A 55,379-nucleotide genomic window follows, 5' to 3' on the forward strand; every position below is an offset into this window, starting at 1 on the left:
CCTTCGATGCAACTCTCCGCCTTCTGGGCAGATAGCCTCCGAGAGCCGCCCGGCGTGCATGCAGGTATTGCATTTCCGGGCTGTCTTCCGCGGGTTTGTAGAACTTCACCTGTTCGACGTCCTCGTCCGTGAGCGGCAGGCGGAAGCGATCGCGAAACGCCTTGAGGTCGTCGAAGCCAAGTTTCTTTTGCTGATGCGTGGTCATGCGGCCCTGGCCCGAGGTGCCCATGCCGAAGCCCTTCATCGTCTTCGCGAGAATCACCGTCGGCTGGCCGCGATGGTCGAGCGCCTTCGCGTAGGCCGCGTGCAGTTTGCGCACGTCGTGGCCGCCGCGGCGCAGGCGGTCGATGTCGTCATCGCTCAATTGGGCGGCGAGCGCGGCAAGCTCCGGGTTCTGGCCGAAGAAGCGTTCGCGGTTATAGGCGCCGTCGTTCGCCGAGAAGGTCTGGAACTGGCCGTCCACGGTATGCGCGAACGCGCGCAGCAAGGCGCCGGTGCGATCGCGCGAAAACAGCGCGTCCCAGTCCGAGCCCCACACTACTTTGATCACATTCCAGCCGGCGCCGATGAAGTGCGCTTCCAGTTCATCGATGATGCGGCCGTTGCTGCGCACCGGACCGTCGAGCCGCTGCAGATTGCAGTTGATCACGAACACGAGGTTGTCGAGCCCCTCGCGCGCGGCCAGCGAAAGCGCGCCGGTCGATTCCGGCTCATCCATTTCGCCGTCGCCGAAAAAGCCCCATACCTTGCGGCCTTCTGTTTGCACGAGGCCGCGATTGGCCAGGTAGCGCATGAAACGCGCTTGATAAATCGCGTTGATCGGGCCGATGCCCATCGAGCCGGTCGGGAACTGCCAGAAGTCCGGCATCAGCCACGGATGCGGATACGAGCACAAGCCCGGTCCGCCGATCTCGCGACGGTAGTGCTGGAGGTTTTCCTCCGAGAGAAAGCCTTCGAGATAAGCCCGCGCATAAACACCCGGCGACGAATGCGGCTGGAAGTACACGAGGTCGCCCGTGCCCTCTTCCCCGCCAGGCGCGGCCGCGCGAAAAAAATGGTTGAAGCCGACCTCGAACAGATCCGCCGCCGACGCGTAACTCGCAATATGCCCGCCGAGTTCGCCGTAGGCCTGGTTCGCGCGCACCACCATCGCGAGCGCATTCCAGCGCAGCGCGGCGGCGAGCCGTTCTTCGAGTTCGAGATTGCCCGGATAGCGCGGCTGTTGCTCGAACGGGATCGTGTTCTGGTACGGCGTCACGTTGGTGCGCGCCGATTCAACACCCAGCGAAAGCGCATGGCTCGCAAGTTTGTCGAACAGAAACTGCGCGCGGTCGCGGCCGACATGCGCGACGACCGCGTCGAGCGCTTCCAGCCACTCGGCGGTTTCCTGCGGATCGGTGTCCGCCTGCTCCGCGCTTTCAACACGCTGCGCATTCAACGACTTCAACTGCTCGCTACCGCTGGACAAATCCGTCATGGCACCACTCCCGCATCGACGCGTTCGGTTCAAGATCGAGTGAGTTAATGGTAACCATGTGTCGACAAAATGAGCGTCTCATTTGCTTGTGATCCCGCACTGCGATAGGCTATTTATTCCGAATTTCGCCATTACGATGGAATATTTCATCTATGACCACGCCACCCAGGCGGCTCGACCGCATCGACATCGGCATCCTGAGCCAGTTGCAACAGAACGCGCGCATCACCAATGCGGATCTGGCGCGCTCGGTGAACCTGTCGCCCACGCCGTGCTTCAACCGCGTGCGGGCGCTCGAAAAGCTCGGTCTGTTCAAGCAGCAGGTCACGTTGCTGAACCCGGAGCCGCTCGGGCTGCGCATCAACGTGTTCATTCAGGTGAGTCTGGAAAAGCAGGTGGAAGACGCGCTGCTGCGCTTCGAACAGGCGATCTCGGAGCGTCCCGAGGTGATGGAGTGCTACCTGATGACGGGCGACGCCGACTATCTGCTGCGCGTGGTGATGCCGGATATGCAGACGCTGGAGCGCTTCATCGTCGATCATCTGACGAAGATTCCGGGCATCTCCAATATTCGCTCGAGCTTTGCGCTCAAGCAGGTGCGTTACAAGACGGCGCTGCCGCTGCCGTCGTCGGGATTGACGCTGGTCGATCCCGACGACGTGTCGACTGACTGGCGCTAAGGCTTTCCGACCGCTCGGCTTTATGCCGTGGCGGCGCGGCTCGTGTAGCGCGCGGCCGGCAGCTTGTGCGACAGGTTCGGCTGCAGTTGCTGACGTGCGCTGTTGAAGCGCTCCCAGTCCGCCGCATCCGGCAACGACGGAATCGTCACCAGTTCGCCCTGGTCGAGGCCGGCGAGCGCGGCGTCCACCATGTCTTCGGCGGTCATCACGATCTGTTGCGGCAGATGTTCGACCGCGAGGCCCGCGCGGTCCCAGAATGCGGTGCTGGTCGCGCCCGGCAAAACCGCCTGTAACTGCACACCCTTGCCGCCCACTTCGTGATGCAGCGACTGCGTCAGGTTGAGCACGTAGGCCTTGGTGCCGCTGTAAGTGCCGTTCAACGTTTCCGGCGACAGCGCCACGATCGACGAAATATTGATCACGATGCCGTTGCCCCGCTCCACCAGGCCCGGCACGACCGCTGCCGTCAGACGCGTGAGCGCGGTCACGTTCAGGTCGATCATTTTTTCGAGCTCGTCCACGTTCGAGTCGATCAGCGAGGCGGTCGCGCCGACGCCCGCGTTGTTGACCAGCATCGTGATGCCACGGTCCGCGCGCAGCCGTTCTTCGATGCGGCGCACGTCGGCTTTGACGGTGAGGTCCGCGCCGATCGTCTCGACATGGCGGCCGGTTTCCGTCTTCAGACGATCGGCCAGACTGTTCAGCCGCTCGACGTCGCGCGCCACCAGAATCAGGTCGTAGCCGCGCCGCGCAAGGCGGTCCGCATACACTGCGCCGATCCCCGACGATGCGCCCGTCACCAATGCCGTTCCTTTGCCTGCTTGCGTTGCCATTTGAATCTCTCCTTGCGGGCGTGGCGCCTGGCGCCTGTGCCCTGTCCGATGAATGAATGGGAAAACCGGAAAACCTCCGCCACCGCGCCGTTGTTTGCGGTATTGCGGTGTTGACGAGGCAAGTCTAGGCGCGTAGCCTGTTGTCTCAAATGTCGTATTTACCTCGTTTTAGGACATCGCAATGAGACACGTCGGCGTGGTGGTTTTTCCCGGCTTCCAGATCCTCGATATGGTCGCGGTCTCGATCTTCGAGCTGGCCAACCTGGAGGCCGGCCAGCCTGAGTACGACGTGGAGGTCATTTCCGAGCACGGCGGCATGGTGCGCAGCTCGGCGGGCGTGGAGATCGCCACCCGCCCGTTCGACGATCCGGCGTACGACACCGTGGTGGTCACTGGCGCGATGCAGATCGCGCCGTCGTCGCCGGGATTGCTGGCGTTTCTGAGCGAGGCGCTCGCCGCGTCGCGACGCACCGCCAGCATCTGCACCGGCGCGTTCGTGCTGGCCGAGGCCGGGATTCTCGACGGCCGCCACGCCACGACCCATTGGATTCACGCTCGCGATCTGCAGCGGCGCTTTCCGCAAACGCGCGTGGACGAGGACCGCATCTTTATCATCGACGGGTCGGTGTGGACGTCGGCCGGCATGACGGCGTGCATCGATCTGTGTCTGGCGCTCGTTGAAAACGATCTCGGCGTGGAGGTGTCGCGCGCGATCGCCAAGAAGCTCGTGGTGTATCACCGCCGCACCGGCGGCCAGTCGCAGTTCTCGGCCATGCTGGACCTGGAGCCGAAATCCGACCGCATCCAGAACGCGCTCTCTTACGCCAAAAGCCATCTGCGCGAGCCGTTGACGGTCGAACAGCTCGCCGACGTCGCGCATCTCAGCCCGCGCCAGTTCAGCCGCGCGTTTCGCGACGAAACCCGTCAATCGCCGGCCAAAGCCATCGAGGCATTGCGCGTCGAAGCCGCGCGCGCCATGCTGGAAGCGGGCCGCCATTCTATGGAGGCGGTCGCGGCGGAAACCGGTTTCGTCGATACCGAACGGATGCGGCGCGCCTTTCTGCGCGCGTACGGTCAGCCGCCGCAAGCGATCAAACGCGCGGCGCGCGTGATGTAACACATGTGATGGACAATATCGGCAACAGCGCTTTGCCCGATATGACCTTCCACCATGAGAGGAACGCGATGAACTACGACGACAGCAATCCCTTCGCAAGGATTCTGCGTGGCGAACTACCCTGCATCAAGGTGGCCGAAACCGATGCCGCCCTCGCCTTCATGGACCTCATGCCGCAAGCGGACGGCCATCTGCTGGTGGTGCCGAAGGAAGCCGCCGCGGAGATTTTTGAATTGTCGGATGCTTCGACGGTGGCGTGCATGCGCATGACGCAGAAGCTCGCGATTGCGGTCCGCGCCGCATTGCGGCCGGACGGCGTGTTCATTGGCCAATTCAATGGTGCCGCTGCGGGACAAACGGTGCCGCATGTGCATTTTCACGTGATCCCGCGCTGGGAAGGCCAGCCGCTGCGCATGCATGCGCGCGATGTTGCCGACGCGGACACGCTCGAAGCGCTCGCCAAACGCATTCGCTCGCATTGGCGTGCCGACTGACGCGGCGCGTGGCGCGGTTCTGCGCTCCGTCATGCGCCGTAATAAGTGTAAAAGCCGCTGAAACCAGCGGTGCGTGCCGCGCGGCTAGACTGGTACTTGCCTTGTACCCACAAGGCATTGAGTGTGGATCTCTTTTGGCCTGCCCGAAACGGCAGGCTTTTTTATTGGCGCGCTTTCGCGTGGCCTGACCGCTGCGCTTACGGCGCGCGTTAAAAAACCCGCACGCGGCGGGTTTTCATTTCCTGGCGATGGTACGGTGTCGGCCGTGATGCGGCGGCGGACGACGATGATGGTGATGCGGCGTCGGCACACGGCGGCAACGCTTAGACGACCACCAAACTCCCTTGCACACGAATCCCCTGCTCAATCGGCCGCCATGTTGGTCGATTCGTGCAGTGCAGCACGCAGGAGAGGCAATCCGCTGGCAAACGCAACGTGTCACAGACGATGCCGCGAGCGGCGCAGCGGATGCCGCCAGTCGATGCGGCGCGGTTTCACGGGCATCGGACGCATGTCGTGCAGGTGCCGGTGTTCCTGCCACAATTCGTCGGAGAAAAGAAATGCGACGATCAGCAGCGGAATGACCAGAAAGACGCCCAATATCAAGTTCTCGATCACGGTGGCCTCCGATTGCAGGAGCATGATTTCATTGTAGAGCACCGCGCGTACCCGTACCGTGCCGCGCGCCTCACAATCGCCACGAGCGAGCCGAACACAGGCCTGCGACAACGCGACGCCCTTTACTCGCCGGACCCGCCTGCCGCCTGGTTTATCGCAAGAAAGCGCCGTGCGGGCGCGAGAGCTTGCAAGAACTCCCCGCACCGCGCCCTGACTAACTGGAAAGCGCGTGAGCCTGCATCGAACGCGCGCATCCAAACCAATAATTCTCAAGGGGAATCCAATGACGACCGAACGTAGCAGCGAACTCACCCTGCGCCCGCTCGAGCGCACCGATCTGCGCTTCGTCCATGAAGTGAACAACAACGCGAAAATCATGCGTTACTGGTTCGAGGAGCCGTACGAAACCTTCTCGGAACTCACCCAGCTTTACGACCAGCACGTGCACGACCTGCGCGAGCGGCGCTTCGTGGCGATCGACAACGAGGGGCAGACCGTCGGCGTAGTCGAACTGATCGAGCTGGACTATATCCATCGACGGGGTGAATTTCAGATCATCATCGCGCCGCATGCACAAGGCCGCGGCTACGCAACCCTCGCCACGCAGCTCGCGACGGACTATGCGTTTTCAGTGCTGAACCTGCGCAAGGTCTATCTGATCGTCGACAAGTCGAATACGGCGGCAATCCACGTCTACGAAAAGTGCGGCTTCAGGCACGAGGCCGAGCTGATCGAGGAATTTTTCGGCAATGGCAGCTATCACAACGCCTTGCGGATGTGCATGTTCCAGTCCGAGTTCTTCGAGGCCAATCGTCACGTCGATTGACCCCCGCGAGTGCGCATAGGACTGCCGTTTGCCAGACCCTGTGTGCAGCGCTCCTCACACCTGGCACCATTTATCTTCTGCAAACACACCGTTATTTCGTGATTTCAGTTTAGTCGGTTGAATGACTTTGTGTGCAATGCACCAAGTACGTCGATTAAATGTAGCAAATCACTTAATTGTCGCCTCTCGTTTACGCGAACGCGCGCCGCAAAGCTTTACTGGTTAAAGCGGCGTGCCCTACCCGTCTTTTAGTTATCCGTTTCAATCACGACTAATTAACCCATTGCTCACCGATTAAGCAGGTGCGATGGACGGTGCGACAATTCGCCGCTGTTGCGACCGCACACAAGATGTGCTTGTCGTTCTCTCGCATTCTCCTACAGTGCAAGGTGCGGGTTCAATCTTAAAGTTAAATACATAGCTAACCTGAGTATCCACCCGCACCGGAGGAAAATATGAAAATGCGAGTCGCCCTTGTTTTCGCCATTGCGGGATTGGCTGCCGCCACTGTTCAGGCGCAAGACGTCATGATCAAGCCGCAGCAAACCATCCAGTTCAAGGCTAATGCCTATGGTTGCCTGTCGAAGGATAAACTCGACGCCGCCGACCAGCATGCGCAAGCCGGTGAACAGCAAAAGATGCAGGAATTCTTCTCCGGATATCAATGCGTTTCGACACCGGAAAACTCGAGTTTCCGCGTCGTCCGCGTGGTCGGTCACGACGTTGAATTCGTGAATTCGGGTAATAGCGATACGCAAGGCCTCTGGGCAAACGATCGATTCATCAAGCAATAAGCTGACCCCTGACATTCCGGCGAAAACGCCGGAATGTGATTTTGCGCGCCTGTGCGTCCGTCCTCTGACTTAATAAGTCGGAGGTGGTGAACCTGTGGGTTAAAAATCGGCTGGGCATGAAAATGCTTGGCCGTTTTTATTTGCGCGCGTTAGCTTCGCTTTGACACGGACAGAAAAAAGCCGATGCGGATTGTCTGAATCCGCATCGGCAGTACGCCTTCTCGCAAAGCGCAGGGAACAACCGTTAGCTCACTACGAGCCGATCAATGCGAATCGCGCGGCACCGGCGCGCCGCTCGATCCAACGAGGAAGTCGAGATCCGCGCCCTGATCCGCTTGCAGCACATGTTCGACATAGAGCTTGTAGTAGCCGCGTTTGGGCGCCTCGGGCGCCTGCCATGCGGCGCGCCGGCGCGCAAGTTCTTCGTCGGTAACGTCGAGATGCAGGCGGCGGGCTTCGACATCGAGTTCGATCATGTCGCCGGTCTGCACGAACGCGAGCGGCCCGCCCGCTGCCGCTTCCGGTGACACGTGCAACACCACCGCGCCGTACGCCGTCCCGCTCATGCGGCCGTCCGAGATGCGGACCATGTCGGTGATGCCTTTTTCAAGCACCTTCTTTGGCAGCGGCATATTGCCGACTTCCGCAAAACCGGGATAACCCTTCGGCCCCGCGCCTTTGAGCACCATGATGCAATGCTCGTCGATGTCGAGTGAATCGTCATCGACTTTGGCGTGCAGTTCTTCGACGTTCTCGAAGACTACCGCGCGACCGCGATGCTTGAGCAACGCCGCAGTGGCCGCCGACGGCTTGATCACTGCGCCATTCGGCGCCAGGTTGCCCTTGAGCACAGCAATGCCGGCCTTCGGCTTGAACGGCTCGGCGAACGTGGTGATGACTTTCTCGTCGTGATTCGGTGCGTTGCGCACGTTGTCCCAGATCGTCTTGCCGTTCACGGTCAGCGCTTCTTTATGCAAGAGCCCCTGTTCGCCAAGTTGCTTCAACACGGCCGGCAAACCGCCCGCGTAGTAAAAGTCCTCCATCAGATATTCGCCCGACGGTTGCAGGTTCACGAGACACGGCACGTTCGAACCCAGTTCCCAATCTTCAAGCGATAACTCCACGCCAATGCGCTTGGCCAGCGCGATCAGATGAACGACCGCATTGGTCGACCCGCCGATCGCCGCATTCGTACGGATCGCGTTTTCAAAGGCCTGGCGCGTCAGGATCTTGTCCATCGTCAGATCCTCGCGAACCATGTCGACGATGCGCCGGCCCGCGAGATGCGCGAGCACCTGACGGCGCGCATCGACTGCGGGAATCGCCGCGTTATGCGGCAAGCCCATGCCGAGCGATTCGACCATCGAGGCCATCGTCGACGCCGTGCCCATCGTCATGCAGTGACCGCGCGAGCGGTTCATGCACGACTCGGCTTCGGTGAATTCTTCCTGCGTCATCGTGCCGGCGCGCACTTCCTCGGACATCTGCCAGACACCCGTGCCGGAGCCGATGTTCTTGCCTCGAAACCGGCCATTGAGCATCGGGCCGCCGGACACGGCCAGCGCCGGCAGATTGCACGACGCCGCGCCCATCAGCAGCGCGGGCGTGGTCTTGTCGCAACCCACAAGCAGAATCACGCCGTCCATCGGATTGCCGCGAATCGACTCTTCGACATCCATCGAGGCCAGGTTGCGAAACAGCATCGCGGTAGGGCGCAGATTGGTCTCGCCCAACGACATCACCGGAAACTCGAGCGGCAAGCCGCCCGCTTCATGCACGCCTTTCTTCACGTATTCCGCGAGTTCTCGGAAGTGCGCATTACACGGCGTCAGTTCCGACCACGTATTGCAGATGCCGATCACCGGACGTCCGTCGAATTCGTCGTGCGGAATGCCCTGGTTTTTCATCCACGAGCGATGCAGAAAACCGTCGCGGTCCTTGAGGCCGAACCACGCCTGGCTGCGCAGCGGCTTTTTAGTCTGATTCGAATCAGCCATGAAATCTCCTGTTGGCAAACATGGGGCGGGGGCGCGCGTCAATGCACGCGTTTGCTGCGGCGGAACTGATCGAACAGCACAGCCAACAGCAGGATCCCGCCGCGAATGAGGTATTGGTAGAAGGTCGGCACGTTCAGCAGGCTCATGGCGTCCTGCACCGAGCCCATGATCAGCACGCCGACCAGCACGCCGGAAATCGTCGCGACGCCGCCCGTAAGCGAGACGCCGCCGAGCACGCACGCCGAGATCACACCGAGTTCGAGGCCGACAGAAGTCTTCGGGTCACCCAGGCTCATACGGGACGCAAGCATCACGCCTGCAAACCCAGTGACGAGGCCCTGCAATACGAACACTGTGATCTTGATGCGCGTCACCGGCAAGCCAGCCAGCAACGCCGCCTCGCTATTGCCGCCGACGGCCAGCACGTTCTTGCCGAACACCGTTTTCTTCAGCAGAAATCCGAACAGCACGAAGCCGACGATGTTGCTCCAGATCGGATACGAAATGCCGAGGAACGCGCCGCCGCCGAGGTCGAAGAAACGCTCTTCGGAGATCATCACAGCGTCGCCGTTCGAGGTGATGTAGGCGAGGCCGCGCACGACTTCCATCATGGCGAGCGTGACGATCAGCGAGTTGATCTTGTAGCGCGCGACCAGCACGCCGTTGACGAGTCCGACCGCGCCACCCGCGAGCACGCCGGCCGCGACGCCGAGCATCACGCTATGGGTCGCAGTGATCAGCGTGGACGCCACCACACCCGCGAACGCGACGATCGACGCCACCGACAAATCCACTTCGCCGAGCGCGAGAACGAACATCATCGTCACCGAGATCGAACCGATCAGCGTGACGGAGAGCAGCAAGCCCTGGATGTTTCGCGAGCTTAAAAAATCCGGCACGGTGAACGACAAAACCGCGAACAGAATCACGAACACCATCACGATGCCGGACTTGTTGATCAGGTCCCAGGTACGCGCGGCACGCGCGCTCAGGCCCGCTGAGGCGACGGCTGGGGTCGAGGAATCGGTTGAGGGTGTATGCATGGTTTGTATTCCGTTTCAATGGCGCGATTCGATTCAATTGCCTTCGTGGTGTCGAGGATGTGCGGCGGCGTCAGCGGGGCAGGGCGAGCTTGATCAGCGCATCCGGCGTGGCCTGCGCCTTGGGCAGATCGCCGACGATGCGGCCTTCCTTCATCACGATCACGCGATCCGCCACGCCGATCACTTCGGCCAGATCGCTCGACACGACGATCACCGTGCGGCCCGCTTCGGCGAGCCCGTACAGCAACCCATAAATCTCGCTGCGCGCGCCGACGTCGATGCCGCGCGTGGGTTCGTCCATCAGGAACACGTCGATGTCTTCGGCAAGCCAGCGCGACAGAATCACCTTCTGCTGATTGCCGCCGGAGAGTGTGCCGATCGGCGTTTCGCCGTTGCGCGTCTTGATCGCGAGCTTGCCGATGAACTCTTTGGCGGTCTGCGCTTCCTTGCGGCCGTTGAGCACGTTGAAGCGGCTGAAATGGCGGCGGCAACTGATGTTGAGGTTGTCCGATACGGAGGCGATCGAGACGATGCCTTCCTGCTTGCGATCTTCGGGACACAGCGCCACGCCCGCGCGCACGGCGTCGCGCGGTGTGGCAAAGTGCACGCGCTTGCCTTTGAGCGTGATCTCGCCGGAAGCCGGTTTGACCGCGCCGTAGATGAGCTTCATCAACTCGGAGCGACCCGCGCCGACGAGTCCAAAGAAGCCGACGATCTCGCCTTTGCGCGCCGCGAATGAAGCCGGTTCGCGCAGGCCGCGCCCCATCAATTCCTTGACGTCGAGTTGCACGTCGCCGAGATCGCGCGAGCGATAGCCGTACACGTCGGCGATCGAACGGCCCACCATGCAACTGATCAAGCGATCGCGATCGAGTCCTTCACCTGCTTCGAACGTATCGATGCGGCGGCCGTCGCGAAACACGGTCACGCGATCGCACAGCTCGTAGACTTCATCCATTCGATGCGTGACGTAGATGATCGCGCGACCCTCGGCCCTCAACGCGCGAATGATCCGGAACAGTTGCGTCGTCTCACGCGACGACAGTGAGCTGGTCGGTTCGTCAAACGCGATCACGCGCGCATCGCGCATCAGCGCCTTGCCGATTTCGATCATTTGCCGCTGGCCGATCGAAAGATTCTTCACTTGCTGCGACGGATCGATCTTTTCGCCGAGCCGTTCCAGCTCGCGCACGGCGCGCGCTACCAGCGCTTTTTCGTCCAGTATGCCGAAACGATTCGGCAGAGCGCCGAGCATCAGGTTTTCCGCGACCGTCAGTTCCGGCACCAGATGCAATTCCTGATAGATGATCGCCACGCCCGCGGCGATCGCTGCCTTCGTCGTGGTGAACTGCTGTTCGACGCCATCGAGCGACAAGGTGCCCGCCGCGGGTTGATTCACGCCGGACAACACCTTGAGCAGCGTCGATTTGCCGGCGCCGTTTTCGCCCATCAAGCCGTGCACTTCACCGCGCCGCACTTCGAGCGACACCTGGTCGAGCGCGAGCACGCCGGGAAAGCGCACGGTGATGCCGTCGAGCCGCAGATACGGCTCGGTGGACGCGAGCGCAGGCGAGGGCGCCGCTTCAGCGGTGGGGGACTCGGTGTGTGAAGACGTCATCGAAAAACCTCAAGCTGGTGAACAACCTGTGCGGGCCGCTCCCGCGTGAGCGAGAGACGGCCCGCAACGTGCAAACTCGAATCGCGCTTAAATACCGAGTTCTTTACGCACGTCCTGCCAGTTGCCGCGCACCATCAGCTTGCCGGTGGTCTGCGTATCGGCGGGCGGCTGCTTGCCGTCCTTGATCCACTCGACGAGGTTCTCCGTGCTTTCCTTGCCGTGCATCGTCGAGCTCACGGCGATCGTGCCGTAGAAGCCAGTCGGTTCTTTCTTCTGGAATTCGGCGAACGCTTCGCCCGCGCCGTTGATGCCGACACCGATCACGTCCGCAGCCGGAATATGCAATTGCTCGGTCGCGCGTACGCCGCCCAGCACGCTTTCCTCGTTGAGCGCGAAGATCACCCACTTCTTGATGTTCGGATGCTGCGCGAGTACCGGCGACGACGCGTTGAAACCGCCTTCGTCATCCGTCGTCTTTTGCGGGGCGTCGAAAATGTTTTCCTTCTTGAAGCCACCGGCAATGAGCGATTGCGTCGCGCCATCGGTGCGCAGTTTCGCGGTCGGCAATTCGTAATTCGTAATGCGCAGCGCGCCGACTTCTTCCGGCTTCCAGCCGCGGCGTTTCATCTCTTCAGCGATCGCGGTGCCGACCTGATTGCCGATCTTGAACGCGGACATGCCCAGATGCGGCACGTTCGGCAGCGGCTTGCCGGTGGAGTCCACCAGTTGATCATCGACGGTGACGAACTTCATGTTGTAGCGCTTCGCCCGCGCCTGGATCGCCGGTCCGAGACGCACGTCCGGTGCGCAGATCACGAAGCCTTTGGCACCTTGTGCACCGAGGTTGTCGATCGCGGCCAGCACTTTTTCACCGTCCGGCGTGCCGATGTTCACCACCGCAAAGCCGTCCTTCTGGCCGAGCGCGCTCGCGGCTTTCTGTTCGTTGATGAACCATGCCTGTTCCGGCATCTTCACGAGGAAGCCGACTTTGAGCGGCTGGTCCGCACGTGCGGAAAGTTGCGCGGCAAAGGGCGCGGCGAGGGCGGCGGCCGCCATCGCGGATAGCGTCAAACGGCGAAGCTTGCTGGTCATATCTGTCTCCTGAAGTTGAAAGGCTGCATTGATTTCGTTTGATTGCAGCGGGTGATGCACGGCGGCGTCAGCCGGGACGCGGATGAGCGTTAAGGTGCGCGGTTAAGTGAAGCGGTCTCATCACCATCAGCCCGCCACGTACGCCGTTTTCACGGCGGTCCAGAAGGCGGCGTCCGTGGCGCCGTAGGCCGACGCCTTACGGCCGCTGCCGGGCGCGTGATGCTCGACGGCAGTGGTCGGCAGATTGATCGTGACGAGACCGCTGTGCACATGACGGCGAAAATGCCGCGCGCGATTGAGCGAGCGCGTGCAGATGCCGGCGCACAGACCGTATGCGGTGTCGTTCGCGAGATGCAGCGCGTGGTCGTAGTCGTCCGCGCGCAGCACGACGGCGAGCGGGCCGAAAATTTCCTCCCGCGCGACACGATGTTCGGATTCGCCGATGAAGAGCGCCGGTTCGAAAAAGTAGCCGCGCGTCGCGCGCTCCAGTTGCCGGCCGCCGTGCAGCAGTTGCGCGCCTTCCTGTTGACCGATGCGCACGTAGTCGAGATTGCGCTCCAACTGCGCGGCGTTGGCCACGGGACCCATGTCCGTGCCGTGCTTCAAGGCGTGATCGATCGAAAGTTTGGCGAGCTTCGCCTGCAATGCGTCCACGAACGGCTCGAACACCGCGCGTTCGACGATCAGACGCGCCGCCGCGGTGCTGCGTTGGCCCGTCGAGCCATAGGCGCCGATCAAGGCGGCCTCGACGGCACCGTCGAGATCGGCGTCGGCCAAAACCACGAACGGATTCTTGCCGCCCATCTCTAGCTGCACTCGCGCCTGGCGGGCGGCAGCGGCTTGCAGCACGCGTGTGCCGGTTTCCGCCGAGCCGGTGAAGCTAATCGCCGCCGTCAACGGATGCGCGACGATCCGCGCGCCGACTTGCCGGCCGCTGCCCATCACGAGATTGAACACGCCTGCGGGCAAACCGGCGCGGCTGATAATCGAGGCCAGCGCCGCCGCGCAAGCCGGCACCGATTCTGCCGGCTTGAAGACGACGCAGTTGCCGTGTGCGAGCGCGGCGCCGATCTTCGCCGCGGCAATCGCCAGCGGCGCGCTCCACGGCGCGATGATGCCGACCACGCCGAGCGGTTCGCGCGTCACGTCGATCTCGACGCCGGCACGCGCCGACGCGACGGGTTCGGCGAAAGCCTGCATGGCTTCGGCCGCGAACAACTTGAAGATCTGCCCGGCACGCGTCGCCTCGACCAAGGCCTCGGGCAGCGTGTTGCCGACTTCACGCGCCAGCAGCCGGCCGAGTTCGTCGCGGCGCGCGAGTATCTCGCTGCCGATGGCGTCGAGTGCATCCGCGCGACGCTGCGCCGAACCCAGCGACCACTCGCGGAAGGCCGCGTGCGCCGCTTCGATCGCCATGTCCGTCTGCCGCACGTCGGCTCGCACATATTCGCCGACCGGATCGTCCAGGTCCGACGGATTGAGCGAGACGCCCGTGGTCGCGCCCGTCTCCCATCCGCCATTGATGTAGTGGCGGAACGGACTTGCAACGAGTGGGACGAGCGGATCGCGGTTCATCGACGGAAAGGCGCCACATGGGGAAGCTCAGAAAGTCCACGAATGGTATGAGCCGCCCCAATAACTTTCCAATCCCTTTTTAGGCTATCCCGATATCAATTTCGATATGGCATGATGGAGCCTCGCCTTGGCAGAGTGCGCGGTTCGTGGCTTCGAGCCGCCTCATCAGCAAGCATCTTGCGTGGGACCAGAGTAGGGCGCTAAAGCGCCCGCTCTGGTCGACAGAAAACAGGTTGGAGACAAGCCATGACGCGTAGCTACTCGAACTGGTTCGTGCGGGCGCGGCTCAAGACGCGGCAGTTGCTGCTGCTCGCAGCCATGGAAGAGGAGGGCAACGTCCGGCGGGCCGCCGACGTGCTCGGCATGACCCAGCCCGCCGCGTCGCGTCTGCTCAAAGAGCTCGAGGACATGCTGGAAGTGAGCCTGTTCGACCGCACGCCGCACGGCATGCACGCCACGCTGTATGGCGAGGTCATGATCCGTCATGCGCGCATGGTGCTGTCGAATCTGAGTCATGCACACGACGAGATCTCGGCGTTGCGCGCCGGTCTGGCAGGACAGGTGCGGATCGGCGTGATCGCCGCGGCCGCGGCGACCATGGTGCCGCGCGCGATCGCCAGCGTGAAAGAACGCTATCCGCAACTGCAAATCTGGGCAGAGGTCGAAACCTCCGATGTGATGCTGCCGCGGCTGGCGGAAGGCGAGTTGGACATCATGATCGGCCGCGTGTTGGAGCGGCAAAACCAGTTCAAGACCGAAGTCCGCTACGAACCGCTCGCCGACGAACCGCTGTGCGTGGTGGCGCGTCCCGGCCATCATCTCGAAAATGAGACAGGTTTGACATTGCGTGCAATCGTCAACGCCAGCTGGGTTTTGCATCCGCCGGGCAGCGTGTTGCGCCATCGTTTCGATCTGATGTTTTCGCAAATCGGGCTGAATCCGCCGCAAAACGTGGTCAATACCAACAATTTTCTGGCGATTTCGAGCTTGCTGCTCCAAAGCGACATGTTGGCGGTTTTACCCGACGAAGTGGCGCGTCAATACCAACAGTATGGCGTTCTGAAGCGATTACCGATCGATTTGCCGTGCAGGATGGATACATTCGGTATCATCACGCGCCAGTCGCACCTGCTTTCGCCGGCGGCCTCGGTCGTGCTCGAAGCCTTGCGGGAAGCCGCTGGCGAGGTCTACGGCACCGCTTTCGAACCGACAGTGGCGCGATAAATGCTTCTCCCGTGGTCATGACAGCCGGCTGGCGGCGCGGGAGGAACAGAAGATGTACAACAAACACGGAAAACGGCAACGCGCCGTCGACGACTCTTTTTCAGTTCGCTCCGGTGGAGCGAGCGCCTGGTTTAGCAACGGCATGGCTCTCAAATCGACGATTTACAAGGCGGAACTGCAGATCGCCAACATGGACCGGCACTACTATGCCGACCATTCGCTGACGATCGCCCGCCATCCCTCTGAAACCGACGAACGGATGATGGTCCGCGTCGCCGCGTTCGCGCTGTTCGCGCAGGAACGCCTTGAATTCTGCAAAGGTTTGTCGGACGTGGACGAACCGGACCTCTGGCAAAAGGATCTGACCGGCGCGATCGAAACGTGGATCGAAGTCGGCCAGCCGGATGAACGGCGCATCGCCAAGGCGAGCGGTCGCTCGAACGAGGTGATCGTGATCGCCTACGGCGGCCGCACATCGGATATCTGGTGGCAGGGCGTGCGCAACAAGGTGGAACGCATGCGCAACGTGACGGTGTGGACGCTCGGCGAAGACGTCGCCACCGCCCTCGGCTCGCTGGCCGAGCGGACCATGCGGCTGCAATGCACCGTACAGGACGGCGAAGCATGGCTCGGTAGCGCCGAAGCCGATGCGGTGAAAATCGAATGGACGGTGTTGAAGGCGCCCGCCAACGCCTGACGCCTGCCGCTTCAAACGCTTAGAGCGACGTCACGCGAGCCGCTTCCGGCGGCCCCTTGAGTTCGACCATGTTGCCTTCCGGGTCGAACAGATATAGCGACTGTCCGTAGCCGTCCGCGCCGTAGCGCAGACCGAGTTCACCCAGCCGCGCGCCGTGTTCGGCCAGATGCGCCTTGAGCGCTTCAGCGTCGAACGGATCGATGCGCAAACACACGTGATCCATATTCCGCCCCGTGCCCGGCGCGCCGTTTTCGGCATGGTCGAGCCGGCCGCCGACCTGCAACAGGTCGATCAGCGAGCGCCCCGCGCGCAACTGTGTTAGGCCCAGATCGCGTTGCTCTTTCTCGACACTGCAGCCGAGCACGTCGCAGTAGAAACGCGCCATGGCCTCGACGTTGGTCGCCCGAATGACAACGTGATCGATCTCGCGAATATGGATTTTCATGTGAAACGCCCCTTGGCTCGCTCGCAGAACGGGTGAAATGCCAGTGTAGAAGAAAGGGCAGCGCTGCGAGTGCGGCGTCGTGAAACCGGTCTTGAGGGACGGATCAGACATGTATGGACGAAAAAAAGCCCGCTCTATGTGGAGCGGGCTGAATCCATATCAGGAGGAGACATGGAGGAGACAAGTACTAATATACACATGCACCTGGTGCGACGCAATAACTTTTTAAGGGAAAACCCGATATCGTGCCAAATTGTCGCAGTTTTCCTCAAAACGGATGCCTGGCGGGACTTCGAGCCTACGAAGAAGCGCAATGACAGAGCAAGAACCGGGGCGTAGTGTGTCGGCATGCGGCCTACATTGGTGAGCATCGACACCGTCTCTTCGGGACCATCATGAACCGCAAACCTACCGATACCGCCTCCGGCGCCACCAACTGGACTTCCGACGATGCGCGCTGGGAAGCCGTCACGCATCGCGAATCGCAAGCCGACGGCGCGTTCTTCTACGGCGTCAAAACGACCGGCGTGTTCTGCCGGCCGTCGTGCGCCTCGCGCCTGCCGCGCCGCGAGAACGTCGCTTTTTTTACCGATGCCGCTGCCGCGCGCGCCGCGGGCTTTCGCGATTGCAAGCGCTGCCAGCCCGGCGGCCTGCCGCGCGAGTTGGAAATCGTCAATCGTGCGTGTGCCGCGCTGGACGCCGACCCGCAAGAGCGCCTCACGCTCGCGCAATTGAGTGACGCCGTGCACGTCAGCCCGTTCCATCTGCAACGGCTGTTCAAGCGGGTGGTGGGTGTGTCGCCGCGCCAATATCAGGCCGCGCAACGGGGCGCCGCGTTGCGCGACGCGCTCCAGAGCGGCTCGGACGTCACCCGTGCTACGCTCGACGCCGGCTTCGGCTCGCCGTCGCGCATGTACGACAGCGCCTCGGCCGAACTCGGCATGGCGCCGTCCGCGTATCGCCGCAAGGGCGCCGGACTCACCGTGCGTTATGCCAGCGCGCCGACGCCGCTCGGCTACGTCCTGGTCGCGGCGACGGAGAAGGGCATCTGCAAGATCGGTTTCGGCGACGACAAAGCCATGCTCGCCGACGACCTGCGCGGCGAATTCGCCAACGCCGGCCTGTTGGAAGATACCGAACACCTGGCGCCGTTCATCGCGCAGATCGACGCCTATCTGCGCGGCACCCGTCAGGACTTCGATCTACCGCTGGATATCGCCGCGACGGCATTCCGGCAGCGTGTTTGGGAAGCGTTACGGCGCATCCCGTACGGCGAGACGCGCAGCTATTCGGAGATCGCCGAAACAGTCGGCTCACCGCGCGCCGTACGCGCGGTGGCCAGCGCGTGCGCGACCAACCCGGTCGCGCTGGCGATTCCTTGTCATCGAGTGGTGGCCAAGGGCGGAGCGCTGGCAGGCTATCGTTGGGGTTTGCCGCGCAAAGCCGCGCTGCTGGACAACGAGGCGCAACACGCCGGCGACTTTTCGCGCGTCAAAGGCGAACGCAACCAGCGCGCCCATGCAGACGTCGGCAACGACACCGAAACCACCACCAAACTGGACCACGCCGCGTGAGTACGCTTGACGAAGTTGCTACCCTTGAATTGCCGTTCAAACCACCCTTCGACTGGCCGCGCCTGCTGCGTTTCTTCGGCGGACGCGCGACGCCCGGCGTCGAAGCGGTGGAAGACGGCGCGTACCGTCGCGCGATCGATTGGGCCGGCGACAGCGGCACGCTGAGCGTGAGTCTGCATCCGCGCAAGCGCTGCCTTGTCGCCAGCATCGAAGGGCCCGTGAGCATTCACGCCGACGCGCTCGCCGTGCCGATTGCCAAGATGTTCGACCTGCAGGCCGATCCTAAGAAGATCGGCGCCGAACTCGCCACGGACCCGTGGCTCGCGCCGCTGGTCGAAGCCGTGCCCGGCTTGCGTGTGCCGGGCGCGTGGTCGGGCTTCGAGTTGGTGGTCCGCGCGATCGTCGGGCAGCAGGTCAGCGTGAAGGCGGCGACCACTATCATCGGCAGACTCGTGCAGCGCGCCGGGGAGCGCATCGAGGGGCATCCGCATGAGAACACCGCTTGGCGCTTTCCGACGCCCGCCGCGTTGGCCGCCGTGGATCTCGCGCAAATCGGCATGCCGGGTAAACGTGTAGCGGCGTTGCAGGGCTTCGCGCACGCGGTCGCTACCGGCGACGTGCCGCTCGACAGCAACACGGCCGACGCCGACAGCCTGCGCGCCGCGCTGCTCGCGCTGCCCGGCATCGGTCCGTGGACCGTCGAGTATGTCGCCATGCGCGCGTGGCGCGATGCCGACGCGTGGCCCGCATGGGATCTCGTGCTGATGCAGTCGATCTGCGCGCGCGATCCGTCGCTCGTGCGGCCCACGCAGCAACGCACCCGCACCGACACATGGCGGCCGTGGCGCGCGTACGCCGCGATGCATCTGTGGAATGAAGTAGCGGACCGCGTGGGCGCCGCGCGTGGCGGCTGAAGGCAGGCGCCTCCTGGGAAGAAAAGCGTTTCGCGCGCGAGCCGCGTGACGGGCAGAGTGATGTGGCGCGCGGCCGACGAAATGGCGCAAAAGGCAGGCGGATTGGCCCAGGAAAGAGGCGGCCCGGAGTGCTCCGATGAGCCGCCGAGGCGGCCTCAAGCAGCCGTTCTGGCGAGATGTTAAAGTGCCCGCTACTGAAAATTCCGCCGAACGTTGTCAACCGCAGTGCTGCGGCACATGGCGGCCGACAACGCCCGACTCGCATCAATGCCAAACACGACACCTTCCCGCACGACCGACGCGTTCTCGCACCGCCTGTCCGTGCTGACTTCAGGCCCGCAGCGCGACGCGCTGATACGCGGCCTGCGCGGCATCGAAAAGGAAAGCCTGCGCGTGACGCACGAGGGCAAGCTCGCCTTGACGCCGCATCCGCGCGCACTCGGTTCGGCGCTTACGCATCCATCGCTCACCACGGATTATTCCGAAGCACTACTCGAACTGATCACGCCAGCTGAGCAAGACGTCGCGCTCACGCTCGAGAAACTCGACACGCTCCACCGTTTTGTCTACGCGGAACTCGGCGACGAGATCCTGTGGAACAACTCCATGCCGGGCCTGCTGCCCGACACGGACGACGGCATTCCGATCGCGAACTACGGCAGCTCGAACATCGGCAAGTTGAAGTACGTGTACCGCATCGGCCTCGCGCTTCGGTACGGCCGCACGATGCAGTGCATCGCGGGCATCCACTACAACTATTCGCTGAACGAAGAAGTGTGGCGGCTGTTGCACGCGGACCAGCAATCCACCGCGAATGCCGTCGATTTCCAGTCCGATCGCTATCTCGCGCTGATCCGCAATTTCCGCCGCACGAACTGGCTGCTGATGTATCTGTTCGGCGCTTCGCCAGCGCTGGATCGTCGTTTCCTCCGCGATCGCAAACACACGCTCGACACGTTCGACGCCGACACGCTCTATCGTCCGTACGCGACCAGTCTGCGCATGAGCGACCTCGGCTATTCGAACACCACCGCGCAAGCCGCGCTGCACGCCGACTACGACACGCTGCCGGGCTACCTCGACGCGCTTGCGAAAGCCGTGAGCCAGCCGTATCCCGCGTACGAGGCAATCGGCACCCAGCGCGACGGCGAGTGGGTGCAGATCAACACGAACGTGCTGCAGATCGAAAACGAGTTCTACTCGACGATCCGTCCGAAGCGCGTCACGTATCCCGGCGAACGTCCGTTGCACGCTTTGGCCGCGCGCGGCGTGCAATACGTGGAAGTGCGTTGCATGGACATCGATCCGTTCGAGCCGACTGGCATTTCGCTCGAGACGTCGCGCTTTCTCGACGCCTACCTGCTGGTCTGCGCGCTCGACGACAGCGCGCCGTTGCCGCCCGACGCTTACGCCGAAGCCAACCAGAATTTCGGCCGTGTCACAATGGAAGGACGCAAGCCGGGCCTCGAACTGACACGCGACGGCCGTCCGGTTGCGATGACGGAATGGGCGAACGAACTGCTCGTCAAAATCGACGCGGCGGCGGCTACGCTCGACGCATTGCATGGCGGCGACGCGCATGCGCGCGCCGTCGCGGTTCAACGCACGAAGCTGGCGGATGCATCGGTGACGCCGTCGGCGCGCGTGCTGCAGACCATGCGCGAGAAGCAGCAGAGCTTCCTCGCCTTCGGCCTCGAACAAAGCGAAGCGCACGCCGCGCATTTCCGCACGCGTCCGCTGGATGCGGAGCAGACCAAGGCATTCACCGATCTCGCTGCGCAATCGCTCGCTGAGCAGGCCAAACTCGAACAGGAAGAAGTCGGTTCGTTCGACGCGTTCGTTGCGGCCTATCGAGCGTACACGCTGAACCGGTTTAGCGTCTGAATAACGCTTGCGGGCAAGGTGAAGAAAGAGCGGCCAGCGTGGCCGCTTTTTTATTTCGCGCCGGTAACGTCTACGCAATGTGCGACCGCCTCGCGAACGCTATCGGCAAATTCTCCGCGCGTTCTGACGATTCTCTGATCCAGATGAAACACCGTACCGACGCCACGGTCCAAACTTACATGACGCGCACCACAGAGGGAGGATTCAACGTGATGAAAAAAAATCTGTTGGCCATGCTGTGCGTAGCGGCGGCTGGATGTTCGACGCAAGGGCAGGTCGATCCGGACGTCATGCAGATCGCGACCACGCCGTTGACGTGTTCGAACAAGTCGCAATGCGATGTCTGGTGGCAACGGGCGCAAGCGTGGGTGGCGGGCCATTCGACGTATAAGATCGATGCCTCGACCGACACTTTGATCCAGACAGTCGGCCCGGATGGCGGCAAGCGCGCGTTGGCGTATCAGATCACGCGCGCCGCGAATCCGGACGGCACGGCAACGATCGGTTTTGCCGCGCATTGCGACGGCTCGATGGGCTGCAAGCCGAACCCATGGGAAGCCGGCGCCGACTTCAAACAATACGTGCGAGGCACTGCGCCCGGCACGCCGCAAAGCGGCGCGAAACCCCCGCAAGCCGCGCCCACGACCCCGCATCCGGATGCCATGCAGGGTCAATCGATCCCGGCGACGAATGGCGAAGCCGTCACGCAATAACGGCTGAAGACGCGCGCGAAGAGTCGAAGGAAAATACCGTGTCGGCGCGCGTCCGCTGAAAGGCATCGTCGAACTTCAATGCCCCATTGAAGGGCCAACGCCCTTGCGTGGCTTGGTGATCCAGACCAGCACCGCGAGCACGAGAAACGCCGCGCAGGAAATGCGGAAGAAATCGTTGGTGGCCATCATGTAAGCTTGCGTGGTCACCACCTGATTCAACTGCGCGGTGATGCCGTCGCCGGAGAGGCCGATACCGGCCAGCGCATTGGTATAAGCATTCGTGTTCGCGGCGTAAACGTTGACCGAGTCGGTCAGCATCGCGTGATGGTAGATCGTGTCGTTCTCCCAGTACGTCGTACTGACCGCTGTGCCGATCGCGCCTGACAAGGTCCGGAAAAAATTGGACAGGCCGGAAGCACTCGCCAGCCGCTCATCCGGCACGCTGGAGAGCGTAATGGTGGTCATCGGCACAAAGAAGCAGGCGACGCCGATACCTTGCACGAGCCGTGGCCAGATCACGTGATTGAACGGCACGTCGAGCGTGAAGGTGGAGTTCCAGAACGAGACGAACGCGAACACGATGAACGCAAAACTCGCCACCACGCGCAGGTTCAGCCGGTGCATGTTTTTGCCGATCAACGGCGACAAGAACAGCGCGAGCAGACCGACCGGCGCGGTCGCCAGACCAGCCAGCCCGGCGGTGTAACCCATCACGGTTTGCAGCCACAGCGGGAAAATCACCACCGAGCCGAAGAAGGCCATGAAGCCGAACGAGACGATCACCACGCCAAGCGCGAAGTTGCGATCCTTGAACAGCGAGAGATCGACCACCGGCTCTTTCTCGGTCATCTCCCACACCAGCATGAAGGCGAGCGACACCACCGCGATCACCGCCAGCGTGACGATAAACGTCGAATTGAACCAGTCGCGATCCTTGCCGAGGTCGAGCACCATCTGCAGGCACGACACGCCGATCACGAGCAGCGTGAGGCCGACCGCGTCGATGCGCTGTTTCGTGGTCTTCGTCTCACGGCCGCGCAGCAGCAGGAACGCCCACACCGCCGAGAACAGTCCGATCGGCACGTTGATGTAGAAGATCCACGGCCACGTGTAGTTGTCGGTGATGTAGCCGCCCATCACGGGCCCGAAGATGGGCGCGCAAATCACCGTCATCGCCCACAGGCCCAGCGCGAGTCCGCGCTTTTCCGGCGGATACGAGCGCATCAGAATGGTCTGCGAGAGCGGGACCATCGGCCCGGAAACGAGCCCCTGCACCAGCCGGAACGCGATCAACGACTCGAAGTTGTGGGCGAAGCCGCACAGCGCCGAGGCGATCGTAAAGAGCAGCACGGACAGCGTAAACAGCTTCACTTCGCCGACCCGCCGCGCGAGCCAGCCCGTCAGCGGCACCGCGATCGCGGAGGCGACCGAATACGACGAGATCACCCAGGTGCCCTGGCTGGTCGCCACGCCGAGGCTGCCGGAAATGGTCGGCACCGCGACGTTCGCAATCGACGTGTCGAGCACCTCCATGAAGGTGCCGAGTGCGAGCCCGACCGTGAGCAGGGCCAAGGCTCCGCCTTTGAGCGGAGCGGGTTCGGCGGCGGGTAGGGCAGCGGCGGAAGCCGTGGCGTCCATATTTCTTCTCCTCAACCTGGAAAGCTTGTCGCGACAGCTTTATCGCCTGGTCCAAATGGCGTGCTTACATGCCGGATCACTCTCTGCCCAGACAGATATCTTCAAACAGTTACGCTCTTGAAAAGAGCGTCTTGGTTAGTCCTCGCCGTGTTCCCGCGGCGACTCTTCGGGTGATTCGTCCAGCGATTCCTGTTGCGGCCCCAATCCGCATCCCGCGCTTGCTCCCGCGTCGATGCCGTTCGCGATGAAACGGCCGAGCAGGTCGATCAACGTGGCGTGGTCGGCTGCCGAAAACCCGCGCAACTGCTCGTTCAGCACCGTCGCGCCCAGACCAGGTAGTTGCCGCGCGGCGTCGTGACCCTGCGGCGTCAACTCGAGTTTCACCATCCGGCGATCGGTCTCGCTGCGCGAGCGCACGATAAAGCCTTTCTTTTCAAGGCGATCGAGCAGTCGCGTCATCGATCCGCTGTCGTACGACATGGCGCGCGACAACTCGAACGGCGTGCTCGCGCGCCGCGACGACAACATCAGGATCACGCCGATCTGCTGCGTGGTCAGTCCCAATGGTTTGACCGCACGGTCCGTCCGCTCGACCAGCACATTTCGAGCTTTCGTCAGGTAGTAGCCAAGACTCGATTCAAGGTGAATCTCGTCCGCCTTGTAGGGGCCGTCAGTCATCGTGTATCCGGAAACGTCTCAGGCAGAACGGATTTTAGCTGCCTAAGCAGACAAGTCAAACATGATTTCGCGTAGTGCGAACGGCAGAAAAACAACACGTCCGACGTGCGTGGGAGGAAGTATCTTGAAATTTAATTGCATAGTCAATATTATTGTAGGCAACGAGTTACGCGCGACCCGCGCCACCCGAGACCATGTTCTGACCGATTGTCTGCACGCCGCGCGCGCGCCGTGCGAAAAGGATTTCCCCGATGCTGTACCTCAAAAACACGCTTGGCGGCCTGAGCCGCTCCCTGACCGATTCCGCACTCAGCACCTTTCAAGGGCCGCACCGCTGGTGGAAACTGGCGCTGTTCGCCGTGCTGTTCGTATTGCCTGGCGGATCGGTCGGCGTGGCGGTGCTGGCATGGTTCGAGCATCGGCGGGGACAAAAGGGCGTCAAGACGGCGAAAGTGGAATTGGTCGCCGCGTCGGTGCCTGCGGTGAACGCGGCTGTTGTTCCTGCAGGCGCGGAAAAGCACGTAGGCCCCGCCGGCGCCTGCCAGGCGCGTGGCGATGCGCCGTGCCGGGCCGCCGCCGGTAAGCTGGCCCGCCAGGCCAAGTCTACGGAATCACGGGTGTAACGGCCTGGCCGGTAACAGCGCGTAACCTTCGCGACACCCTCAGTAACACACCTGCCTCCTTCCTCGCATTACCCTTTCAGTTTCCCGCGTCCAGCGGGCTCATACGCTAACATTCCGGCAGACCAAGATCTCGCCCGGCCGGCGGTGTCGCCATCGGCCGCGCCGCGGCGTCCAGAAGGAATTCATTGCATGCAGTCTGATCGAATCTCGCGCGCGCGGACACTTGCGCCTCGCGCCCTGACTATTGCCGTAGCCGCAGCCCTCGCCAGTCTGCTGGCGGCCTGCGCAGTCGGCCCCGACTACAAGCGGCCCGCCGCCGAAATTCCGGCGTCGTACAAGGAAGCCGCGCCCGGCTGGAAAGTCGCTCAACCGGCCGATCAGCAGGATCGCGGCGACTGGTGGACCATTTACGAAGATCCGCAGCTCAACGCGCTCGAAGAGCGGCTGAACACCGCAAACCAGACCGTCGCTCAATTCGCCGCCGCCTACCGGCAAGCGCGCGCGCTGGTCGGCGAGGCGCGGGCGGCGTATTTCCCGACCATCGGTGCGTCGGCGGGTGCAACGCGCTCCGGCAACGGGACATCGTCCGGCGGCAACTCGACCACTGCGACGAGCCGATCCGGCGTCGGCAACAGTTTCAATGTCCAGCTCGACGCAAGCTGGGAGCCGGATCTGTGGGGTTCGGTCAGCCGCTCGGTCAACGCGCAGAAGGCCGGCCAGCAAAGCGCTGCGGCGGACCTCGCCAACGCACGCCTGTCGGCTCAGGCCACACTCGCCCAGACCTACTTCGCGCTGCGCTCGCTCGATTCGACCCAGAAGCTGCTCGACGACACCGTCGCCGCCTACCAGCGCTCGCTGCAACTCACGCAGAACCAGTACGCAGCCGGCGTTGCCGCACGCTCCGACGTGATCCAGGCGCAAACGCAATTGCAATCGGCGCAGGCTGCCGCGATCGACAACGGCGTGCAGCGCGCTCAGGACGAGCACGCGATCGCCGTTCTGGTCGGCGAACCGGCCTCGACCTTCTCGATTCCGCCGATACCGCTCATCGCCACGCCGCCCGCCGTGCCGGCGCAGATGCCGTCCGCATTGCTCGAACGGCGTCCGGACATCGCTTCGGCCGAGCGCAAGGCAGCAGCGGCGAACGAACAGATCGGCGTCGCCATCGCCGCATTCTTCCCGTCGCTGACGCTGTCGGCTTCCGGTGGCTTCGAAAACTCGGTGTTCTCGCAATTGCTGACCGCGCCGTCGCGCTTCTGGACGCTCGGCCCGCAACTCGCCGCGACGCTGTTCGACGCCGGTCTGCGCCAGGCCCAGACCGACGCCGCGCGCGCTGCCTACGACGGCAATGTCGCGACCTACCGTCAGACGGTACTGGCCGCGTTCCAGGACGTCGAGGACAACCTCGCGTCGCAGCGCATCCTTGCACAGGAAATCGTCGTCCAGCAGCAAGCGGTGGATTCGGCGCTTCAGGCGCTCGCCATCGTCACGAACGAGTACAAGGCGGGCACGGTCGGCTACGTCAACGTGCTGACGGCGCAGACCACCGCTTTCACGGCCCAGCAGAAGCTGGAGATCATCGCCGGCCAGCGGATGGTGTCGTCGGTGGGTCTGGTGAAGGCGCTGGGCGGCGGCTGGGACGTGTCGCAGATGAATCGCGAAACAGGCGATGTGGCGGCGCCGGCGCCGCTGCCGGCGTCATCGGCGGCGCCTGTCGCGCAAAACGGTACGACATCGCCGTCGCGGATGCACACCGAGTAGAAGCGCTGGCCGTCGAGGCAAAGCAAAAGAGGCATGCCGCATTTCACGGCCATGCCTCTTTTTCTATGGCGTCGACGCTCGGCCACCCATAGGTTCAGCAGCCTCGCGAGGTTATTGCGCGCCTCAGTGCACGAATGTCAACGTCACCGTGTCCGGCCCGCTCGGCCGCCCCAACAGGTTCAGCAATCCCGCGAGGTTATCGCGCGCCTCAGGCGCGGCGCTGGCCGTCCCCTGAAACGACGTTGACCCAGCCGACACCGTACCATTGCCGGTCAGCATCAACGGGCCCTTGGTGGTGGTCAGATCGAGCGTGGAGGACTCGCCCTGCGCCTGAAACAGCACGCGGTATGAGCCGAGCGGCTTGACCATCGACACCCGCGAACTGACGTCGGTCAGCGTGACGGTCAATTGCCCGAACGCTTCGCGATTGAAGCTGCGCCAGTCCGACCAGGACAGTTGCACGTTGCCTTGCAGATCGAGCGTGTTAAAAGGCGCGCCAAGGCCGCTCAGCAGCGAAGCCGGGACGGCAATCGCGCCCGGCGTGACGGTCGCCGTGCGCGGCGTGGCATCGACGGTGATCGGCTCCGGCATCGCTTCGCTGTGCCGCATGATCATGCGCACGCGGCCGGTAAACAGCGGCCAGAACGCCGTGTGCCATTCGATCCGGCCAGGCAGCAGCGTTGCCGCGCTCATGTCCGAGCCGGCGGCCAGCATCAGCGTGGCCGAACCGTGCCACAGCGAGCCGGCCGGATTGACCAGATTGACGTGGCCACTCGTCTGTTTGGCGAACTGCGGCGTGATCCAGGCGGCCGGCAGCATCGCCAGCATCACGAGCGCGGCGGACAGCACCGCGATCACCAGCCAGGGCAGGGCGACGCGCGAGCGCCGCATCCAGTAATTCATGCGAGATCCTGTGACGGCGCGGTCGCGGTTATTTTCATTTCGCGGTGGACGGCTGCAACGACGCCGTCAGGTCCACCTGGCCGTCTTCCTTGAGCGCCGTGGCGTGCGCCTCCGAGACTTGCACCTTGAACTGCTTGCGCACGTCGTCGACCCAGTTCGTCCACGCCGGGAACGACGCGTTCTTCAACTGGATCTGGACCGCGTTGCCGATCACCTGAACCTGCGTCGCCGCGAGGCCGTGATCGCTGAGTGAAGCGGTGAGGGCGTCCTTCAGCGCAGCGCCGGTCGGCGCGACGCCTTGAGCCGCCGCCGACAATTGGCGCGCTTCGTTCGCTTGCGCGGTCATCTGCGCCAACTGCCGCTGCATGGCGGGCAGCGTTTCACGCAGATGCGAGCGGCCTTCCTGCGCCGGCGCCCACAGCACCGACCACGCGATTACCACGGCGAGAATCCCGCCGCCCCACGTCAGGATGGCTTTTTCGCGCTCGGTGCGCTGCTCCCAGAATCCGGCCCATGTTTGAGCGATTTCAGCTTTCATTGTCCGTTCCTGATGGTCCATTTGCCGGTATTGCTATCGATCGCGCCGCTCAGGCCGTTGCGGGCGAGGCGCTTCGCGAAATCGGGATCGAGCTTGACCTCCGGCTTGAAGTTCACGTCGAGCCGCCGGTCGTGATAGTCGAGCGCGGCGATGCCGTTGACCGGCACCGGCGCCAGCGAGCGCGCGAGGCCGTCGGCGAGCGGCAGGAAATCGTCCGGCGACAGCTCGCCCGCGGCGACACGCAACTGCTGCAACTGGCGCGCCATCTGATCGGGCGCATCGAGCACGACCGTCGTTTTGGGGAACGTATTGAGCAGCAGTTCGGTCATCTGTGTGTTGATCGCATCGCGTTGGCGCGCGAGCATCAGCCACTGCACGTTCGCGCCGATGATCGCAATCAGCAGCGCGCCGACCGCGAGCAAAACCGGCAGACGCAGACGCCGCAGCGTCGCGCGGTCGAGCCGCCACGGCTGCGAAGCGAACTCGAACTGGCACAGGTCGAAGCGGCACTCGAGCGCACGCCGCGCGAGTTGCTCGAACGGCAGCGGACTGGCGCCGTGGATGTGCGCAGCCAGCCGCGCCGGGCTATTCGGGGCGAGACTCGGCTCGTTGCCGGGCACTTCGGTGAGCATATGCAGCGAGACCTTCGCCGCCCCGGCGAGCGCGCCGAGCGTCGTGTTCACGGCGTTGGCCGGCACTGCCAAGCCTTCACCTTGCACGCCGCGTGCGATCGCCAGTTCGACGCGCGGCACGCTTCTGTCGCCCGCGCTGTCCACGACGCCTTCGAGCAGCATGGCGGGCGCGGTCTGCACCACCGCGCCGAGTACGGCGGCCACCATCGGCACGGCGACCGCTGCGCCGGGCGCCACCGCTGGCGCGACATCCGCCAGCGGCGTCGCCACACCCGCGGCGCCCGCCAGGGCCGGCTCACCGGCGTTCACCGTTTCCGCGACTTCGGCGAGCACGTCGGCATCGAGCGTGGCCGCCTGCGGCAGGCAGCGCGTGACCGGCACCGCGCGCAAGCTGCGGTGGCCGGCATTGGAGAACGATTCGCAGATAAACCGGAACCAGCCGCGGTCGATGATCGCCAGCAGCTGCCGCCCGCCCGCGAGCGGTTTCGGATCGACGGCGATGTGACAGGTCTGCGGGTCCTGGATCAGTTGATCCTCGACGATATTGGGCAATGCCTGACGCAGCCTCGGGCCGCGCAACGGCGGCAGTGTGGCGGGCATCATCAGCAGGTCGCGCGCGGCGACCATCAGCACCGTGGTGGAGGCGCGCGGCAGCAGCGCGAGTGCCGACCGGCCGGCGCGCTGGGCGCGGCCCGATTTGTCGAGCAGCACGAACGGCAGCTCCGGCAGTTGCCATTCCTGCGATGGCACCGCCGGATCACGCGGCGGCAATAGAACGATCAGCGTGCTCAAAGGCCACTCTCTCTGGGAAAGGCGTTATTCATAGTTGGTCTTCTACTCGCACGATACGCGTAGTGTGAGTCAATGCGTCGCGATAGACGAGGGTCGTGCGGTCCACCTCGGCGCGTTCGTGCAGCACGCGGCCGTGGATCAGGAAGTAATTCGAGTTGACGTCGAGTTCGCTCGGATCGATCGAGGTCGACTGCACGCCGGCGCCTTGCAACGCGAGCTGGATGTCGCCGACGTTACGGAAAAATACCGTCTGCCGGCGCGCGACGAAGGCTTGCGCCGTCGACACGCTCATGCCCGGGATGACCGCCGCGATCACTTCGGCCGAAGCCGTGTTCACGTTGACTGCCGATACCGTCGGCAGCACGGTGACGAAGGGGCGCAAGCGAGCGACCATCTCCGGCGTGTAGCCGGGGATATCGAGCAGCGAGTCGACGCTGGTCATCTGGATCGGTGCGTTCGCGGAGCTGTCGTCGCTGTCTTCGATGCCGGGTTTGTCGGTGAAGCTGCCGCCGGTGGCGCCGCCCTGGATCGGCGGCGGAGTCGCGGTTGTGCCGTTCGTGGATGTGACGGTCTGGAAACGGGTTGCCGATTGCGCGAGGCTCGCGCGGACCTGGAGTGCTGTGGTTTTTGCCAGCTGGCTGTTGGCGCCGAGCGATACCAGTAGGCGCTGGTAGGCGCCGATTTGGTCCATGTCTAGTTGCATGACGCCTGGGGCCGGGCTCTCGACCAGATTTCTCAGGTTGAATTTTGCCTGGGCGTCTTCGATTGAACCGGATAGGTACGTTTCTGCGCCTTGTTGCGCTCTTACTTCGCCGATCTGGCCTAGGAAATCCGAGAGGCGGGTTTTGGCGATGGGGACGCCCCATAAGCCACCTAAGTAGGTGATGCCCGCGGAGGTGTCGCCTTCTGAGCGGAGAATCAGGCGCGTCCAATCCAAGGCGCCGCGTGATACCCATTGTGCCTGGGAGAGCAGGCGCTGGTTTTCTATCCTTCGGATTTGGACTTGCTGGCGCCAGAGCATGCCCGAGACCAGAATCGCGGATAGCGCTACTACCAGCAGGGCGCTGATGATTGCTACGCCGTTTTGGGTTTTTTGGCTCTTTTTGTTGGCCTTTCCTTGAATTCGTTGTGGTCTATTGGCGTTGCCCCTGTGCGGGGCGGCACCTACTTTCTTTGCCGCGGCAAAGAAAGTAGGCAAAGAAAGCCGCTTCACACCGCTAATGCTAAGCGGGTCCCCCGCACAGCCACGGTAGTGGACCATCTGGAATCCGTCACCTCGCACATTCAACCCCAGTGACAAAGCCGTCATACCCCCCGCCTCGCACTCCGTGCTCGCCGGAAGGGTATGGCTTAAGACCGATGGCTTCGTTTGGGCGTGGTGGGAACCATCGGCTTCGCCTCGGCGAGGCGCCGAGGCGGATACGGAAACGGATGCGGACCGAACATATGGTGAGCTGCAGTCATACGTCGGCAAGGACGGGGGGTTTTGTTGCTTGCCGCTCGGCGCGCGCAGCGCCGCCGGAACGGATGACTGCCTGGTCACTGGCGTGTGTTGTGCGGGGGATCGTTCGTTGATCGTGCCACTACCGTGGCTGTGCGAGGAGACCGCTTGTACGTTAGCGGTTTGAAGCCGCTTTCTTTGCTTACTTTCTTTGCGGTGGCAAAGAAAGTAAGTGCCGCCCCGCACAGGGGCAACGCCAATAGACCACCATGAATTCAAGCAAAGGCCAACGCCAAAGGAACACACCCCAACTCGTCGGAAAGACAAAAAAGAGAACTTCATTTCACTCTCCGACGAGAAAAACGCGAGTAACAGGCCGCGCCAAAGACTTAGCCCCGACACTCACCTGAAGCCCCGTCACAGACCGCGGCAGCGGCGCACTCCCAAGCTGGGGCACCTTAAGATTATTGTCCGCCTCCGTAATGGCGCTCTGCACATCACCCATCTGCGTCGTCCACCCCACCTTCGGCACGTAGACCTGAGCAGAAATAGAACCCACACCGCCCATCAACGGCACGCCACTCCATCCCTCGCCTTCGCTGCCGCGCAGCGCCCGTCGCAACTCGCCCATATTCCCCAACGGCGGCGACGCATATCGAATCACACGCCCATCGGACACCCGATACCGCACCACCTGCAACCGCGGCGCCGCTCCCGGCAAGTTCATCTGCCGCACGATCTGCAACACGCTGCCCGACACTGACACAGCCGCCTGCCCAGCCTCATCATCCGACGCCGCCTGCCGGGCATCGATCCTCATCTGGTCGAACAACTGCGCAAAGACGCGCTCGTCTTCCATCGCGTTCGTAATCGTCTGCCGGCCGCGGATGATCTGGTCGAGCCCGCGCCACGACAGCACGGCAATCACCGCCAGAATCGCAATCGCCACCAGCAATTCGATCAGCGTGAAACCACGCGCGCCCCTCGCGCCCAATGGGCGGCGGCGCTCAGAGCGAACGGTTGTTTTCATTCGCGACCACCGTCACCATCTGAGCCAGATTGCCGGACCCGCCCGGCATCGTCACCATCACTTCCACTCGACGAAACACCGGATTCGGCGTGGCCGTCACATGCTCTGTACAGATCAACTGCAAGTTGCCTTGCGAACAATCGAAACTCGTGGAACCCACGTTCGGCCAGGCATGCGCCAGATGCAATTGCGCCAACGTATTGTCCGCGCTCCAGGACGCCAGCAAACGGCGGTGCAGATCGGCCTCGCCGCTCGCGAGACTGCCCACCGCACGCAACGAAGCGGCCAACGCCACCGCGATGATCGCCAGCGCCACCAGCACTTCGATCATCGTGAAACCGCGCTGCGCGCCGTGGCTCATCTGGCGAGCGGTCATGCTCCTGCAACGACGCATCTCAGTGCACCTCGTAGCGGCCATTGCCGGTGCCGACGATCGTCGCGCTCCCGGCTGCCGAAAACAGCGTGATCTGCACGGGCACGTCGATCGCCTCGGTGCCGAATACGATACGGCTGGGCTGCGCATCCGAACCGGGATAGCTAATGGCCACGCCGGTCACGCCGCCTTCCCAGCGACGCGGCCCAAGCAGATCGTCACGCAGCGGACGCCAGCCATCTTCGGTGCGCAGGTCGAAACGAAAGCCGCCATCGAGCGGTTGCCAGGCGATCGGCCGCGCGCGCACCTGCGCTTCGTCGCCGGCCGATTCGAACAGCAGCGCGAGACGCTGCGCTTCCTCGTTCAGATCGGTGCGCGGATTGCGTGTCATCGTCAACGCGGTCAAGGACACCAGCAAGCCCGCAATCACCAGCACCACCAGCATTTCCAGCAGCGTAAAACCCGCCGCGCGTTTGCCGCCGCGCGTGCCCGCGTCACCCGAGCGGCGCACGCCACGACGGCGCGCGCCGGCACACGCCACGCGCGGCAATGAAGCCGTACAGGGCGTGTCCACACGGGACTTGCAAGGGGACAATCGCATAGTGCCGGCCACGAACGATCAACTCAAAATCAAACGACGATGCATCGACAGGAACGCGCGAGGTTCAATCCCGCCGCGCGCATGAAAATCACCGACTAAGCGCCTACTGCCACGAGCCGACGTCGGCATCATTGCCTTCGCCGCCCGCCTTGCCGTCCGCGCCGTAGCTGAACACGTCGATCTCGCCGTGCACACCCGGATTCAGATACTGGTAACCGTTACCCCACGGATCGTTCGGCAGACGCTCGAGGTAGCCACCGTCCTTCCAGTTGGTCGGCACGGGATCCGTGCTCGGCTTTTCGATCAGCGAGCGCAGGCCTTGCTCCTGCGTCGGATAACGGCCATTGTCGAGACGGTAGAGCTTCAGCGCCTGCATGACCGTGCCGATGTCCTGCTTGGCGGCGACACGGCGCGCCTCGTCGGGACGGCTCATGATCTTCGGCACGATCAACGCGGCCAGAATGCCCAGAATCGCGATCACGACCATGATTTCGATCAGCGTGAAACCACGTTGACGACGGCTGCGCGGACCCGCGATGTCATGACGGCGAGTGGTCGACAGTTGCATAGCTTGCTACCTCTTTTCAGGTGAAATTTTGACTGGGCGGGATTCGCGTTTTGGCAATCAGGGTGCCATTGAACACGCCCGGCCGGTCATTTTAATGTCATGCAGTTGAACGGCCCTGAGAAAACGCCGGGCCGCCTCAAGTTTGCTCACCCCTCGGGGGGCCCGGCGCGATGCGCCAGGTTGGGGCGCTTTCAACCCCACGCAATTTTCACAATAGTCCGTACAATGATGCGCATGAACGCCATCCAAATCCGCCTTCTGTCGCTCGCGCTGTTCGCCGTGTTCTGCGCGACGTTGACCTACTGGGTCATCACGCTCAGCACGATGTCCGGTGCGCCGTTGCCCGCAGCCGCCGCGCACGCGCAGATCTCGACCGAGCAGGCTGCCACGCTGTTCGGCGGCCAGCTCACGCGCAACGCCAACCAGGACGTGCGACTGTTCGGCATCCTCGCGTTGCGGGAAGGCGCCGCGGCCATCGTCAGCGTGGGCGGCGAACCGCCGCATGCCGTGTCGCTCGGCAGCGCGCTGATGCAAGGCACCAAACTCTCCGAAGTCCGCGCCCGCTCGATCATCATCGACCGCAACGGCGCGCATTCCGAAGTGTTCCTGCCGGCCAACCCCGCAGGTCCGACGATCTACGTGCGCTAAAGCCAGGCGCACAACCGCTTCATTTCAACTGATTGCGCGGTGACCGCACCGGTCATCGCACAATCCCGTCCCTTTCCCAGCCTTACTGCACCAGGTTGTTCAACTCGATGATCGGCAGCATCACCGCCAGCACGATCACCAGCACGACGCCCCCCATCGCCAGAATCAGCAACGGCTCCAGCAGACTCGTCAGGAACATCGTGCGACGTTCCAGTTCGCGCGCTTCGCCGTCGGCCGCGCGGTCGAGCATCGTGGTCACGTCACCGGTCGCTTCGCCCGAACGGATCAGGTGAACCAGCACGGGCGGGAACGTTTTCGTGTTGCCGAGCGCGCGTGACAGCGACGTACCTTCGCGCACACGCACGATTGCATCGTCGATGTTCTCGCGCATCGCGTTGTTGCTGAGCGTTTCGGCGGCGGCTTGCAGCGCGCGCAGAATCGGCACGCCCGCCGCGGTGAGAATGCCGAGCGTGCTGGCAAAGCGCACGGTGTTATAGCCGCGCACGAGTTTGCCGAGCAGCGGGGCAGTAAGCAGCCAACGGTCGAACGCGAGGCGCGGGCCGGGCTGCTTGAGAATCGAGCGCACCAGATACACCAGCACGACCACGCCGATCAACATTGCCCACCACCAGTTCCGCACGAAGCCCGAGAGCGCCATCATCATGATGGTGAGGAAGGGCAGTTGCTGCTTGGTGCTGGCGAACACGTTCACCACTTGCGGCACCACGTAGCTCAGCAGAAACGTGACGATACCGAAAGCGATCAGCGTGACGATGGCGGGGTAGGTGAACGCGAGCACGATCTTCTGCTTCAGCGCGTTGCGTTGCTCGATATAGTCGGCAAGCCGCGACAGCACCAGACCGAGCTTGCCGGTATGTTCACCGGCGGCGACCAGCGCGCGGTAGATCTCGGGGAAGTCTTTCGGATGCTGCGTCAGCGCATTGGCCAGCGAATGGCCGCCGAGCACTTCCGCGCGAATCGACGCCATCAGTTCGCGAATGTAGTCGCGCTCGGATTGCTCGGTCAGCACGGCGAGCGCTTCGTCGAGCGGCAGGCCGGCAATCAGCAGGCTGGCGAGCTGGCGCGTCAGGATCGCCTGCTCGCGTTGCGACAAACGCCGCCCCAGCGACAGCCGTTGATTACGCTCGCCGCGCGTGCGCGTGGCCGCCGGTTCGACGACGAGCGGCGTCAGTCCCTGCGAACGCAGATTGGTCCGCGCGCCGCGCGCGCTGTCCGCGTCGAGTACGCCTTTTTGCGCCTTGCCCGCCGCGTCGATCGCTTCGAAACGAAATGCCGGCATGCGCTTATGCTCCGCCCGTCACGCGGATCACTTCTTCGAGCGATGTCAGCCCGGAAGCGAGCCAGCGGTCCGCATCCTCACGCAGCGTGCGCATGCCTTGCGCACGACCGGCCGCGAGAATTTCCGCATCGGCTGCGTTGCGGTGAACCAGCGTACGGATGTTGTCGTCGATCAGCAGCAGTTCGTAGACGCCGCGCCGTCCCGCATAACCAGAGTGGCCGCACCGGTCGCAACCGACCGGATGCCAGCGCACGCTGCCGTCTTCTTCGACACGCTCTTCGCGGCACACCGGGCACAGTCGCCGCACGAGTCGCTGCGCCAGCACGCCGAGCAGCGACGACGCCAGCAGATACGGCTCCACGCCCATGTCGGTCAAACGGGTCACTGCGGATGCCGCGTCGTTGGTGTGCAGCGTGGCCAGCACGAGGTGGCCCGTCAGCGATGCCTGCACCGCGATCTGCGCGGTCTCCAGGTCACGGATTTCACCGATCATGATGACGTCCGGGTCCTGCCGCAGAATCGAGCGCAGCGCCCGCGCGAAGGTCATGCCGATCCGTTCGTTGACCTGCGTCTGGCCGATGCCGGACAGGTCGTATTCGATCGGATCTTCGACCGTCATGATGTTGGTGGTCGCGGTTTCGAGCCGCGACATCGCCGCATACAGCGTGGTCGTTTTACCGGAGCCGGTCGGCCCGGTCACCAGCACGATCCCGTGCGGCCGGCCGATCAGCTTGTCGAACTTGCCGAGCGTATCCGGTCCCATGCCGAGCGCTTCGAGGTTCAGGCGTGACGCATCTTTTTCCAGCAGACGCAGCACCGCGCGTTCGCCGTGGCCGGTCGGCAGCGTCGAGACGCGCACGTCGACCGGGCGGCCGCCCACGCGCAGCGTGATACGGCCGTCCTGCGGCAAACGCTTCTCGGCGATGTCGAGCTGCGCCATGATCTTGATCCGCGAGATCAGCGCGCCGTGCAGCGCTTTCTTCGGCCGCACCACGTCGCGCAACGTGCCATCGACGCGAAAGCGCACCACAGAAGAAGTCTCGAACGGCTCGATGTGAATATCCGATGCCTGCTCGCGCGCCGCTTGCGTGAGCAACGCGTTGATCATGCGGATGATCGGCGCGTCGTCTTCCGACTCCAGCAGATCCTCGACCTCGGGAATGTCCTGCATGAGGCGCGAGAGATCGACTTCGCCTTCCACTTCGCCGACCACCTGCGCAGCGCTGCCGTCCTGGCGCGCATACGCCTGGTTGATCGCCTGCGTGAGCTCGTCGGCGGGCAGACGTACGATCGACACTGCGCCGAAGTTGCGTGCCACTTCGGAAAGCGCGGCGTCGCTCGTGCGTTCGCTGATCCAGACTTCGAGGCTGTCCGCGTGCTGATGCGCGACCAGAATCTGGCCGGCACGGGCAAAACCGTAGGGCACGAGCCGCGCGGCGATGGCCGAAGGCGCCTCGCGCACGGCATGCTCGGTTACACCCGCGGGCGACATCGCCGCGGCTTGTGTCGCGGCACCGGCTCGCACCGCTGCGGGCGACGCAGACGCTGACGGCGGCGTGGACGGCGTGCTCACGGCCGCACTCCAGGCGACGCGGTGGAAGGCGCCACAGTGACCGGACTGCTCTGCGTGGAAGGCGCCACGGTGACCGGATTGGTCTGCACGGTGCCGTTCGTGGCCGGCGCCGGGCCGACGGTGGCCGGGCCAGCGTTGGCCGGCGGCGGCGTCAGCTGCTGACGGCGCATCTTGTCGAGATCGAACAGATTCATCGCGGGCGAACCGCCCTGGCTCGGACCGATCGGCATCGGCGGAACCACCGGATCGTCATTGTCCTTCATCACGTTGTTGTCCTGCTTGTACGCGCCCTGCACGCCCTGGATGTAGTCGTAGCGATTGGACGTCACAGCCTGAGCGGTACTGCGATCGTTGATGATCACTGGGCGCAGGAACACCATCAGGTTGGTCTTGTTGCGAGTCTTCTGTTCCGAGCGGAACAACTGGCCGATCCACGGAATATCGCCGAGCAGCGGCACCTTGTTGTTGGTGACCTGGTAGTTGTCCTGCATCAGGCCACCCAGCACGATGATCTCGCCGTTATCGGCGAGCACCGTCGACTGGATCGACCGCTTGGTGAATTCCGGGCCGGCCGGGTTGGTCGTCGCGTTGGTCGTGCCGGTCACGATCGCCGAGTCTTCGGTGTAGAGCTGCAGCTTGAGAATGCCGCCGTCGGTGATCTGCGGCTTAACGTGCAGCGTCAGGCCGACGTCGACGCGGTCGAAAGTATTGAACGCCGACGTCGCGGTGGCGCTCGTGAGGTTCGAATATGAACCCGTCTGGATCGGCACGTTTGTACCGACGACGATCTTCGCTTCCTCGTTGTCGAGCGTGATGAGGTTAGGCGTTGACAGCACGTTCGCATCGGCGGTCGTCGAGAGTGCCTGCAACAGTGCGCCAAGGCCCTGCACCCCGAAGATGTTGTGAATCCAGCCGACGTTCAGCCCTTGCTGCAACTGTTGGGTGGCGAGCGCGGTAGCAAGACCGCCGGTGGCCCCGGCCGCTGCGGCCCCCGCCGTCAGATTGATGATGCTGTTGCCGCTGCCGGTCGCCAGATTGGTGCCGGCGAATATCGAGTTGTTCGCAACCTGCCACTGAATGCCGAGATTGCCGGCCGTGTTCGAGTTCAATTCGACAATTAACGCCTCGAGATAAACCTGCGCGCGCCGTGCGTCGAGCTGGTCGATCACCGCGCGCAGATTGCGGTACACCGGCTCGGCCGCCGTGATGATCAGCGAGTTCGTCGCGGAGTCCGCCTGGATCATCCCGCCTTGCTGATTGTCGTCGCTCTTGTCCTTGTCGCTGCCGAGCAGGCCGCCGGCATTGTTGCTGCCGCCCGCACCGTACCCGCCTCCGCTGCCGCCGCCCATCGGCGAAGACAGCGAGCTGTTGCCGAGTCCGCCCGACGGCAGCGGTGGCGTACCCGACGAGCCCGTCGAATTATTGCCGCCCAGGCCGCCGCCGCTATTCTGGTTGAACGAATTCGCGTCGTTCGCGTTGCCCGACGAGTTGTCGCCGCCGCCTTTGCCGAACATGCCGCGCAAGGTCTTGGCGAGCTTCGTCGCGTCCGCGTTACGCAGCGGCACGACGTGGATGTTGCCGGGCATGGTGGTCGGCGTGTCGAGTTCCTTCGCCAGCTGCTTCGCCGCCGCGAGACGCGCGCCGTTCGACGCGCGGATCAGAAGCGAGTTGGTGCGCGGGTCGGCGGTGACCGACACCTTCAGCGTCGCGTCGGTACTGCCGATCGAGCCGGGGTCGAGCATCTTGTTCAGTTGCGTGGCGATGTCGATCGCGTTGGCGTTCTTCAGCTGCACCACCGATACCGATTGGCCCGCCGCCGAATCCACACCCTGGATGATCTGGGCAATACGCCGCACGTTGTCGGCGTAATCGGTGACTACAATCGTGTTGTTGGCTGGGTAGGCCGCCACGGTATTGTTCGGCGAGATGAGCGGACGCAGCACGGGCAACAGATTGTTGGCCGATTCGTTCTTCAGCACGAACACTTGCGTGACCACCTGGTCGCCGCGCGCCGTAGGCGTATTGCCGACATAGGTCGGCACGCCTTGCAGCTTCGCGTCGGCCTCGGGCACGACTTTCAGTACGCCGTGGTCCTGCACGAGCGCGAAGCCCTGCATCCGCAACGCGGACTGCAAGGTTTTCAGCGCCTGATCTTCAGGCACCGCGTTTTCCGACACGAGATTCAACTGACCTTTCACGCGCGGATCGACGATGATTGTTTTGCCGGTTGCCGCGCCAATCGCCTTGGCCACCTGATCGATGTCCGCGTTGACGAAGTTGAGTGTCACCTGTGCCTGTGCTGTCTGCGCGGTGATCAAGCCAGCCACCAGCAGCGCCGTTGCAACGCGACGCAAAGCCATACGATTTCTTCTCATGGAATAGGGTATCGATGCCAACAGCCGTAGCCGCCGACGGTCATGCAGTGCGGACATGGGAGCAGGCCGCCGCCCTGTCGATCTGCCGGCCGGCCTCGCTGACGATCATCGTCCTCGTTGCCCGCCGTCCGATGTCCGAAAAAAATGAACAGTAACAGTTTTTCATGTCGGATTTGTCACAAAACGAACCGCCTCGTGCGATTTCTCTAGAGGCCGCCACCTGTTGTCAAACAATTGAAAGCTAATGGATAGTCGTACGAATGAGCTCGAAAACGCTTCGTTTTCTGCTCTCTTATGTCGGTTAGCCAACTTGACGGGGGTCCGCCTGCCGGTATCATACGAGCCGTTCGAGTCCCTGGTTGCGAGATGCCGACGCGGGTTTACCCCAGTGTCAGACCAACGCCCGGCCAGCGCGGCTCGGCGGCTGTCAGTGGCTGAAGTATGGCCGATGCGACGCCTTACCGAACCTTACTCTTGCCCTTTGCTTAGTGGTCTTGACTGATGAAACGAAGCTTCGTCACCGTCGCCGTAGGACTTGCCGTGCTGGTAGCAGCAGGGTCCGCACGCGCCGATTGCTTTGATGAAGCAGCGAAATATCAGAAGGTCAACCCCTTGATTCTGCGCGCCATCGCGTGGCAGGAGTCGCATAATCGCCCCGACGCAACGCATAAGAATGCGAACGGCTCGACCGACTACGGGGTGATGCAGATCAATTCGATCCATCTGCCCACGCTCGCACAGTACGGCATCTCGCAGGGCACGTTGATGGAACCGTGCAAGAACGTCTACATAGCGGCATGGCATCTGCGCCGCCAGATGAACAAGTACGGCAACACCTGGCAGGCAATCGGCGCCTATCACTCCGAGACGCCGGCGCTGCGGGACAAGTACTCGCAGCAGATCGCCGCGATCCTGCGCAAGTGGAATCTGATGCCGGCTGCGCGCTGATCCCGCCTGTCACGCGGCCTCCGTCCGTTTTGATGCACAATGCGGCTTCGTGCAGCCTTCGAGGCTCGGCCCGGTTGCGGTCTGCATTATACGCCCTCAGCCAGGCACGCCTTCAAACCTCTAGTTTTCCCGTACTGCAATGAACCAGCCGCTATTGCCCGTCACCGTGCTCTCCGGTTTTCTGGGCGCCGGCAAGACCACGCTCCTGAATCACATCCTCGCGAATCGCGTCGGCTTACGCGTGGCCGTGATCGTCAACGATCTGGCCGCCGTCAATATCGACGCGACCCTCGTGCGCGATGCCGCCGCGCTTTCTCACGTCGAGGAACAACTCGTCGAGTTGTCGAACGGTTGCATCTGCTGCACGCTGCGCGACGATCTGCGGGTCGAGATCAAGCGTCTGGCCGGAGAGCGGCGTTTCGACGCGATCCTGATCGAATCGACCGGCGTGGCCGAGCCGATGCCGATCGCCGAGACCTTCAGCTTCGTCGACGATGAAGGTGCGTCGCTCTCCGACGTCGCCCGGCTCGACACGATGGTGACCGTGGTCGATGCGTTCAACTTCCTGCGCGACTACGGTTCGGCCGACGCGCTTGCCGAGCGTGGCATCGCCGCGACCGAGGAAGACGATCGCACGCTGGTCGAACTGCTGATCGAGCAGATCGAATTCTGCGATGTGCTGGTGGTGAACAAGGCCGATCTGGTGAGCGCGGACGAACTCACGCGCCTGCAACGCATTCTCGCCCGGATCAATCCGCGCGCCCTGCAGGTGGTCGCCCGTTTCGGCGAGGTGCCGCTCGCGCAAGTGCTGAACACCGGCCGCTTCGATTTCGACGAGGCGGCAAGCGCGCCAGGCTGGCTGGCATCGCTCAATCATGAGCATGATCACGAGCACGGCCATGCTCATCAGGGCGAAGCGGATGAGTTCGGCATCGGCAACTTCATTTACCGGGCGCGCCGGCCGTTTCACCCGGAACGCCTGTGGGCGCTGCTGCATCAGGAGTGGAAGGGCGTGCTGCGCAGCAAAGGTTTCTTCTGGCTTGCCACGCGTAACGATATAGCCGGTTCGCTCTCGCAGGCGGGTGGTGCTTGCCGGCACGGTCCGGCGGGCATGTGGTGGGCGGCTCAGGATCGCAGCGAGTGGCCCGACGGTGATGACGAGCTGGCCGCCGAAATTGCCGCGGACTGGTTCGGCGATCCGGACGATCTGAGCATCGGCGACCGTCGCCAGGAGCTGGTGATGATCGGCGTCGGCATCGATCCCACTGTCTGGAAAACGAAGTTCGACGCGTGTCTGCTGACCGACGAGGAATACGCGCAGGGACCGCAAGCATGGGAGCAGTTCGCCGATCCGTTCCCGGCCTGGGACTTCGACGAAGATGATCACGATCACGACCATCATGACCACGATCACGATGGTCATGGCCACGGTGAAATCGTGCATCGTCACGACTGAGCGGCTTTCGCCGCTCGGCGGAATCGAGCCGCGACGCCCGTTGCGGCCATCCTCTGCACAATGCCCAGGCGAAAAAAAACCCGCCGTTGGCGGGTGTCAACTGCCTGGCAGTAGTCTGCTTAGCGCTTGTTGACTGCGTCTTTGAACGCCTTACCAGCCGTGAACTTGACGGTCTTGGCGGCCGGAATCTTGATAGTTTCGCCGGTCTTGGGGTTACGACCCGTACGCGCTGCGCGCTTGCCCGAACCGAAGCTGCCGAAGCCGATCAACTGGACCGCATCACCCTTCGACACAGACTTCTTGATCACTTCAAGCAACGTGTCCAGCGTTTCACCGGTTTGAGCCTTGCTGGCGCCCGTCTGTCCTGCGACGGCGTCGATCAGTTCCTGTTTGTTCATTAAGGTTCCTTTCTGAGTTTAGGTTGACACGAACAGCGCGAACGCGCCGATTATACGTGCGCGGGCCGCGCCGTCGAGCAGCGCCGGCTCCGGATCCCCTCCGGACCAATGGCGCCGCACAGATGACTGTCCGGCGGCCGTGCTGCCGCTCCCTTCGCGGCGCTTGCTATGATAGCGCAGCGCAAACCCAATCAGGATAAGGGTTTCGAAGAATTACGCGGTTCCGGGGTCGATATCGCAAGGAAACCGCAAATTTTGCGCTCCACGACCCCCAACCGAGGGCTGAAACCCAGTATGGACGGGGCCTGACGTTGGTTTTTGCCAACGTTCGGCGCGTCTTTTTCGCCCTCCGGCGAGCTGCGCGCGCGGGCGGTAACGTTCGACCCGCGTGTGAGACGACGCCGGGCTGCTCCAGGTTTCCTCACCCCTCGGGGGCTCCGGCGCGAAGCGACGGGTTCTGGGGGCATTTTTCCGAGCGTCATTTTCCGTCGCGCATGACCGATCCGCTGATCCCCGCCGTCCTCGCTTTTCGCGACAACGGCACGCCTTTTTCGCCGCTTTACGACGACATCTATCACAGCGCCGTAGGCGGTCTCGAACAGGCTCATTACGTTTTCCTGCGCGGCAATTCGCTGCCCGACCGGTGGCAGGGCCGCCGCGCGTTCACGGTGCTGGAAACCGGCTTCGGCATGGGCATCAACTTTCTGATGACCTGGGCCGCATGGCGCGCAGATTCGTCGCGTTGCGAGCGGCTGCATTTCGTGTCGACTGAGAAGCATCCCTTTACCGTCGCCGATTTACGCAAGGTGGTCGCGGCGACGATTTCCGATCCGGAGATTGCCGGCCTCGCGGAAGCCCTCGCGAACGCCTGGCCGATGCTCGTTCCCGGCACGCACAGGCTTGAATTCGATGAAGGGCGCGTCGTGCTCACACTGGTGTTCGGCGACGCGCAGGAGAGCTTGCCGGCCTTGAGGCTGCGCGCCGATGCGTTTTACCTCGACGGCTTCGCGCCGGCCAAGAATCCCGAACTGTGGACGCCGGCGATCTTCAAGGCGCTCGCGCGGCTGGCAGGCGAGGGCGCCACGTTCGCCACCTACAGCAGCGCCGGCGACATCAAACGCGCGCTGACGCAATGCGGCTTCGAATACCGCAAGGTGGACGGCTTCGGCTGGAAGCGGGCGATGCTGGTCGGCCACTTCGCGCCGCGCTGGCGCGTGCGGCGTCATGAACCGCCCGCGCCGCTCGCGGTCGATGAACGACATGCGGTAGTGATCGGAGCGGGGCTTGCGGGCTGCGCGGTGATCGAACGGCTCGCCGCGCGCGGCTGGCGCGTCACGTCGCTGGAGCGGCACGCTTCGGTGGCGCAGGACGCATCGGGCAATCCGGCGGGCGTGTTCCATCCCATGATTTCGCGCGACGACAGCGTCGCGTCGCGCGTCACGCGTGCCGGCTTTCTGTATACGCTCAGGCGTTGGGCCGCGCTCGAGCGGCTCGGTCACACGCCGTTGCGCGGCGGCCAAGGCTTGCTGCAGATCGCCGCGGACGACGATGAAGCCCGCTCGATCAGCGAAGCGATCTCCACATTCGGCTATCCGTCCGACTACGTGACGCCTGTCTCGCCGGACGAAGCTCAGCGGCTCGTCGGCATGCCGCTCGCGCACGGCGGATGGTTCTTTGCGCACGGAGGCTGGATCGACCCGGCGTCGCTGTGCGCTGCGCAGTGCGCCGCGGCGGGTCATCTACTCGAGCGCCGCTTCGGCGTGGACGTCGCACGGATCGAACGGTCCGACGGCCAATGGACCGTGTTCGACAACTCGGGCGAGGCCATCGCTCAAGCTCCGGTGGTGATCGTCGCCAGCGCTCACGATGCCGCGCGCATCGCCGGTTTGCGGCATGCGCCGACTCGCAGCATTCGCGGCCAACTTACTTTGCTGCCGGCCGGCACGGTGCAGCCACCGCTTCAGATGCCGGTGATCGGCGAAGGCTACGCGGTGCCGCTCGCAGACGGCGTCACGTTAACCGGCGCCACCTACGAACTCGACGACCCCGACACATTGCTGCGTGCGGCCGGCCATCTGGAGAACCTGGAGCGCGTCGCGCAGATGCTGCCGGCATTTGCTGGCGTCGTCGCTCGGGCTCAGTCGGCGGCGTTGATGGGGCGTGTCGCGTTCCGCTGCGTCACCAGCGATCGCATGCCGATGATCGGCCAACTCGCCGACGAAGCGCAGGCAACGCACGATGCCCAGCGCCTGCGTGGCGCATGGCCGCTCGACCTGCCGCGCACGGACGGCCTGTACGGCGCTTTCGCGTACGGTTCGCGCGGGCTCGTATGGGCGGCGCTCGGCGCGGAACTGATCGCCTCGCAACTGGAAGGCGAACCGTGGCCGCTCGAACGGGATCTGGCTGAAGACATCGACCCGGCGCGCTTCCTGTTGCGCGCACTGCGTCAGGGGACGGTGGGTTAACTTCGGACTCCAACCAGCATGCTCGCCGGATAAGTTATCCACTGAGAGTTGTGGATAACCACGCCGTTTACCGGTGCAACTGGTGTGGAACCGTTGTGGACGTAAACGGGGTAACTTTGCCGCTGCCCAAAAGCGCAAAAAGTTACCCTTGTATACGCGCCGCTCCCGCACATGCTGTGCATCCTGTTATGCCGTCGGCAAACCGATGATTCATTTCGGTAAACAGGAGTTATCCACAGAAACCGAGGCATCTTGTTAACTATTACTACGTATACATACGGTAAACCTGTAAACAGAAAGACCGTGGCTGGACGAGAGCCCGTCGGCGGATCTCGAGCGCTCTTTAAACCCGTGCAAAACTTCCACGGCGATGTCCCGAAAAGCACATCTACCGCGTTCAAACTAGCCGGTAGCACGGCCGGATTTGCAGCCAAAACGGTCGGTTTTTCCTCATGTCGGCGAGATACCGTACGTTTTTACCGTTTTGCCAGCATGTTCGCGCCTTTTCGGTCGAGGCTGAAAAAGCTATGGCACAATCGCCGTTCTTTTCCGCGTCGTGCCTTGTCTCTACAGCGGCACACGCAGCAAACGGAACGGTGCCGCTCAATCAGAATCTGATTCAAAGTCGACGGCGTTCTTTCACCGTGCCGGTTGCTACGGCCGCACCCCGAATGCGCCAGCTTCCTTGCTGTTGCCGCGCATTCAGATCATCCGATCGTTGAAAACTCGCAACGCTGGCCACGCGAAGCGATCGCGACAGTGAGCGCGTCATGTGCCCACTCGCTCGCCGGTGTTTGCGCCGGTTCGTGTCGTCTGCCGTTGCTGCAAAGGAGAACCCATCACGATGAATTCGGCGTTTTCATTTTTTCCAGCCTGGCCGCTTTCACCCGACGCCATTTTTTGGGCTGGTCTCGCATTGCTCGCCGCCGGTCTGTGCGGTGAGCTTTGCTATCGCGCGTGGCGTTTACCGCGCATTTCCGGGTATGCGGTCATTGGTCTGATTGCCGGCGCGGCCGGTTCGGGCGTGATCGATGCGGATTCCGCGAGCGCCGCGCGGCCGCTGCTCGATGTCGCGCTCGGTTTGCTGTTGTTCGAACTCGGGAGCCGGCTCGACTTGCGCTGGATCCGTCGCAATCCCTGGCTGATTCTGTCGAGCGTCGCCGAAGCTACGCTGACATTCGCGCTCGTATTGCCGGTTTTGCTGTTCCTGAACGTGCCGCTAATGGTGGCAACGGTGCTCGCCGCGATCGCCATGGCGACATCGCCGGCCATGGTGATTCAGCTGAAAACAGAATTGCGTGCGGAAGGCCAGGTCACCCAGCGTTTGTTGACCTTGACCGCGCTGAACAGCATGTATGCTGTGGTGATCGAAAAGCTCGTGTCGAGCTGGCTGCATCAGGAAATTTACGGCAACGTATTTGCGACCATCCTGCAACCGCTTTATCTGCTGGTCGGCTCGCTCGTGCTCGCGTATCTGCTCGCGCGCACCTGCACGTTCTTCTATCGACGTTTGAACATGCAGGACGAGCACTCGTTCGTCGCGCTGTTCGGTCTTGTGCTGCTGGCCATTGCGGTCGCGCATCTGTTCAAGCTGTCGACCATTCTTGCGTTGCTGGCCGCCGGCATCATTGTGAAGAATCATGAGGCGCGTCCGCAGTTGTGGCCGGAGCATTTCGGCACGGCCGGCTGGTTGCTGACGGTGATTTTGTTCGTGCTGACGCTGACTTCGTTTGAATGGAAAGACATCGCGCTTGGCGGCGTCGCGGCACTGGGTCTGATTGTTGCGCGCCTGGTGGCTAAGCTGGTCGGCGTGCTGGCGTTCGCCAAGCCGAGCGGCTTGAACTGGAAGCAGGGGATGGCGCTCGGTCTGTCGTTATCGCCGATGTCGGCGCTTGCGTATCTGCTGGTCGACGACACCTACAACCTGTATCCGAACTTCGATCCGCAACTGCGGGCTATCGTGATGTGTTCCATTTTCGTGCTGCAGATTCTCGGGCCGTGGCTCGTCTATCGCAGCCTGGCGCTGGTGGCTGAACGGCGTGAAGTGTAAGCGCAAGTCAATGAGCGCGCTGCGCTACTCAAGGCGCGATGTTTGACACGCTTTATCCAACTTATATTCGATTCAAAAACGGCCGGGTATGTGACTCACACCCGGCCGACCTGACTCAGGGGACGCCATGTCACTCGAACCCTTCATCGATTCGAAACCGTTTACATTCGGTGTCGAACTCGAGATGCAGATCGTCAATACGCACGACTATGATCTGACCAAAGCCGGCTCGGATCTGATGCGCCTCATCAAGGACGAAAAGATCCCCGGCAACATCACGCCGGAAATCACCGAAAGCATGATCGAGTTGTCGACGGGCATCTGCACGACGCATGAGCAGGCCGTCACCGACTTGCGCAAGATTCGCGACACGCTGGTGTCCGCGGCCGACCGTCTGAACGTCGGCTTGTGCGGCGGCGGCACGCATGCGTTCCAGCAATGGAGCGAGCGGCAGATCGTCGATACGCCACGTTTTCAGTACATCTCCGAGCTGTACGGCTATCTTGCCAAGCAATTCACCGTGTTCGGCCAGCACGTGCACATCGGCTGCCCGGATCCGAACAGCGCGCTCTATCTGTTGCATTCGTTGTCACGCTTCATTCCGCATTTCATCGCGTTGTCCGCATCGTCGCCGTTCGTGCAGGGTGTCGATACCGGTTTTCATTCGGCACGACTGAATTCCGTGTTCGCGTTCCCGCTGTCGGGCCGCGCGCCGTTCGTGCTGACGTGGGATAGCTTCGAGGAGTATTTCTCGAAGATGGTCCACACCGGCGTCGTCAACAGCATGAAAGATTTCTACTGGGACATCCGGCCGAAGCCGGGTTTCGGCACGATCGAAGTTCGTGTGATGGATACGCCGTTGTCGGTCGATCGCGCGGCGGCGATTGCCTGCTATATCCAGACGCTTGCCCGGCATCTGCTGCTCGACAAACCGATCACGCCGCAGGAAGACGATTACCTCGTCTATACGTTCAATCGTTTCGAAGCGTGCCGCTTTGGTCTTGCCGGCACCTGCATCAATCCGCAGACGGGTGAGCGCAAGACGATTTCCGAAGACATCCTCGAAACGCTGGATCTGATCGCTCCGCACGCCGAAGCGTTGGGTTCGGGTAATGCGCTTGCTGAAATCGGCGCGATCGCTCGCGGTCAGGTCAATGATGCAACCTGGTTACGCGGTGTGGTCGAACGGGAGAAGTCTCTGCATGAAGCTGTCAGGCAACAGTGCTTGCAGTGGCGGGCGTAGGCAAAGACAGGATTGCTTACGTCAAATCGTAAGGAAACCCGCCTCGAGCGGGTTTTTTTCAGTAAATTAATTTTCCAGCTCGGCGTGCCTTTGGTTTTTATAGAGTTAACGTATACAAACGTAGTAGTAGTTAACAAGCATTGCATCTGCCTGTGGACAACTGAATAATTCCCTGCAAAGTCAATGCGCTGCGTAAACCATAACTGAGCTGATCGAGGGCGCATCGGCGCCGGTAGACGAGGACAACTTTGGGACGGGTAGAGCGGGCCTGGGTGCTTATCAAGAATCAGCGCACAAGCTATCCCTAAGTTTTCCCATGGTTATCCACAGCTTGTGTTGGATAAGTTAGCTGTACGATTCGCCGCTCTCGCATAGAATGTCGTTTTCGCTGCTTTGCCTTGCAAGGCGGTAAATTTTTGAGATAGTAGAAAACCGTCTTGTCGCAGTTGGGCAAGGCTACCCCACACAGGCTACGGGCGCGGTCGGCAAGCAGTTCGCCGGCATCGTACGAAAGCTGTAAATAAACCAATCGAAGATTATGAGCGAAGGCGTATACGGAGAACAGGCGACCGGGCGGGTGACCCACAGCCTATTGCGATTGAGCACGGCAATGCGGAGCCAGGCTTGGGAATGGGCGGAGGGCGCTGGCCTGACACCAACTCAAGGCGAAATTCTGGTCTTGCTGATGCAGCGCAAAGGCCCGATGCGTCTCGGCGAAATTGCCCGTGAAACGGCGCTCACCGCCGCGACGACCAGTGATGCAGTCAGCACGCTCGAAACCAAAGGGCTGGTCGAAAAGCGCCGTGCCCTCGACGACGGCCGCGCCCTCGCGGTTCGCCTGACGGCGCGTGGCCGTACGGCGGCGAAGCGCGCCGCGCAATGGCCGGACTTCCTGGCCAAGGCGGTCGGCACGCTGCGTGACGACGAGCAGGCGGTGTTCTATCGCACGCTGCTCAAGACCGTGCATCAGCTGGAAGCGCAGGGCACGATTCCGCCGCACCGCATGTGCCTGAGCTGCACGCACTTCGAGCCGAGCAAGAACCCGAAGAAGACGCCGCATCATTGCGCGTTGCTCGATCTGAACATGTCGGATACGGATCTGCGCCTCGATTGCTCGGTGTACGAGACGGCCGACGTCGCCACCCAGAAGAAGACCTGGAAGATCTTCGCCCAGTAAGGCGGCTTCTTCCGGGACAATCCGCTACACTGCCAAGCCGGCTTCGGCAGGCGGCCTATGCCGCCTGTCAGCCGACTGGTGCCGCGTGGCGGCAAGTCTTTAGTCAACCTGAAGGTGGGGCAGGCCGATGAATCGCGAAGTTCTGGCCATTCGCCACGTGCACTTCGAGGATCTGGGTAGTCTCGAGCTGGTGCTCGGCGAGCGCGGGCGCCCGGTCCGTTATCTCGATGTCGGCTTTGCTCGCATCGAGGCGCCGAACCCGGTCGCCGCATCGCTGATGGTGGTGCTCGGCGGCCCGATCAGCGCAACCGACGACGCGCTTTACCCGACGCTCGTGCCGCTGCTGTCCATGATCGAGAAACGCATCGCGGCCGGTTTGCCGACGCTCGGCATCTGCCTCGGCGCTCAATTGATCGCGCGTGCCCTTGGCGCCCGTGTCTATCCCGCAGGCCATACCGAACTCGGCTGGACACCGCTGACGCTGACCGACGCCGGCCGCGCGTCACCGGTGCGTCATCTGGATGGCGCGCAGACCTCCATGCTGCATTGGCATGGCGATACCTTCGATCTTCCCGACAATGCAACGCGTCTTGCGTCGACGCCAGCCTGCGAAAACCAGGCTTTCGCCTGGGGCAATCATGTGCTGGGTCTGCAGTGTCATCCGGAGATCCGTACCGATCGCTTCGAGCCCTGGCTGATCGGTAACGCCGGTGAGCTGGTTGGTCACGGCATCGACGCGCGCCAGTTGCGGGCCGAGACCGCGAAGTTCGGTCCCGCGCTCGAAGCCGCCGCGTGCCGCATGTTTGGCGAGTGGCTCGACCAGGTCGAGGCGAAACCCTGAAATTCTGAAAGTCCGCGGGCCAGCACTAAATCACTTGCGGTGCTATGCTCGATCGCTCTCGGGTTTCTACTGGGCGTAATCCATGAGCGCGCTTTTTTCTCCGCTCACGCTGCGTAGCGTGACGCTTCCCAATCGTATCGTCGTGTCCCCGATGTGCCAGTATTCCGCCGACCGTGGCGAGGCAACGGCGTGGCACATGATCCATCTCGGCAGCATGGCGTTATCCGGTGCCGGCATGCTCTGTATCGAAGCGACCTCGGTCGAGCCGGACGGCCGCATTACACCCGGCGATCTCGGTTTGTGGGACGACGTCACCGAAGCCGCGCTCGTGCCCGTGCTGGCCGCGATCCGCAAGCATTCGCACATCAAGGTCACGATGCAGTTGTCGCACGCCGGGCGCAAGGCGTCGAGCCACGCGCCGTGGGAAGGCGGCCAGCTGATTCCGGTATCGCAAGGTGGATGGCTGCCGCACGCGCCGTCCGCGTTGCCGCACAAGGCTGGCGAAGAGCCGCCGCTGGCGCTCGACACGCCTGGGCTGAACCGCATCCGCGAAGCTTTCGCCGCCTCGGCGCGCCGCGCCGCGCGGCTCGGCGTCGACGCACTGGAAGTCCACGCGGCGCACGGCTATCTGCTGCACCAGTTCCTCTCGCCGATCGCCAATCAGCGCGACGACGACTACGGCGGCTCGCTTGAAAACCGCATGCGCTTTCCGCTTGAAATCTTCGATATCGTGCGCGCTGCATTTCCCGCCGACAAACCGGTCGGCGTGCGCGTTTCCGCAACCGACTGGGTCGAAGGTGGCTGGACGCTCGAGGATACGATCGCGTTCGCGCAGGAACTGAAAAAGCGCGGCTGCGACTGGATCGACGTATCGTCCGGCGGCGTCTCGCCGTTGCAGAGGATTCCGCTTGAACCGGGTTATCAGATTCCCTTTGCCAAGGCGGTCAAGGAAGCCACCGACCTCACGACCATCGGCGTAGGCTTGATCACCGACCCATTGCATGCCGAACAACTGATCGAAGACGGCGACGCCGATCTGATCGCCCTGGCGCGCGCGTTGCTGTACAACCCGCGTTGGCCGTGGCACGCCGCGGCACAACTGGGCGCGACGGTCGAAGCGCCACCGCAGTACTGGCGTTCGCAACCGCGCGAGCAAAAGGCACTGTTCGGCGACATTTCGTTCGGACAACGGTGAAGTTGGCAACCCGTCATACGTGCGCGTCTTTTTGACGGTTGAACGAAGCCGTATTCAGCGTGTAGGATGCCGGTTGTGGCGCGCGAGCGTCGCAAGTCGACGCGGCGCTCGCAAGGCGCCGCGTTTGCTATCCGCGTCAGAAAAAAGCAGCGCGTCAGACGCGGGCATTTCTGACGGCTGCCGAACTTCACCCCCAGTTCTTCACAAGGATTCATTCAATGAGTTCACGCAGGATCGCCGTGCGCCGTTCGGGTGTGCACGGCAAAGGCGTGTTTGCCCTCGAACCGATTGCGGCCGGCGAGCGCCTAATCGAATACAAGGGCGAGCGGATCTCTTGGAAAGAAGCGTTGCGCCGTCATCCGCACAATCCGGCCGAACCGAATCACACGTTCTATTTTGCACTCGATAGCGGCAAGGTCATTGACGGTAAAGTGAACGGCAATAGCGCGCGCTGGATCAATCATTCCTGCGCGCCGAACTGCGAAGCCGAAGAAATCGACGGTCACGTGTACGTGCATGCGTTGCGCGATATCGCTGAAGGCGAGGAAGTCTTTTACGACTACGGCCTCGTGATCGACGCGCGTCAGACCAAGAAGCTCAAGAAGGAATATGAATGCCGTTGCGGCGCGCGTAAGTGCCGCGGCACGATGCTGGCGCCGCCTGAGAAGGAGAAGGGCGACGGCAAGTCCGAGAAGTCGGCCAGGAAGGCCAAAACGTCGGCGAAGAGAGCGAAGAAGAAATGACATCCGGGCTGCCTGAGTCGATCATGTGTGTGATCGCCAGGCAGCCCGTCGAGCATCTGAACCGTTAGCTATCCACCGGCGCCGAGTGCGCCGATTTTTTTGCCGGCCGCCGTGGTTCGGGTTCCACGGTGCTCTGCACGCTGATCGGCACGAGCGGAATGCGCACGATGAAACGTGCGCCGCCTTCCGGTGCGTCCTCGTAATGCACGCTGCCGTGATGCAGCACCATGATGTCGTGGACTATCGCGAGGCCGAGACCGGCGCCGCCATCCACGCCGGCGTCGCTCTGACCGTCCCCGCGGAAGAACCGTTTGAAAAGATCAGCTTGCTGGTTGCGCGGCACGCCCGGCCCGTTGTCTTCGACGATGATCTCCGCCATGCGCAGTTCGTCGATGACCGTTTGCGACACCGTCACCGTGATGCGGCCGCCATCGAAACGCGACGGCGGCACGTACTTGAGTGCGTTATCCAGCAGATTGGCGATCACTTCGTGCAGCAGCACGGGATTGCCGCGCGCCATCAACGGATGGCCGTTGCTGGGGTCGTCCAGACGCTGGAAGCCCAGGTCGACATGGAACGTCAGCGCACGCGGCACCCATTCGGCGCCCGTATCGAACGCGAGCGCGGCCATGTCCACGTTGACGAAGCGAGCCGCCTGTTCGCCCGGCTCGGCTCGCGCGAGCGAGAGCAGTTGATTCGACAGCCGCACTGCGCGGTCAGCTGCGGCGCGCAGTTCACGCACAGCGGCTAGCGTTTGCTGCGGGTCGCGCGCGATGGCCGCCTGCTCGGCATGCAGCTTGACGGCGGTGAGCGGCGTGCGCAGTTGATGCGCGGCGTCGGCGATGAATTTGCGCTGGCCGTCGAGTGCCGTTTTCAGGCGACCGAGTAGCGCGTTCAACGCGCCGGTCAGCGGGCGAATTTCGACCGGCACATAGGTTTCGTCGACCGGTTCCAGCGACGTGTGCGTTTGCCGGTTCAGCGAGTCCGCGAGATCGGTGAGCGGATTGAGCTGCTGATTGACCACCCGCCACACGATCACCCAGCCCGCCAGCAGCAGCAGCAACAGCGGCATCATGATCGCGACCAGAAACTCGGCGGCGATGCGAAACCGGTGATGCACCGGCTGACCGACTTCGACGACGATCGGATTGCCCGTCGGCTGATCGACCCGCACCTGCGCCACCCGCACCGTCACGCCTTGATGCTGCGTTTCGAATACGTACGCGTAATGCATGCGCCGCACGCTCGTGCCTTGCAGCGGAAGATTGTGATCGCCGGCGATTTCCGTTTCGCCGGTGCTGATCCGGTAGACGAGGTGCTCGACCGGGTCCGAAAACATGGCTTGCGCGAGCGGCGGCACCGTGATGCGCGCATTCGGGCCGGCAATCTGGATCTGTTTGGAGATCGCGGTGGCGAGATCGGCGAGCGAACGGTCGACCACGTGCTGCGTGTACTGCCAAGCTAGCCAGTAAGCGATCAGGCCGCTCATGAGCGCGAGCAGCGAAAGGGGAGCAGCGAGGCGCCGCAGCAGCGTGCGGCGCAGACTATTGGCGGCCGGCTGGGGCATGATCGAACGCGCGGGAAAGTAGCAACGGCGCAAGCACCGTGAAATTTCACTGGATGCCGGCGAAATGCGCACCGAGTGCGCGGCGCCGGCCCGGCGCCGTCAGGCCGCAATGCAACGTGCGGCCTTCACGACGATTATGCGGCCTGACGGATTTCCTGCAACAGATAACCGAAGCCGCGCACCGTGACGATCTCGACACGGCAGTTTTCGAGCTTTTTACGCACCCGGTGCACGTAGACCTCGATCGCGGTGTCGCCGAGATCGCCGCCGAAATGCGTCAGATGGTCTTGCAGCTGTGCCTTGCTGACCACGCGGCCATGACGCAACAGCAGCATTTCGAGCACCGCGAATTCACGCGGCGAGAGTTCGAGCGGCTTGTCGTCGTTGAAAATGCGGCGATCGACGCCCGACAGGCGCACACCGCCCAGCGACACTTCCGGACGCGGCATATCGCCGTGCGGACCGCTGCGGCGCATGACCGCGCGGATGCGCGCTTCGAGTTCGGTGGGTTCGAACGGCTTCAGCATGTAGTCGTCGGCGCCGGAATTCAGGCCTTGCACGCGGTCGTTGAGCTCGTCGCGCGCGGTGAGGATGATCACCGGCGTGTGACGATTGCTCTGACGGAAGCGCGAGAGCAGCGTCATGCCGTCGATGCCGGGCAGACCCAGATCGAGGATCACCAGCTCATGGCGATTTTGCGTGAGGGCCTGTTCGGCGAAAATGCCGTCGTGGACCATGTCGACGGTGAAGCCGGCTTGTTCGAGACTGCTTTGGATGCCGCGTGCGATGGGGCGGTCATCTTCGATCAGAAGGAGTCGCATGGATTTCGCTCAAGTACAATGGGTTAGGCGTTTGGGCAAGCGGTTCGCCGGGGCGCCTGCTGCACAGGCAGCGTGCGGCGTGGCCGTACCGAACTGGCACGAAGCGGCCACGAAGCAGGCATCGAGCGGCCTTGAAGCGCCTACCTGGCGCCCCCAGACCTGTCGCATCGCGCCAGTCCCTCGCAGGGGCAAGAAAACCTGGGACGGCCCGGCGTTTTCTTGAGAGCGATCACGAAGTCATGTCCGAGATAAGCATTCACGAACTGGAAGCCGCAATCAACTTCTGGCGCGGCCGCTCACCTTCGAGCGGCGACGAACTCGTTCTGTGCAAGGAGGCAAGCGCGCTCTCCAAGCCGTATGCGCTGATGATTGTACAGCGTCAGCACACGCTATCACCGGATCGTTTGGACACGGTTGCGAGGCTTGCGTGGGATTCTTACGTGCACCTTAAGAATAGCCTGTAGAACTGAAGGTTTGGACAAGGGATTACCTGCAAAGCCCTTTCATTTCCGCAGAAATACTCAAATTACGGCGTTTAAACCCGCTGATCGTACTAGTACGTTTGTATTACGCGGTAATACTATCGATAAACTTAGCCAATTTGATGTCGCGCTCTGTCAAACCGCCGGCTTCATGCGTGGACAGCGTGATCTCTACCTTGTTGTACACGTTGAACCATTCCGGGTGGTGATCCATTTCCTGCGCCTTGATCGCCACGCGCGTCATGAAGCCGAATGCTTCGTTGAAGTCGGCGAATTTGAACTGGCGCTGAATCGCATCGCGGCCCGCTGTGGCTTGCCAGCCATGCAAGCCGGCGATCTGCGTGGCGCGTTCTTCGGATGTCAGTTTGTGAATCATGATGCCACCTCATTTGATCTGAACAGGCACGCCGGTGGACGTGCGCATCCGCTATTTTTTCACGGATGCCGTCCGCCCGCAGACGGCCCCGTCAGCCTTGCTTTTCAGATATCGCCGTCGGCCAGCCAGCCTTCCTGCGAACCGCGCGTGATGACGCGATCGTGCTCGAGGACGTCGCCGGCCGCGAACGCCGGTTCGGCTGCGAGCCTGGCCAGCAGCGGCGCGAAATCGGTTTGCGCGACGTTGAAGAGCTGCGCGAAGTCGTCGATCACGAAGTAGGTCTTCTGGAACGTGTCGATGCGGTAGCGCGTGCGCATTACGCGTTCGAGGTCGAAGCCGAGGCGGTTCGGCGCGGCGCTTTGCTGGCTGTAGAGCGTTTCGCCCTTGCTCGACACGATGCCCGCGCCATAGATCTTCACGCCGTTCGGACTCGCCGCGTCGCGGATCAGTCCGAACTCCACTGTGTACCAATAGAGGCGCGCGAGCAGCGGCAGGGCGCCGGCGTCATGGGCGGCGAGCGCGGCGCGG

The 55,379-nt window shown here is 62.8% G+C and carries 52 protein-coding genes (2 of these 52 cut by a window edge); 25 read left to right on the forward strand and 27 right to left on the reverse strand.

Annotation, left to right across the window (positions count from 1 at the left end; translation table 11 throughout):
• Positions 1-1,477, reverse strand: partial view of an alpha-ketoglutarate dehydrogenase gene (gene mdeB / locus ACQKRQ_RS10985; RefSeq protein WP_427476882.1) — the 5' portion only. 1,271 nt of this gene lie to the left of the window's left edge; only the first 1,477 of its 2,748 coding nucleotides appear in the window; the start codon lies at positions 1,475-1,477; its stop codon lies off the left edge, out of view.
• Positions 1,478-1,629: 152 nt separating this feature from the next.
• Between mdeB and ACQKRQ_RS10990 the strand changes: the two genes are divergently transcribed.
• Complete coding sequence (locus tag ACQKRQ_RS10990; protein ID WP_132376471.1) at positions 1,630-2,157, forward strand: Lrp/AsnC family transcriptional regulator; 528 nt, start codon at positions 1,630-1,632, stop codon at positions 2,155-2,157.
• Positions 2,158-2,177: 20 nt separating this feature from the next.
• On the opposite strand, the gene ACQKRQ_RS10995 is transcribed toward ACQKRQ_RS10990, so the two are convergent.
• Entirely contained in the window at positions 2,178-2,990 is an 813-nt protein-coding gene (locus ACQKRQ_RS10995) for an SDR family NAD(P)-dependent oxidoreductase (protein WP_427476884.1), read from the reverse strand.
• 181 nt (positions 2,991-3,171) lie between these two features.
• Between ACQKRQ_RS10995 and ACQKRQ_RS11000 the strand changes: the two genes are divergently transcribed.
• Both ACQKRQ_RS11000 and ACQKRQ_RS11005 read left to right on the forward strand, forming a co-directional pair.
• On the forward strand, positions 3,172-4,107 hold the full coding sequence (locus ACQKRQ_RS11000; RefSeq protein WP_427476886.1) for a GlxA family transcriptional regulator: 936 nt from the start codon (positions 3,172-3,174) through the stop codon (positions 4,105-4,107).
• 68 nt (positions 4,108-4,175) lie between these two features.
• Entirely contained in the window at positions 4,176-4,601 is a 426-nt protein-coding gene (locus ACQKRQ_RS11005; RefSeq protein ID WP_106284957.1) for an HIT family protein, read from the forward strand.
• A 438-nt stretch (positions 4,602-5,039) separates the two neighbouring features.
• Here ACQKRQ_RS11005 and ACQKRQ_RS11010 read toward each other — a convergent pair whose 3' ends face one another.
• Entirely contained in the window at positions 5,040-5,492 is a 453-nt protein-coding gene (locus tag ACQKRQ_RS11010; RefSeq protein ID WP_427476889.1) for a hypothetical protein, read from the reverse strand.
• Between the two features lie 10 nt (positions 5,493-5,502).
• Here ACQKRQ_RS11010 and speG point away from each other — a divergent pair, with 10 nt between their 5' ends.
• Positions 5,503-6,045 (forward strand): spermidine N1-acetyltransferase, encoded by a 543-nt coding sequence (gene speG, locus ACQKRQ_RS11015; protein ID WP_132376474.1) that lies wholly within the window; start codon positions 5,503-5,505, stop codon positions 6,043-6,045.
• 455 nt (positions 6,046-6,500) lie between these two features.
• Positions 6,501-6,839: a surface attachment protein Sap1 gene (gene sap1, locus ACQKRQ_RS11020; RefSeq protein WP_132376475.1), complete on the forward strand. Its 339-nt coding sequence runs from the start codon at positions 6,501-6,503 to the stop codon at positions 6,837-6,839.
• A gap of 263 nt (positions 6,840-7,102) precedes the next feature.
• Here the strand turns inward: sap1 and ACQKRQ_RS11025 are convergent, their stop codons facing one another.
• The 5 genes from ACQKRQ_RS11025 to ACQKRQ_RS11045 all read right to left on the reverse strand — a co-directional run bounded on the left by ACQKRQ_RS11025 (position 7,103) and on the right by ACQKRQ_RS11045 (position 14,164).
• The gene (locus ACQKRQ_RS11025; protein ID WP_427476892.1) at positions 7,103-8,836 is read right to left on the reverse strand and encodes an IlvD/Edd family dehydratase; all 1,734 of its coding nucleotides are present in this window, start codon (positions 8,834-8,836) and stop codon (positions 7,103-7,105) included.
• Positions 8,837-8,874: 38 nt separating this feature from the next.
• Positions 8,875-9,879 (reverse strand): L-arabinose ABC transporter permease AraH, encoded by a 1,005-nt coding sequence (gene araH, locus ACQKRQ_RS11030; RefSeq protein WP_132376477.1) that lies wholly within the window; start codon positions 9,877-9,879, stop codon positions 8,875-8,877.
• Between the two features lie 70 nt (positions 9,880-9,949).
• Entirely contained in the window at positions 9,950-11,497 is a 1,548-nt protein-coding gene (araG, locus tag ACQKRQ_RS11035) for an L-arabinose ABC transporter ATP-binding protein AraG (protein WP_427476894.1), read from the reverse strand.
• Between the two features lie 87 nt (positions 11,498-11,584).
• Positions 11,585-12,589: an arabinose ABC transporter substrate-binding protein gene (locus ACQKRQ_RS11040; protein WP_427476895.1), complete on the reverse strand. Its 1,005-nt coding sequence runs from the start codon at positions 12,587-12,589 to the stop codon at positions 11,585-11,587.
• A gap of 126 nt (positions 12,590-12,715) precedes the next feature.
• Positions 12,716-14,164 carry an aldehyde dehydrogenase family protein gene (locus ACQKRQ_RS11045; RefSeq protein ID WP_427476897.1) on the reverse strand — a complete coding sequence of 483 codons (1,449 nt, stop codon included), beginning with the start codon at positions 14,162-14,164 and terminating at the stop codon, positions 12,716-12,718.
• A 246-nt stretch (positions 14,165-14,410) separates the two neighbouring features.
• On the opposite strand from ACQKRQ_RS11045, the gene ACQKRQ_RS11050 reads away from it, so the two are divergent.
• Together ACQKRQ_RS11050 and ACQKRQ_RS11055 are read left to right on the forward strand one after the other, a co-directional pair.
• Complete coding sequence (locus ACQKRQ_RS11050; protein ID WP_342960427.1) at positions 14,411-15,388, forward strand: LysR family transcriptional regulator; 978 nt, start codon at positions 14,411-14,413, stop codon at positions 15,386-15,388.
• Positions 15,389-15,530: 142 nt separating this feature from the next.
• Positions 15,531-16,085, forward strand: a complete 555-nt coding sequence (locus ACQKRQ_RS11055; protein ID WP_132376481.1) for a YaeQ family protein — start codon at positions 15,531-15,533, stop codon at positions 16,083-16,085.
• 19 nt (positions 16,086-16,104) lie between these two features.
• On the opposite strand, the gene ACQKRQ_RS11060 is transcribed toward ACQKRQ_RS11055, so the two are convergent.
• Positions 16,105-16,530, reverse strand: coding sequence for a VOC family protein (locus ACQKRQ_RS11060; protein ID WP_132376482.1), 426 nt, complete (start codon positions 16,528-16,530; stop codon positions 16,105-16,107).
• A gap of 395 nt (positions 16,531-16,925) precedes the next feature.
• Between ACQKRQ_RS11060 and ada the strand changes: the two genes are divergently transcribed.
• The 4 genes from ada (at position 16,926) to ACQKRQ_RS11080 (ending at position 21,615) form a co-directional block, all read left to right on the forward strand.
• Positions 16,926-18,104 carry a bifunctional DNA-binding transcriptional regulator/O6-methylguanine-DNA methyltransferase Ada gene (ada, locus tag ACQKRQ_RS11065; RefSeq protein ID WP_427476899.1) on the forward strand — a complete coding sequence of 393 codons (1,179 nt, stop codon included), beginning with the start codon at positions 16,926-16,928 and terminating at the stop codon, positions 18,102-18,104.
• Positions 18,101-19,018: a DNA-3-methyladenine glycosylase family protein gene (locus ACQKRQ_RS11070; RefSeq protein WP_427476901.1), complete on the forward strand. Its 918-nt coding sequence runs from the start codon at positions 18,101-18,103 to the stop codon at positions 19,016-19,018. Before ada ends, ACQKRQ_RS11070 begins: the two co-directional genes overlap by 4 nt.
• A gap of 267 nt (positions 19,019-19,285) precedes the next feature.
• Positions 19,286-20,902 carry a glutamate--cysteine ligase gene (gene gshA / locus ACQKRQ_RS11075; RefSeq protein WP_427476903.1) on the forward strand — a complete coding sequence of 539 codons (1,617 nt, stop codon included), beginning with the start codon at positions 19,286-19,288 and terminating at the stop codon, positions 20,900-20,902.
• Between the two features lie 212 nt (positions 20,903-21,114).
• Positions 21,115-21,615, forward strand: coding sequence for a hypothetical protein (locus tag ACQKRQ_RS11080; RefSeq protein WP_408284603.1), 501 nt, complete (start codon positions 21,115-21,117; stop codon positions 21,613-21,615).
• Between the two features lie 75 nt (positions 21,616-21,690).
• On the opposite strand, the gene ACQKRQ_RS11085 is transcribed toward ACQKRQ_RS11080, so the two are convergent.
• Both ACQKRQ_RS11085 and ACQKRQ_RS11090 read right to left on the reverse strand, forming a co-directional pair.
• Positions 21,691-23,253 carry a DHA2 family efflux MFS transporter permease subunit gene (locus ACQKRQ_RS11085; protein ID WP_427476905.1) on the reverse strand — a complete coding sequence of 521 codons (1,563 nt, stop codon included), beginning with the start codon at positions 23,251-23,253 and terminating at the stop codon, positions 21,691-21,693.
• A gap of 135 nt (positions 23,254-23,388) precedes the next feature.
• Positions 23,389-23,931, reverse strand: a complete 543-nt coding sequence (locus tag ACQKRQ_RS11090; RefSeq protein WP_132376488.1) for a MarR family winged helix-turn-helix transcriptional regulator — start codon at positions 23,929-23,931, stop codon at positions 23,389-23,391.
• A gap of 251 nt (positions 23,932-24,182) precedes the next feature.
• Here ACQKRQ_RS11090 and ACQKRQ_RS11095 point away from each other — a divergent pair, with 251 nt between their 5' ends.
• Both ACQKRQ_RS11095 and ACQKRQ_RS11100 read left to right on the forward strand, forming a co-directional pair.
• On the forward strand, positions 24,183-24,554 hold the full coding sequence (locus ACQKRQ_RS11095; RefSeq protein ID WP_427476908.1) for a hypothetical protein: 372 nt from the start codon (positions 24,183-24,185) through the stop codon (positions 24,552-24,554).
• Between the two features lie 189 nt (positions 24,555-24,743).
• The gene (locus ACQKRQ_RS11100) at positions 24,744-26,315 is read left to right on the forward strand and encodes an efflux transporter outer membrane subunit (protein WP_427476910.1); all 1,572 of its coding nucleotides are present in this window, start codon (positions 24,744-24,746) and stop codon (positions 26,313-26,315) included.
• A 123-nt stretch (positions 26,316-26,438) separates the two neighbouring features.
• Here the strand turns inward: ACQKRQ_RS11100 and ACQKRQ_RS11105 are convergent, their stop codons facing one another.
• From ACQKRQ_RS11105 to gspG, 8 genes are all read right to left on the reverse strand, one after another.
• Positions 26,439-27,218: a type II secretion system protein N gene (locus ACQKRQ_RS11105; protein ID WP_427476912.1), complete on the reverse strand. Its 780-nt coding sequence runs from the start codon at positions 27,216-27,218 to the stop codon at positions 26,439-26,441.
• A gap of 34 nt (positions 27,219-27,252) precedes the next feature.
• Positions 27,253-27,756, reverse strand: coding sequence for a type II secretion system protein M (locus tag ACQKRQ_RS11110; protein ID WP_132376492.1), 504 nt, complete (start codon positions 27,754-27,756; stop codon positions 27,253-27,255).
• On the reverse strand, positions 27,753-29,180 hold the full coding sequence (gene gspL, locus ACQKRQ_RS11115) for a type II secretion system protein GspL (RefSeq protein ID WP_427476914.1): 1,428 nt from the start codon (positions 29,178-29,180) through the stop codon (positions 27,753-27,755). Before gspL ends, ACQKRQ_RS11110 begins: the two co-directional genes overlap by 4 nt.
• A gap of 28 nt (positions 29,181-29,208) precedes the next feature.
• Positions 29,209-30,489: a type II secretion system minor pseudopilin GspK gene (gspK, locus tag ACQKRQ_RS11120; protein WP_427476915.1), complete on the reverse strand. Its 1,281-nt coding sequence runs from the start codon at positions 30,487-30,489 to the stop codon at positions 29,209-29,211.
• 475 nt (positions 30,490-30,964) lie between these two features.
• Positions 30,965-31,651 carry a PulJ/GspJ family protein gene (locus ACQKRQ_RS11125; RefSeq protein WP_408176334.1) on the reverse strand — a complete coding sequence of 229 codons (687 nt, stop codon included), beginning with the start codon at positions 31,649-31,651 and terminating at the stop codon, positions 30,965-30,967.
• A complete protein-coding gene (gene gspI / locus ACQKRQ_RS11130) occupies positions 31,629-32,045 on the reverse strand; it encodes a type II secretion system minor pseudopilin GspI (protein WP_427476918.1) in 417 nt (138 codons plus the stop codon). Before gspI ends, ACQKRQ_RS11125 begins: the two co-directional genes overlap by 23 nt.
• 1 nt (position 32,046) lies before the next feature.
• A complete protein-coding gene (locus ACQKRQ_RS11135; protein ID WP_408284615.1) occupies positions 32,047-32,625 on the reverse strand; it encodes a GspH/FimT family pseudopilin in 579 nt (192 codons plus the stop codon).
• 103 nt (positions 32,626-32,728) lie between these two features.
• Positions 32,729-33,193 carry a type II secretion system major pseudopilin GspG gene (gene gspG / locus ACQKRQ_RS11140; RefSeq protein ID WP_132376497.1) on the reverse strand — a complete coding sequence of 155 codons (465 nt, stop codon included), beginning with the start codon at positions 33,191-33,193 and terminating at the stop codon, positions 32,729-32,731.
• A gap of 234 nt (positions 33,194-33,427) precedes the next feature.
• On the opposite strand from gspG, the gene ACQKRQ_RS11145 reads away from it, so the two are divergent.
• Positions 33,428-33,841 carry a general secretion pathway protein GspC gene (locus ACQKRQ_RS11145; RefSeq protein WP_132376498.1) on the forward strand — a complete coding sequence of 138 codons (414 nt, stop codon included), beginning with the start codon at positions 33,428-33,430 and terminating at the stop codon, positions 33,839-33,841.
• A gap of 82 nt (positions 33,842-33,923) precedes the next feature.
• Here the strand turns inward: ACQKRQ_RS11145 and gspF are convergent, their stop codons facing one another.
• From gspF to gspD, 3 genes are read right to left on the reverse strand one after another with little or no spacing between them, the layout of a single operon-like run.
• Positions 33,924-35,141: a type II secretion system inner membrane protein GspF gene (gene gspF, locus ACQKRQ_RS11150; RefSeq protein ID WP_132376499.1), complete on the reverse strand. Its 1,218-nt coding sequence runs from the start codon at positions 35,139-35,141 to the stop codon at positions 33,924-33,926.
• A 4-nt stretch (positions 35,142-35,145) separates the two neighbouring features.
• Positions 35,146-36,714, reverse strand: coding sequence for a type II secretion system ATPase GspE (gspE, locus tag ACQKRQ_RS11155; RefSeq protein WP_132376500.1), 1,569 nt, complete (start codon positions 36,712-36,714; stop codon positions 35,146-35,148).
• A complete protein-coding gene (gene gspD, locus ACQKRQ_RS11160; protein ID WP_427476921.1) occupies positions 36,711-39,074 on the reverse strand; it encodes a type II secretion system secretin GspD in 2,364 nt (787 codons plus the stop codon). Before gspD ends, gspE begins: the two co-directional genes overlap by 4 nt.
• 29 nt (positions 39,075-39,103) lie before the next feature.
• Between gspD and ACQKRQ_RS11165 the strand changes: the two genes are divergently transcribed.
• The 3 genes from ACQKRQ_RS11165 (at position 39,104) to ACQKRQ_RS11175 (ending at position 41,493) form a co-directional block, all read left to right on the forward strand.
• Complete coding sequence (locus ACQKRQ_RS11165) at positions 39,104-39,244, forward strand: hypothetical protein (protein ID WP_408431482.1); 141 nt, start codon at positions 39,104-39,106, stop codon at positions 39,242-39,244.
• A 346-nt stretch (positions 39,245-39,590) separates the two neighbouring features.
• Positions 39,591-40,037: a lytic transglycosylase domain-containing protein gene (locus tag ACQKRQ_RS11170; RefSeq protein ID WP_132376502.1), complete on the forward strand. Its 447-nt coding sequence runs from the start codon at positions 39,591-39,593 to the stop codon at positions 40,035-40,037.
• A 139-nt stretch (positions 40,038-40,176) separates the two neighbouring features.
• Positions 40,177-41,493 carry a GTP-binding protein gene (locus tag ACQKRQ_RS11175; protein WP_427476923.1) on the forward strand — a complete coding sequence of 439 codons (1,317 nt, stop codon included), beginning with the start codon at positions 40,177-40,179 and terminating at the stop codon, positions 41,491-41,493.
• Between the two features lie 119 nt (positions 41,494-41,612).
• On the opposite strand, the gene ACQKRQ_RS11180 is transcribed toward ACQKRQ_RS11175, so the two are convergent.
• Complete coding sequence (locus tag ACQKRQ_RS11180; RefSeq protein ID WP_006050811.1) at positions 41,613-41,891, reverse strand: HU family DNA-binding protein; 279 nt, start codon at positions 41,889-41,891, stop codon at positions 41,613-41,615.
• A 494-nt stretch (positions 41,892-42,385) separates the two neighbouring features.
• Between ACQKRQ_RS11180 and mnmC the strand changes: the two genes are divergently transcribed.
• The 7 genes from mnmC (at position 42,386) to ACQKRQ_RS11215 (ending at position 51,605) form a co-directional block, all read left to right on the forward strand.
• Entirely contained in the window at positions 42,386-44,356 is a 1,971-nt protein-coding gene (mnmC, locus tag ACQKRQ_RS11185) for a bifunctional tRNA (5-methylaminomethyl-2-thiouridine)(34)-methyltransferase MnmD/FAD-dependent 5-carboxymethylaminomethyl-2-thiouridine(34) oxidoreductase MnmC (protein WP_427476926.1), read from the forward strand.
• A gap of 844 nt (positions 44,357-45,200) precedes the next feature.
• Entirely contained in the window at positions 45,201-46,406 is a 1,206-nt protein-coding gene (locus ACQKRQ_RS11190; RefSeq protein WP_132376505.1) for a cation:proton antiporter, read from the forward strand.
• Between the two features lie 127 nt (positions 46,407-46,533).
• The gene (locus ACQKRQ_RS11195) at positions 46,534-47,649 is read left to right on the forward strand and encodes a YbdK family carboxylate-amine ligase (RefSeq protein ID WP_132376506.1); all 1,116 of its coding nucleotides are present in this window, start codon (positions 46,534-46,536) and stop codon (positions 47,647-47,649) included.
• 538 nt (positions 47,650-48,187) lie between these two features.
• On the forward strand, positions 48,188-48,826 hold the full coding sequence (locus ACQKRQ_RS11200) for a MarR family winged helix-turn-helix transcriptional regulator (protein WP_132376507.1): 639 nt from the start codon (positions 48,188-48,190) through the stop codon (positions 48,824-48,826).
• 127 nt (positions 48,827-48,953) lie between these two features.
• On the forward strand, positions 48,954-49,667 hold the full coding sequence (locus ACQKRQ_RS11205; RefSeq protein ID WP_132376508.1) for a glutamine amidotransferase: 714 nt from the start codon (positions 48,954-48,956) through the stop codon (positions 49,665-49,667).
• A gap of 82 nt (positions 49,668-49,749) precedes the next feature.
• Positions 49,750-50,862: an NADH:flavin oxidoreductase/NADH oxidase gene (locus ACQKRQ_RS11210; RefSeq protein ID WP_408176342.1), complete on the forward strand. Its 1,113-nt coding sequence runs from the start codon at positions 49,750-49,752 to the stop codon at positions 50,860-50,862.
• Positions 50,863-51,080: 218 nt separating this feature from the next.
• Positions 51,081-51,605, forward strand: a complete 525-nt coding sequence (locus ACQKRQ_RS11215) for an SET domain-containing protein (RefSeq protein WP_427476929.1) — start codon at positions 51,081-51,083, stop codon at positions 51,603-51,605.
• Between the two features lie 64 nt (positions 51,606-51,669).
• Here the strand turns inward: ACQKRQ_RS11215 and ACQKRQ_RS11220 are convergent, their stop codons facing one another.
• Both ACQKRQ_RS11220 and ACQKRQ_RS11225 read right to left on the reverse strand, forming a co-directional pair.
• Positions 51,670-53,172 (reverse strand): sensor histidine kinase N-terminal domain-containing protein, encoded by a 1,503-nt coding sequence (locus ACQKRQ_RS11220; RefSeq protein WP_427476931.1) that lies wholly within the window; start codon positions 53,170-53,172, stop codon positions 51,670-51,672.
• 134 nt (positions 53,173-53,306) lie between these two features.
• A complete protein-coding gene (locus ACQKRQ_RS11225; protein ID WP_013590077.1) occupies positions 53,307-53,993 on the reverse strand; it encodes a response regulator in 687 nt (228 codons plus the stop codon).
• Between the two features lie 239 nt (positions 53,994-54,232).
• Here ACQKRQ_RS11225 and ACQKRQ_RS11230 point away from each other — a divergent pair, with 239 nt between their 5' ends.
• A complete protein-coding gene (locus ACQKRQ_RS11230) occupies positions 54,233-54,457 on the forward strand; it encodes a DUF3717 domain-containing protein (RefSeq protein WP_427476933.1) in 225 nt (74 codons plus the stop codon).
• Positions 54,458-54,560: 103 nt separating this feature from the next.
• Here the strand turns inward: ACQKRQ_RS11230 and ACQKRQ_RS11235 are convergent, their stop codons facing one another.
• Together ACQKRQ_RS11235 and phhA are read right to left on the reverse strand one after the other, a co-directional pair.
• Positions 54,561-54,851 carry a 4a-hydroxytetrahydrobiopterin dehydratase gene (locus ACQKRQ_RS11235; RefSeq protein WP_132376513.1) on the reverse strand — a complete coding sequence of 97 codons (291 nt, stop codon included), beginning with the start codon at positions 54,849-54,851 and terminating at the stop codon, positions 54,561-54,563.
• Between the two features lie 104 nt (positions 54,852-54,955).
• Positions 54,956-55,379 carry the end of a phenylalanine 4-monooxygenase gene (gene phhA / locus ACQKRQ_RS11240; RefSeq protein ID WP_427476935.1) on the reverse strand. The gene runs 467 nt beyond the window's last position, so only the last 424 of its 891 coding nucleotides appear in the window; the start codon falls outside the window, past its right edge; its stop codon occupies positions 54,956-54,958.

The sequence above is a fragment of the Paraburkholderia sp. NPDC080076 genome (assembly GCF_050281145.1).
Taxonomy (GTDB): Bacteria; Pseudomonadota; Gammaproteobacteria; order Burkholderiales; family Burkholderiaceae; genus Paraburkholderia.

Excerpts from the sequence above, each read along its gene's own strand:
- ACQKRQ_RS11145 (WP_132376498.1), top strand. The coding sequence starts at position 33,428 with ATGAACGCCATCCAAATCCGCCTTCTGTCGCTCGCGCTGTTCGCCGTG.
- ACQKRQ_RS11040 (WP_427476895.1), bottom strand. The coding sequence starts at position 12,589 with ATGACCAGCAAGCTTCGCCGTTTGACGCTATCCGCGATGGCGGCCGCC.
- gspI (WP_427476918.1), bottom strand. The coding sequence starts at position 32,045 with ATGCGTCGTTGCAGGAGCATGACCGCTCGCCAGATGAGCCACGGCGCG.
- ACQKRQ_RS11220 (WP_427476931.1), bottom strand. The coding sequence starts at position 53,172 with ATGCCCCAGCCGGCCGCCAATAGTCTGCGCCGCACGCTGCTGCGGCGC.
- ACQKRQ_RS11205 (WP_132376508.1), top strand. The coding sequence starts at position 48,954 with ATGAATCGCGAAGTTCTGGCCATTCGCCACGTGCACTTCGAGGATCTG.
- sap1 (WP_132376475.1), top strand. The coding sequence starts at position 6,501 with ATGAAAATGCGAGTCGCCCTTGTTTTCGCCATTGCGGGATTGGCTGCC.
- ACQKRQ_RS11000 (WP_427476886.1), top strand. The coding sequence starts at position 3,172 with ATGAGACACGTCGGCGTGGTGGTTTTTCCCGGCTTCCAGATCCTCGAT.
- ACQKRQ_RS11235 (WP_132376513.1), bottom strand. The coding sequence starts at position 54,851 with ATGATTCACAAACTGACATCCGAAGAACGCGCCACGCAGATCGCCGGC.
- ACQKRQ_RS11225 (WP_013590077.1), bottom strand. The coding sequence starts at position 53,993 with ATGCGACTCCTTCTGATCGAAGATGACCGCCCCATCGCACGCGGCATC.
- ACQKRQ_RS11190 (WP_132376505.1), top strand. The coding sequence starts at position 45,201 with ATGAATTCGGCGTTTTCATTTTTTCCAGCCTGGCCGCTTTCACCCGAC.
- ACQKRQ_RS11210 (WP_408176342.1), top strand. The coding sequence starts at position 49,750 with ATGAGCGCGCTTTTTTCTCCGCTCACGCTGCGTAGCGTGACGCTTCCC.
- ACQKRQ_RS11095 (WP_427476908.1), top strand. The coding sequence starts at position 24,183 with ATGCTGTACCTCAAAAACACGCTTGGCGGCCTGAGCCGCTCCCTGACC.
- ACQKRQ_RS11125 (WP_408176334.1), bottom strand. The coding sequence starts at position 31,651 with ATGAAAACAACCGTTCGCTCTGAGCGCCGCCGCCCATTGGGCGCGAGG.
- ACQKRQ_RS11200 (WP_132376507.1), top strand. The coding sequence starts at position 48,188 with ATGAGCGAAGGCGTATACGGAGAACAGGCGACCGGGCGGGTGACCCAC.
- ACQKRQ_RS11175 (WP_427476923.1), top strand. The coding sequence starts at position 40,177 with ATGAACCAGCCGCTATTGCCCGTCACCGTGCTCTCCGGTTTTCTGGGC.
- ACQKRQ_RS11105 (WP_427476912.1), bottom strand. The coding sequence starts at position 27,218 with ATGAATTACTGGATGCGGCGCTCGCGCGTCGCCCTGCCCTGGCTGGTG.
- ACQKRQ_RS11050 (WP_342960427.1), top strand. The coding sequence starts at position 14,411 with ATGACGCGTAGCTACTCGAACTGGTTCGTGCGGGCGCGGCTCAAGACG.
- ACQKRQ_RS10990 (WP_132376471.1), top strand. The coding sequence starts at position 1,630 with ATGACCACGCCACCCAGGCGGCTCGACCGCATCGACATCGGCATCCTG.
- gspD (WP_427476921.1), bottom strand. The coding sequence starts at position 39,074 with ATGGCTTTGCGTCGCGTTGCAACGGCGCTGCTGGTGGCTGGCTTGATC.
- ACQKRQ_RS11055 (WP_132376481.1), top strand. The coding sequence starts at position 15,531 with ATGGCTCTCAAATCGACGATTTACAAGGCGGAACTGCAGATCGCCAAC.
- speG (WP_132376474.1), top strand. The coding sequence starts at position 5,503 with ATGACGACCGAACGTAGCAGCGAACTCACCCTGCGCCCGCTCGAGCGC.
- araH (WP_132376477.1), bottom strand. The coding sequence starts at position 9,879 with ATGCATACACCCTCAACCGATTCCTCGACCCCAGCCGTCGCCTCAGCG.
- gspF (WP_132376499.1), bottom strand. The coding sequence starts at position 35,141 with ATGCCGGCATTTCGTTTCGAAGCGATCGACGCGGCGGGCAAGGCGCAA.
- ACQKRQ_RS11025 (WP_427476892.1), bottom strand. The coding sequence starts at position 8,836 with ATGGCTGATTCGAATCAGACTAAAAAGCCGCTGCGCAGCCAGGCGTGG.
- ACQKRQ_RS11085 (WP_427476905.1), bottom strand. The coding sequence starts at position 23,253 with ATGGACGCCACGGCTTCCGCCGCTGCCCTACCCGCCGCCGAACCCGCT.
- ACQKRQ_RS11180 (WP_006050811.1), bottom strand. The coding sequence starts at position 41,891 with ATGAACAAACAGGAACTGATCGACGCCGTCGCAGGACAGACGGGCGCC.
- ACQKRQ_RS11080 (WP_408284603.1), top strand. The coding sequence starts at position 21,115 with ATGAAAAAAAATCTGTTGGCCATGCTGTGCGTAGCGGCGGCTGGATGT.
- ACQKRQ_RS11090 (WP_132376488.1), bottom strand. The coding sequence starts at position 23,931 with ATGACTGACGGCCCCTACAAGGCGGACGAGATTCACCTTGAATCGAGT.
- ada (WP_427476899.1), top strand. The coding sequence starts at position 16,926 with ATGAACCGCAAACCTACCGATACCGCCTCCGGCGCCACCAACTGGACT.
- araG (WP_427476894.1), bottom strand. The coding sequence starts at position 11,497 with ATGACGTCTTCACACACCGAGTCCCCCACCGCTGAAGCGGCGCCCTCG.
- ACQKRQ_RS11135 (WP_408284615.1), bottom strand. The coding sequence starts at position 32,625 with ATGCGATTGTCCCCTTGCAAGTCCCGTGTGGACACGCCCTGTACGGCT.
- ACQKRQ_RS11060 (WP_132376482.1), bottom strand. The coding sequence starts at position 16,530 with ATGAAAATCCATATTCGCGAGATCGATCACGTTGTCATTCGGGCGACC.
- mnmC (WP_427476926.1), top strand. The coding sequence starts at position 42,386 with ATGACCGATCCGCTGATCCCCGCCGTCCTCGCTTTTCGCGACAACGGC.
- ACQKRQ_RS11100 (WP_427476910.1), top strand. The coding sequence starts at position 24,744 with ATGCAGTCTGATCGAATCTCGCGCGCGCGGACACTTGCGCCTCGCGCC.
- ACQKRQ_RS10995 (WP_427476884.1), bottom strand. The coding sequence starts at position 2,990 with ATGGCAACGCAAGCAGGCAAAGGAACGGCATTGGTGACGGGCGCATCG.
- ACQKRQ_RS11005 (WP_106284957.1), top strand. The coding sequence starts at position 4,176 with ATGAACTACGACGACAGCAATCCCTTCGCAAGGATTCTGCGTGGCGAA.
- gspK (WP_427476915.1), bottom strand. The coding sequence starts at position 30,489 with ATGACGGCTTTGTCACTGGGGTTGAATGTGCGAGGTGACGGATTCCAG.
- ACQKRQ_RS11170 (WP_132376502.1), top strand. The coding sequence starts at position 39,591 with ATGAAACGAAGCTTCGTCACCGTCGCCGTAGGACTTGCCGTGCTGGTA.
- gspG (WP_132376497.1), bottom strand. The coding sequence starts at position 33,193 with ATGCAACTGTCGACCACTCGCCGTCATGACATCGCGGGTCCGCGCAGC.
- ACQKRQ_RS11230 (WP_427476933.1), top strand. The coding sequence starts at position 54,233 with ATGTCCGAGATAAGCATTCACGAACTGGAAGCCGCAATCAACTTCTGG.
- ACQKRQ_RS11045 (WP_427476897.1), bottom strand. The coding sequence starts at position 14,164 with ATGAACCGCGATCCGCTCGTCCCACTCGTTGCAAGTCCGTTCCGCCAC.
- gshA (WP_427476903.1), top strand. The coding sequence starts at position 19,286 with ATGCCAAACACGACACCTTCCCGCACGACCGACGCGTTCTCGCACCGC.
- ACQKRQ_RS11195 (WP_132376506.1), top strand. The coding sequence starts at position 46,534 with ATGTCACTCGAACCCTTCATCGATTCGAAACCGTTTACATTCGGTGTC.
- ACQKRQ_RS11165 (WP_408431482.1), top strand. The coding sequence starts at position 39,104 with ATGCCAACAGCCGTAGCCGCCGACGGTCATGCAGTGCGGACATGGGAG.
- ACQKRQ_RS11110 (WP_132376492.1), bottom strand. The coding sequence starts at position 27,756 with ATGAAAGCTGAAATCGCTCAAACATGGGCCGGATTCTGGGAGCAGCGC.
- ACQKRQ_RS11215 (WP_427476929.1), top strand. The coding sequence starts at position 51,081 with ATGAGTTCACGCAGGATCGCCGTGCGCCGTTCGGGTGTGCACGGCAAA.